Source organism: Roseburia sp. MSJ-14 (assembly GCF_018918225.1).
Taxonomy (GTDB): Bacteria; Bacillota; Clostridia; order Lachnospirales; family Lachnospiraceae; genus Petralouisia.
On the sequence record NZ_JAHLQD010000043.1, the window covers coordinates 1 to 44,580 of the forward strand.

Here is a 44,580-nt window from a genome sequence, read left to right on the forward strand (position 1 = left end):
TACCTCTTTATAGAGGACCAGTAACAAAGCTTGTGATACCCGCCTTTCAGGCGTGTATGCAATCAGCCCTTTTTAGGGCTAATATTAAACCACCAGTTGAACTGGTGGTTGCTAACTTAGTAATAGGTAAAAAAGAGCGTTTTTTAAGTAAGGAAAAGTCTAGTTATCATTTGAGGTATTTGTTTGTTGCAAATCAATGTTTTTCAAGGATTCGTCGGATAAAATGGTTACGATATCTAAAATAGGAATCAAACGTCCGTTATGCAATGCAACACTGGAAATAATATGTTTTCCGGTAGAATCGGCAATTTTAGGAATGGTAGAAATATCTGCCGAAGCTAAGTCAAAGATTTCTCCAATAGATTCTACAATCAATCCCAGATCCCCATCCTTGGTAGAAACAACTACAATTTTGGCAGAATCACTTTTTTCTACCGACTTTTCCTGAAGACGAAGTCCTAAGTCGATTACAGGAATATTTTCGCCTCGTAAGTGTAAAATACCTCTAATGTAATCAGGCATTTCTGGAATAGGAGTAATAAAAGGTATTTCAATGAGCTGTAATACATCTGTGCTTGACACCGCATAGATGTTGCCATTAGCCCAGAAAGTAAGATATTTGTATACATTGTTGCTTTTTAATCTGTTATCGTCCATAATAATCTCCTTTTGGTAATATGAAATCTTTATAGTACCGTTACTATAATTGTACACAGAAAGGAAAAAATTTACAAGAAAACATTAACAAAACACAAGGAAATTCTTATGATAACCTTAATTAGTAGCAGAGGGGATTGAGAAAAAGAAGAAAAACATGCTATAATAAATTACAAAATTAAAGGAGGATATAGCATGGGTAAGAAAAAAGTATTATTGCTATTAATGACAGCGGCGTTAGTGGGGGCTGCTGTAACAGGATGCGGTAAGGATACATCTGATAAAGAAAGCGGAAATAAGAGCAGTACAGAACAGGGAGAAAAAACCACAATTCAGATTCCGGAATGTGAGGAAATGGATGAGGATTTGCAGGCAGAGTTTGTAGAAGCAAATACCATAGAGAATTTATGTGAAAAGTACGGAAGCATTGAAATTGACAGTAGTTTTGTTTATATGGACGATAATGGGAAAAAGTCTAATGGTGGGAAAAATGTACAGCAGTATATCAAGGGTGAGAATGGAATTGTAAGTCAGAACGTTTCCGATGGATACAGTTCCTATCAGGAAGGAAACAAGGTATCATATAGTAAATATAATATGGATATTGCAGGAGAAGACGGTACTGAGGATGTAGAAGGTCAATCCGGAGTTTCCTATATGGTCAATTATACATCAGATGCTTATTTTGATATCTATGGAGATGATGTGTTTGGCGGTATTTATACAGGCGTAGAGTATGCAATGCAGTCTGGTTATAAAGAGACAAAAGACGGATATGAAATATATGAAGCCTATGACTTTGGTGATGGTACAGGTAATGTCATTACTTATTATGCCAATAAAGATAAAATAGTAGAAAAAAGTGTATCCGTTACTTATCCGGAAAAGGCAGCAAGATATGAAGATTCGGTAAATGAATTAAAGACCGGAGTAGATGTTTCCATTAAGCCAATAGAAGAATTTGAAAATGGTCAGTATACGGTCACAATCGTAGAAAAAGCTAACGGTACACAGACACAAATAAAAGTTCCGGCTGGAACAGAGCTCTATTTTGGCGTAGGACAAGATGAAATCGTTACAAGAGACGAAGCAGGAACAGAAATGGTAAATAGCGACCGTTATGACACATCGGTAACGGTAAATGAAGATGTTACATTGTATATTGCGGAATCAGCAGCAGATGCAGAGGAAGATGAACCGTCTGTAGGTTAGTATAATTTCATATGTCGTTAACAGTTTCATCATATACCCATCACATAACACTCGTATATTTTAGGTAACCCTAAGAGATACGGGTGTTATTTTTTCGCAATAGGAAATTGCGTCTTATTGCATAAAAATGTTTTGGATAAAAATAAATGATTAGAAAATGGAGGAATGACATATGAAGTGGAAAAAAATAGTAGCATTGGGCTGTGTAATTGCAATGGCAACTGCATCAGTAACCGGATGTGGCACCACAAAAGAAGAAAATACTACCACAGAACAAGGCGAAAAGGAAGAAAGTACCGTAACAGTAAAAGTTACAGCAGTAGATGGAGATACCATTACTGCAAGTGTAGGAGAAATAACTCAGCAGGAGGCACCAAGTGGAGAGGCACCGAGCGGAGAGGCACCAGAGAAGCCGGATGGAGATAACGCAACCAGCGGAGACAGCACGAATGGAGAGGCACCGAGCGGAGAAGCACCAGAGAAGCCGGATGGAGACAATGCAACCGGTGGAGACAGCACGAATGGAGAAGCACCGAGCGGAGAAGCACCAGAGAAGCCGGATGGCGATAACGCAACCGGTGGAGACAGCACGAATGGAGAAGCACCGAGCGGAGAAGCACCAGAGAAGCCGGATGGAGAAGCACCACAGGGAATAGGTGGCAGCACTTTTACCGCGGGTGATGAAAGTATTACATTTACATTGACCGATGACACAGCAATTACCGTAGAGTATTTGCAGGGAAGTGATGATGGAACAGCAGATGACATCGCAGTAGGAAGTGTTTTGGAAGTAACATTAGATGCAGACAATCAGGCAGAAACAGTGGTTGTAAAGAATCTGAATGCAGGAGGCGGATTCGGTGGAAGTGATGAAGTAACGAATGGAACTGCCGCAAACACCATAGATGAGGACAGCGAGATTAGCGAAGAAAGTTATACATCCAATGGTGATGATGAAAATGCACTGCGTGTAGATGGAGCCACTGTAACTTTGGACGGTATTACAGTAGATAAAACAGGAGGAGAATCCTCCAATACAGAAAACGGAGATTTTTATGGTCAAAATGCAGGACTTCTTGCATTAAATGGAGCACAAGTTACCATTAGTAATGCCAATATTAATACCAGTGCCCAAAATGGAAATGCAGTATTTAGTTATGGCGAAGGTACGGTGGTAAATATTTCGGATTCTACCATTCGTACCACAGAGAACAATTCCGGAGGAATCCAGACTACCGGTGGTGGAACAACCAATGCCACCAATTTGGATGTAGAAACACAGGGAAATTCAGCAGCAGCAATTCGAAGTGACCGTGGAGGCGGAACTGTAAATGTAGAAGGCGGTAGTTATGTAACCAATGGAAACGGTAGCCCTGCAATTTATTGTACTGCGGATATCAATGTATCAGATGCAACATTAACCGCCAATGCCAGTGAAGGTGTTGTGGTAGAAGGAAAGAACACCGTTGCATTAAAAAATTGTGATGTTACCGGAGATATGGACAATACTTATAACGGAGATTCCGATGAAAACATTCACTGCATTATGATTTATCAGAGCATGTCAGGAGATGCAGCAGTGGGAGAAGCATCTTTTTCAGCAGATGGAGGAAGCATTACAGCAAAAACAGGTGATATGTTTTATATTACCAATACGGATTGTACCATTGACTTAAAAGATGTAGCACTTACTTTGGCAAATGATACTTTGCTTAGAATCGAAGGCAATTCCTCCTCCAGAGGATGGGGAACAGAAGGAGCCAATGGTGGTGACGTAGTTATGACTGCCGAATCACAGACGATGAGTGGAAACATTCTGGTAGATAGTATTTCCAGCTTAAATCTTACCATGAAAAGTGGTACAAATTATACCGGAGCAATTAATCCGGATGGAGCAGAAGGAACAGTAGATGTAACCTTGGATAAGGATTCCACTTGGACATTGACTGGAGACAGTTATATTACCAGCTTTGACGGAGACACTTCTTGCATTAATACCAATGGCTACCATTTATATGTAAATGGTAGCCATTGGTATTATAAGAAATGTAAAAAAGAAAAGTTTTACTTGACGATAAGAAAAATAATTTGATACAATAATCAAGTTGGAAAATAGAATAGTACAAAATTACAGGACAATAAATGTCACCTATCTAATGTCAGACGGATGGGGATGCTTATTGTCCTTTTTTTGTGCAATAGGAAATGAATGGAGGAAAAAACAATGCCAAGAACAAAAGGAGAATCTATATTTTTTACTGCAATTACTGCGTGGATGATGGTATATGTTATGACGTTATATAACACGGTACTTGCAAGCGGAAGTTTTCACAATGGGACATTTCTGATAGCGTTAAAAGGAATGTGGGTGGAATACCTAATTATTTTTTTGCTTGCCTATTTTGTGTCAGGAAAGATTGCAAAATACTTTGCGTTTCGCATAGTGGAACCGGGAGACAGACCAATTGCAATTATTTTTGCTATTCAAGTATTTACCGTTGTAGCACAGGTTGGATTTGCAAGTATAATTGGTGTCTATCATGGATATGGATTTACCACTAATTTTTTGCCACATTATTTGCTCACCTATTGCAGAAACTTTGTTATGGCACTGCCGTTACAACTGCTTTTGGTAGGACCACTGGCAAGAATGATTTTTAGAAAAACATTTAGAAGGTCAACAATAGGATGAAAAATAGCGGGAAGTAAGGTATAATAAATATGTTGCGCAACATCATGATTCAAATGGCAGGAGCAAAAAATGAAGAAGTTCACATTATTGGTAATTGACGTTCAAAAAGGAATTACAGACGAAAGGTTGTATAATTTTTCAACTTTTGTAAGTAATGTAAAAAAATTAATTGATGCAGCACGAGAAAATGATGTGGAAGTAATATATATTCAGCATGACGATGGACCGGATAGTGGATTCACATTCGGGGATGAAGATTTTGAAGTTTACGACGAGGTTCAACCGAAAGAATCGGAAAAGATATATTATAAAACCATAAACAGTTGTTTTGGAAATGCTGATTTGAGAGATTATTTAGAAAGCAAAGAGGAAAATACACTGATTATAGTGGGATTGCAGACAAATTTTTGCATTGATGCATCCATTAAATCTGCCTTTGAAAGAGGGTATAAGGTGATTGTTCCATTAGGAGCAAACTCAACTTTCGATAATGAATATATGAATGGCGAAACTACTTATAAGTATTATAACGAAATGATGTGGCCGGGTAGATTTGCACAGTGTATTTCTGTGGACGAGACAATAGAGTTGATGCATACAAATTAGAGTAAGAAATTGCCTAAAGTCATAACGTTCTAAAAGGAAAGGGTGAGAAAGGGTATGACAAAAAGAAAAAATTCCAAATGGAAAATAGTAATAGCATGTATCGTTGTGGTTCTTCTTGTGGTTGCTGGGAGTGTTTATTTTTGGCAGAACAATCTTTCGAAGAAGTCTGGTGATGAAACCGCAGCAACCGATTGTACACTCAGTAATAGTGTTGATACCAAGAAGAGTTCAGAAACAGATACACAGTCAGACAAGGATGTAACCGAGAGTATAAGCGATTTCACTGAAAACCCCGAGAATAGTGATACTCCGATGGGAAAGCATGGAGCTTTATCTGTAAAGAAAATTGACAGCTACGAAGCACCAACCATTGTAGACCAACAAGGGAACGCCGTACAGCTTCGGGCAGCAAGTACCCATGGAGTGCATTGGTTTCCGGAGTATGTAAATAAAGATGGATTTCAAAGTTTGCGTGACGAATGGGGGCTAAATACCGTTCGATTGGCAATTTACCCCAGAGAGGGTGGATATTTACAAGGCAATCAGGAATTGTTAGATAATAAGATTGCTGAGGGAGTAGAAGCAGCAAAAGAGCTTGGTATGTATGTAATCATTGATTGGCATGTGCTTGCTTATAATCCCAACGAAGACTTGGAGGCAGCTAAGAATTTTTTTCAAAAATATGCAGAGCGGTATAAGGATTATAGCAATGTAATATTTGAAATTTGTAATGAGCCAACGGGAACGCTCTGGTATGATGGAAGTGGAAATGATATTTATACCTATTGTAAAGAAGTTTCACAAGTAATCCGAAATTGTGGAAATAATAGCATTATTATCTGCGGAACGAATGACTGGTCGCAGCGGGTAGATGAAGTGTCGAAAAAACCACTCAAGGATGATGGATTTGAAAATATCATGTACAGCATACATTTTTATGCAGCTACGCATTATGATAATATAAAAAATAATGTTAGAAGTGCAATTTCTAATGGAACACCTGTATTTGCCAGTGAATTTGGCTGCTGTGATGCTTCAGGAAATGGCGGATATGACTTTGCTAATGCAGACGATTGGATGAAGCTTTTAAAAGAAAATAATATAAGTTATGCATGCTGGAGCTTGTGCAATAAAGCGGAATCTGCTTCCTGCATAAGTTCGTCTTGTTCTAAAACAAGTGGATGGAAAACTTCAGATTTAACAGAAGCCGGGGTATGGTTGATGAATACCAGCCGTGGATTTGCAGAAGTGGAAGAAGGGACTATGAGTGTGGGAGTACCGGTAGAATCCGATAAATCAGAGACAACGGATAAATCAGGGACAACGGATAAATCAGAGAAATCCAATAAGTCAGAGAAATCCGATAAAGCGCAGACGACTTCCAAAGAGTTATCAACAAATGGATGCTTCGCCACAATTGTTATTGGAAGTGAGTGGGATGATGGTGTTACAGCAGATGGCGTAGTAAAGAATGACAGTAGTAATGGAATATCCGGTTGGACAGTAGAATTTGATTTTGAAGGGGAGATTTCTAACATTTGGTGTGCCAAGATGGTCAGTCATTCAGGAAATCATTATGTAATAGAAGCAGAAGATTATAATAAAGAGGTTGGTAGTGGAGAACAGGTTACATTCGGATTTAATGCCACAAAAGCGGCAGGACAGAAGGTAACCATTACAAATGTAGTAGTAAAATAAAAGGTATGTTAGAATTTTCTAACATACCTTTTTGAAATAATTACTTATCTTATATTGTTCTTAGCCGAAGTATCTCTTTAATAATCCTTCAAATGCTTTTCCGTGTCTAGCCTCATCTCTAGCCATCTCATGAACAGTATCATGGATTGCATCAAGGTTTGCAGCCTTAGCACGTTTTGCAAGATCAGCTTTTCCGGCAGTTGCGCCATTTTCTGCTTCTACACGCATCTCTAGATTCTTTTTAGTGCTGTCAGTAACAACTTCACCTAGTAATTCTGCAAATTTAGCAGCATGCTCAGCTTCTTCATAAGCAGCTTTTTCCCAGTATAAACCGATTTCTGGATAGCCTTCTCTATGAGCAACTCTGGCCATTGCAAGATACATACCAACTTCTGAACATTCACCGTTAAAGTTAGCTCTTAAATCTTCCAAAATGTCTTCCGGAACACCCTGTGCTACACCTACGATATGCTCTGCTGCCCAAGTCTTATCTCCGGACTGTTCTGTAAACTTAGAAGCAGGAGCATTACACTGTGGACATTTCTCTGGAGCTGTTTCACCTTCATAAACATAACCGCATACACTACATACAAATTTTTTCATAATTTTCAATTCCTTTCTTGATTTGATATTTAAAATTAAAAATAATAACTATTACTGATTTACAACTAAAGATTAACATATTGATGAATATTTGTCAATAACAAAATTTACTTTTTTAAGCAATTGGCACATTTTCCGTAGAAATAGGTAATGTTTCCTTCAATCTCGCCATCAAATTGGCTTCCGGCAAGGATATTGATGTGGTCAATGCCTTCCATATCTAAGTCCATAACACATCCACATTTTCTACAGAAAAAGTGGTAATGAGGGGCGGGGTTGCCATCAAAACGATCCGGGCCGATACCGGTAGATATCTTTTGAATTTCTCCTAATTCGGTTAAAAGAGAAAGGTTACGATATACGGTTCCCAAGCTAATATTCGGGAATTCCTGTTTTACATTAAGATAGACTGTTTCCGGAGTAGGGTGGTCATGGCGACTGGCTAAAAACTGTTTAATACATTCTCTTTGGCGGCTGTATTTTATCAAAGTGCTCACCTCCCATGATAATAACAATAATCATTACTGATATAAAAAGTATAAGATAGAAAAGAAAAAATGTCAACAAAATAAATTGACATTTTATGGAAAAATAATTAAAATAGAACGTGATAAGGATTTTGAGGGAAGAGTTAGATAAAGAATGACTGGGGTAGTTATTCAGGACTTATGATTCAATAGGTCACTAATTCAGTGATGTAATCCAAACAAACTCAAAATAAAATATCATTATAAGAAGAGTAGAACCGTTCAAGGGATTCTATTATTAAAAAAGTATAAAATTTAATAGGTAGTTAAGGAGGAATGGTATGGCAAGTCTATTAGAAAGACTAAAGTACATGATAGAGGACATTTTCGGAAAGAAAACCTACGCAGAATCTCAAAGGGATAAGTATAAAAAGGTGATAAGTGGCCTGGAAAAACAGTTGGGAAAAACAGAAAATCTGGGAGATGTTATGGAACAACTGGCTACTGATTACAATACCATGGAGGTAAATCCGGATTCAGCAAAAGGAAAGCTCAGCACGACTTTTGTAACAAAGGAAAGTGAAAATCGCAAGGCAGTAGAACAATTAGGAACAGATTTTAATGGAGTAATTGCAGAAGTACAGTCTAAACTTGAGTTTGCGCGTGGAGAATACAGTTATTGGTGCGATGAAGCAAAGCGTGAAGATGATGAAATGAAAATTTATCAGCAGCAGTATTATGAAGAGGAAGAACGGTTGAGAAAAGAAGCCGCAGAGGAAGAAGCAAAACGAAAAAAAGAAAAGTCATAAGTTGATAAGAATAGTAAGAGAAAGAAGGAGAGCATATGCAGGATTTTAAAATGTCAGGTAGCAATATGGATGATTTGTTGACCAACCTGAAAGCGATAAAAGAAAGAGTAGATGATTCCTATGATGCATTGACACAGCTCATGTCGCGCATTGAGAGTGATAAGTTGTGGAAAGGAAAGGAAGAGACTACGTTTATGGCGTATATGGGGCTGATGCAGCAGTATCATAAGAGTTTTTCAAAAGACAATGGAGATAATCCGGTGCAACAGGCAATTGATGCATTAAAGTCCCATGGAAAAAGAGTGGATGATTTTTATACCGGATTTCAGGAGTATAAGGATATGGAGGGAATGTAATGAGATTTACAGAAAACGAAATGGTATTTTTTAACAGCATTACAAAGGGAAATGATGTGTTTGGAATTCCGTTAAAGTTTCGCCCACAAGAAAGTCATGAAGAGGAAGTTAAGAAAACCATACAAGGGTTGATGAAAAAAGGTGTGCTGGCATCGGAAACGGAATTAACGAAGCAAGGGTTGCTTCCGGCAAGAGCATTAGAATGTTATAAAGAGAGTCAGAATCATATTATTATCAATTACTTACATATTGCACTTTTGGAGAAAAAAGAGGCAATCGTGATTATTCCATTAAAAAATCACGAATATGAGATGTTGCGTTTGCCAAGAGTTGCTGTTTTGTATTTATTATTGGAAAAATATCCGATACTGCGAACCGGGACAGTTGCAGGAAAGGAAAAGCCGCAGGTAGAAGATATTGATACATTTTTAAGAGAATTAAAGGAATGTAAAGAGAATATCATGGTAGGAGAATTTCAGGAAAATACCCTGATAAGGGAATGGGTTTATTTTTGGAAAGAAGACCGGATATTTGAGTATGACTTGAACCGACAACTTAAAAAAGGAGTAGATGCAGTGCAGATAAGAAGAGAATTACTGCGACTGTTGGCAATTAATGAGGAGGTAGAAAATTATGCTTAGTAGTGCAAATATGATGTGCAGTGATGGTGGCGGAGCATCCGAGGAAATAAAAATAGGTGCAGGCGTTTTAGATTATATAAGTGAACTTGGAAGAATTCAGGCAAAAATTCAAGAAGCGTATATTTATAGTGAACAGTGTGTGGAAAATATAGAGTTGGAAGATACCTATCAAGGGGAAGCGCGAGAGGAAATGCAGGCTTTCTTTAAATCTCTTGCCAGTAACCTGCAAAAAATGACTTTTTTGTATCAGGCAGCGGGAGCATATATTCAGAATGCCTACAACACTATGTACTATAATGAACAGCAACTTGTGGCATGGATTATTGAACAAATGGGAGAGGAATAAGAGGTATGGAAAAAGAAACGAAAAAAGCATATATGGACTGGAGCGAAAAAGGTGTAAGCTATTTAAACAGCATGTATGTGTATGATACAATGATGAATGTGGACGAGGCATTGCAGGAATGTGATACAATTTTGAGTGAAGTAGGACTTGGAATTGGTTATACATCCAAACAAACGGAGATTGACAGGCTGTTAGAGGGAAGAGTAACTCTTCGCTGTTATATTGATGCTTTGAACTATTATGTGGATGATAAGCTGGATCAGCCTTTGCGGAAAGATTTTAAGAAAAATGCTACGGAAACAATCAGTCGAATCCATCTGGAAGACTTTGAGGTAGATAATACGCTGGGACTGACAGAAAATAATTACATAACCGGTGGAATGGGATATGCCGGAACCATGGTAGAACAGGAAAAAGCAAAGCTGACTTTTGCAGATTTTATCGGAACTTCTGACGGAAAGGCGGACGGAAATGGGCTTCATATGGCATATACCAATGGAAGTGTAGAGGATTTTGCAAGTATCTTTGCAGCACAGTATGAGGCAATGAAAGCATCTGGAGCTTTGGGAGAAGACAATAATCTTACCCAACAGGAATTTTTGGAGCAGTTTTATAGGCAGGGAGAATTTACCCATGACAGCAGCAACCCATTTTTAAACTTTGTTTCATCCGTGTTGGATATCACAATCATTAAACCTATCATAGAGGCTTGTACCGGAGAAGACCTGATAACCGGAGAAGACTTGACAGACATGGAACGTGGACTTAAGGTGGTTTTTGCAATGGTGGATTTGGTTACGCTTGGAGGAGCCATTGCAGCAACAAAGTTCTCGGAAATGGGATTAAAAGAAGGACTTAAGGCATTTGGAAAAACAGCCCTGATAGACTTTGCGGGAAATACAGCAGCCTGCGGCGTGGGTGCGCTGGGAGAAGCCTTTGACTGGCCGGTACCTGTAACAATGATGTTGAGTCTTGCAACAGGAATTACAGTAAGTATTTCGGGAAATAAGTTGTTATTTAAAAATGCAGATGGAATAGAGATTGGGGCAAAGACGCTGAGTGATGCTGAGGTTAAAAAAATCGGGGATGTGTTGGATGAAACAACAAATTCTAGCTTTGCAAATAAAAATTTGGGAGAAGTGTTAAAACAACAGGGATTAACATTAGAAGAATTTAATAAGTTAAGATTGACGGATGTAAAGGATTTAACAAAGGAGCAAATCGCACAGATGAAGGCAATACGCGAGGCAGTTCCAAAGATAGATGCTAACACTTATATTCAAAAGACAATACCGGCTTCGGATATAGACAAGTATATAGGAGAAGATGGCTGGTCTACAATTGGCGGTTATGTGGCAAGATATGATGATGTATCACACATAAAAGGATATGATAATGTTGTGGAGTCGTCGCGACTTGATTATGTAACAGGTGATGGAGTAAGACCGTATCCGGAAGGTGGAGATACTTATGCATATATTAAATTCAAGACAACAGATGCAGAAAAAATAAAGACACCATATGGGGAAATATTCGGTGGAACAAATACAGATGGTCCTCCTTGTACATTAAATGGATTTACAGGTGCAAGGAATGGGCAAATTATACCCGAGTGGTCTTTAAGTGGTGAATATGTAAAACCTAAGAAAGGTGCGGAATTACATAAAGTTGTTAATGGAAAAGATACTGTTGTTGCAATATTTGATGGTAAACATTTTGTAGAAGTGAAAGGAAAATAGAAAATGATAAAAAATGGTGAATTTTGTGTATATAATGGGAATGAATACGAATTAAATGAGGATAATGATGGAAACTTAATAATAATTACAACAAATCGCGAAATAATAGATGCAACGTTTGTTGATGAATATAATAGCGGAGTATATAGTAAAATAATTTCGCCAAATGAAATTCAAGAAGCATATGAGTGTAGAACTTATGGTTTGATTAATGGTTATAAGGTTAGTATTAGGAAAGAGTTGAAAGATACTTTTTTTGTAGGTACAGGTGATAGAAAAATTGCTGATATACTTGGATTGAATAGAACAGATAAGTATTTGTATGAGAAAGAAATTGCCAAGGATAAAATAGAAGTAGTTCAAGAAAAAAAGAAAATAGAAATATGATTGAATCAAAATAATGCATACTGCACGGGAAAATTTGAAAAATGGTGAATAGAAGGTAATAAAATGAAAACATTAGGAAAAATAGCAATATATCAAGGAACGGAATATGAATTTCGAAAAAAGACTGATGGGAGCTATGCATTATACTCGGATGACATAAAATCATTAGAATCAGGCTTTAGAAGAATATCTGAAAAAGAAGAAAAATTCATGAAAATTATTACATTAGATGAAGTAGAAGGTGTCTTTGAAAAAGAAACAGAGGTAATTTATGGCGGTGATACATTTATTGGTTCTGTTATTCAAGGAAGTAAAATTATGCTTTATACACGCAATGTGCTTTTGAGACAAAAATACAATATGACAATGAGAGATAAAGATGAGTTCTATAAGTATGTGGAATTAAAAGATGTAGATTGTATTGTTCAGAAGTGGACACCATGTGAGGGAAACATATGATAAAAAATGGTAGATTTTGTATATATCATGGAAATGAATTTAAGGTAAATAGGGATAGTGATGGAAATATAATTATCCTTACTAAAAATGATAAAATAATGGACTCAACATTTATAGATAAATACGGAAGTGGTGTTTATAGTAAAAAAGTTTCATTAGAAGAAATAGAAGAGTTGTACAGATATGCAACATATGCAGTAATAAACAATTATAAAGTTAATGTAGAAAAAGAAAATCAAGAATATTATTTTGTGGGAACAGCAGATTGTAAAGTGGCAGAAGCCCTAGGGTTACAAAGATGCGATAAATATTATTATGAGGGGAAATTTCTAAAACAAGATGTGGAGATTATAGAAGAAAAAGAGAAGATAGAATGATAGACAGGATATAGTTTTATGGATATTAGGAAATGTAGGTTTGCTGAAACTATTTCTGGTAATTAGAAGAAGCCAAGTAACGAAAAGTATGACAGATATTTTTCGTTATTTGTTGTTTGTCAAAATTTTGTATCAAGCAGCGGGAGTATAAATTCAAAATGCCTACAACACTAGGTACTATAATGAACAGCAGCTTGTGGCATGGATTATTGAACAAATGGGAGAGGAATAAGAGGTATGGAAAAAGAAACGAAAAAAGCATATATGGACTGGAGCGAAAAAGGTGTAAGCTATTTAAACAGCATGTATGTGTATGATACAATGATGAATGTGGACGAGGCATTGCAGGAATGTGATACAATTTTGAGTGAAGTAGGACTTGGAATTGGTTATACATCCAAACAAACGGAGATTGACAGGCTGTTAGAGGGAAGAGTAACTCTTCGCTGTTATATTGATGCTTTGAACTATTATGTGGATGATAAGCTGGATCAGCCTTTGCGGAAAGATTTTAAGAAAAATGCTACGGAAACAATCAGTCGAATCCATCTGGAAGACTTTGAGGTAGATAATACGCTGGGACTGACAGAAAATAATTACATAACCGGTGGAATGGGATATGCCGGAACCATGGTAGAACAGGAAAAAGCAAAGCTGACTTTTGCAGATTTTATCGGAACTTCTGACGGAAAGGCGGACGGAAATGGGCTTCATATGGCATATACCAATGGAAGTGTAGAGGATTTTGCAAGTATCTTTGCAGCACAGTATGAGGCAATGAAAGCATCTGGAGCTTTGGGAGAAGACAATAATCTTACCCAACAGGAATTTTTGGAGCAGTTTTATAGGCAGGGAGAATTTACCCATGACAGCAGTAACCCATTTTTAAACTTTGTTTCATCCGTGTTGGATATCACAATCATTAAACCTATCATAGAGGCTTGTACCGGAGAAGACCTGATAACCGGAGAAGACTTGACAGACATGGAACGTGGACTTAAGGTGGTTTTTGCAATGGTGGATTTGGTTACGCTTGGAGGAGCCATTGCGGCAACAAAGTTCTCGGAAATGGGATTAAAAGAAGGACTTAAGGCATTTGGAAAAACAGCCCTGATAGACTTTGCGGGAAATACAGCAGCCTGCGGTGTGGGTGCGCTGGGAGAAGCCTTTGATTGGCCGGTACCTGTAACAATGATGTTGAGTCTTGCAGCAGGAATCACGGTAAGTATTTCGGGAAATAAGTTGTTATTTAAAAATGCAGATGGGATAGAGATTGGGTCGAAAACGCTGAGTGATGATGATTTGAAAATTGTTGAACAGACAATTGAGGGAGAGAATTATTCGAATTTGACAGAAGTGGTATCGGCAAAAGAGGCAGAGGTATATCTGCATTTTCTGGAGAGTGGAAGTACTGAGGGAATGACAGAGTCAGAACTTAAGGCGGTACAGAAGATAGAAGAACTTATTAAATCAAATAAGATAGATTATGATGGAATATTAAAGATTCGAAATGAGATGGGTAAGTCTGATGTGGAAATAGTAGGAAAAACAACAGAAGACAGTGTAGAAGATGTGGGGAAGAGTGGTAAATACTCTGAAACAGAAATAAGGAACATTATATATAATCTAAAGGGTAATGGATTTAAAAATAACCCTTTAAGACAAGCATATGAGAATGAAGTTGAAAACTTAAAAGCATATGGGGATGAATTACTTGCAAGTGGAATGTCGGAGAAACAGGTGGCACGGACATTAAATCAAGCGAGAAGGAACTTAGGGATAAAATATAAGAATGCCACCCCACAACCGCTTAGAGACTATATTTATGAAGTTAATATGCGAAGATATGGAGATAAGTTGGGCCCAACATACGATTATTTGATAAAAGTAAAGAGAAAAAGTAATATGGATATAATTAAATCATCTTCAACCCCTAATTCTAATATCGATAATTTATTATTGGGATTTGAGGAATGGCTAAGGAGGCAGTGATATGGATAAAATAATTGGTATAAGTAATATCGAGATTTATGAGTTTTGTAAGTTAAACTTAGAAACAGGAGAAAAAAAGTTTTTTGATGATTATTCCGAATTTGAAAATTTTGACGGTTTTTATTTTAAAGATAGAGAAAATTTTTTTGTTATATTTGCGTCAGAAGAAGGTCCGAAATTGTATTTTAAGGATAATGTATATCAATTAAGAAAAAATTTACATATTAGTTTAAAAGAAATGGATACAGTGAGAGAGTTTCGTATTGAGGAATATAATATTTGTATCAAGTATCGTACGTCACCCTATATTGGATTTGATGTATGGTCAGATGAGGAAGATGTGGATTTATTTTATCAGATTGAACAATCATATAAAAATGATGAATATTATAAAAAATTTACAAAATAGAATTTATTGGGGTCATACTTTCGGATTCTCAGAAACCTACAACTCTTGCATGTCTATTAATATAATTGTTGCAAAGCAATTAAGAATTCATAATGTTAATAGAAGCTAGTAAAATTTTGACAAGTTTTGAGAACAAAATGAATTTATCTAACAAGAATTTTTGGAGCAGTTTTATAAGCAGGGAGAATTTACCCATGACAGCAGTAACCCGTTTTTAAACTTTGTTTCATCCGTATTGGATATCACAATCATTAAACCAATTATAGAAGGTTGTATCGGGAAAGACCTGATAACCGGAGAAGAACTGACGGATTTGGAACGTGGACTTAAAGTGGTTTTTGCAGTAGTGGAGTTGGTTACGCTTGGAGGAGCCAATGGAGGTGGATAATGTTTCGGATTTAAATATTCGTGTCCCAAGTGGTAATGAAGCAACTGCAAATGATTTATGGATACCGGGAGGGTATACATCTGGTGGAGTTACAGATACAATACCGCTGGATAGGACACATGTTACGAGAATTGATATTAATTAAGGAGGAAAATTATGAACTATGATGTTTTAATTAATACTGCAATTGAAAAAAATGAGGTTTTACAGTTATTACGTGGAGAAAAAGAATATGAAGTTATAGTGTCAGAATTTTCACCAGATATTTTTCCAACAGATATCACATCTGTGTTAGTAGAGTGTTTTTATAAGCAGATTAAAAAGATTGAAAATATTGAAAAGATTTTTACAACAGGACTTGAAAAATTATTATTAGGAGATGCCGGTGATGTTTATATAGCAGTGTTATACTTTGATGCTTGTATTTTTCAGGAAGAAAGAAATAAAGCGACTTTTACATTAGACAGAAAAATAATTGCAGAGAAGATAAGAACAGCACTAAATGAAAAAAAGGAACAATTGCAGGAAAGTGTTACATATAAGAATGGAATGACAAAAAAGAATCCATGGAAGAATGTTGAAAATTTTAATAATTACTATTGCAAGAAGTATGACTTCAATATTATTGAATAGAGGGTAGCTAAGAAGACAGATTTCTATTGTTAAATAATATGGAGGTAGAATATGGAAAATAATATAAAGACAAATGAGTATTTTCAGAATAAAATGGATTCGGAAAGAAAGAGAATTAATAAGTTTGAAATGCTTTGAATGAGTTACAATCATCAAATATTAAAGGGATTAGAATGGGAAAAATACATTTAGCAAATCTATATTTAAATTGTATGAAGCTGACATATTCAAAAGATAAGTCTTTTCAAAAAATGTTTTTTGATTATATGAAATTTCTAAAGTATTACAGGGAGGTGTGTACTCCAAATGATAGTATGTATGATATTATAGATATTCTTTCAATTGGAGTTTTGCTAGAGAATAGAAAGAATGAATTTATTGAGTATCTAGAAGAGATAGTATTAAAATATGATTCTAATAATGGTATGATTACTTTTTTTATGGATTATTTAAAAAATAGAACTTTACAGAAAATAACTTCGAAAATAGATTATTTTAATGTTTTGCTAAAGAGTGAGAATAAAGAAAAAGTTCTAAAAGAAGAATTGGAAGTATGGTATGATAAACATAGTGATGCATACTGGTATAATTCACATAAAGCAAAAAATAATACATATTGTGGATATTGGTGCTTTGAAATAGCTGCATTGGTCAAAATATTTGATATAGATGATACACTGTTGTGTGAAAATAAATACTATCCATATTAAATTGAGTTAAGTTGGTGCATTATGTCAGGTGAATTTTGTGTATATAATGGGAATGAATACGAATTAAATGAGGATAATGATGGAAACTTAATTATAATTACAACAAATCGCGAAATAATAGATGCAACGTTTGTTGATGAATATAATAGCGGAGTGTATAGTAAAATAATTTCGCCAAATGAAATTAAAGAGGCATATGAGTGTCAAGCTTATGGAATTATAAAAAGCATTAAAGTTAATGTAGACTTTGTTAGTAGTATAAAAAGCGAGTTACGTCAAAAAGAGGATTTTATAGACGGATTGGTACGAATGAGGTATTTGGATAGAATATAAAAAGTGTAGGAGAAAAATATAAATGCTTAATGGTGATTATTTAGACAAATTAAAGCAGTATGTAGGTAAAGATATTCAGTTGGTAGAAAGTGACAATGAAGTACATATTTATTTAGATTCTGAAATTCAATATTTTTTAAGAAAAAAGGAAAAAAAGTATATATTGTATGTTAGTGAAAGAGGAAAGGAAACAGAAGAAAAAATATATACATCAGAAGTGGATATGAAAAGAAATTTTGCATTATGGTTAAAGAGTAATTTTGGTGAAAATATTAAATATCCATTTTCAGGAAAATTTAGAGAAGTTACCAGTGTAGAAGAACTAAGAATATTGATGCAGCAATATGCAGATGAAAAGACGTATTCCATAAATGATCCAAAAGAAGAGAGAATTAATATATTGAAAAGTGAAGATGGTCAGTATAGTATTTTCTTTTTGGATAAAAACGGTAAGAAATACATATTAGAACAAGAGGCAGAAAATCCATTTGCGTTCAAAAGATTTTATAACGAAGTAACTTATTATGGTGAAACGATGAGACAAGTTAGAGAGTATGAGGAAGTTTTTGAAGATAAGTTAGAAGATGATGTGAAAATACAGTTGTTAGGCTACTAAATGAAAGAGGGAAAATGAGTATCGATTTAGAAAAAGCATATTTTAAAAAGTTGGAAAAATATGTTGGAAAAAAAATAAATATTGTTTCAAATGAAAGTGAAATAACGGTTATATATGATGTGGAGACATCTTATGTCCTGAAAGAAGAGAAAAAATTATTTTATTCGTTTTATTGTATGCAAAGAAATGAGTATATAAAAATAGCTGAGTATCATTCAGAACAAGAAATGAAGATAAATTTTGCAATTGCAATAAAAGGGTTTTTTAGTGAAGGAATAGATTACAGTGGTTCAGAGAAAATAGAAGGTGTGGTAAAACTTTCAGATGTTAATGAAATAATGAAGTTACATATTGGTGAAAGTTATTACTCAATTATGAATCCAAAAAAATTAAAAATTAATTTAGAGGAAAAAGGGTCAAATAAATATAATATTTATTTGCTTGGACCAAATGGTGAATGTGAGTATATCGAAGAAAATGAAGAAGCTCCGTTTGTGTTTGAAAGGTTTTATAATGAAGCGGTGTATTTAAAAGTGATATTAGAACGAGTTAGAGGGTATGAAGCAATATTTAAAGAAACATTAAGTGAAAAAGAGATATATGATATTATTAAGTAAAGTGTGTCGTAATTGATGTGAACAAGTGACATAGGAGGTTCAGAAAAAAACTTAAAAAATGCAGAAATAGGAATTAGAAGAGGATAGTAAAGAAGATAGATTTTTACTAATGTTAATGAATTATGTATTAGGAGCGACTTCATAAATAAAAAAGGGGAGTAATAATGATAAAAGGTTGATTAAGGAGTTGAAATTTGAAAACAATAAGACTTAGAAAAGAAGTAGTAAGATGTAATGAGTGTAAAAAAACAAAAGAATTTTTTTATTTATCAGATTTTGCATATGGGCAGAGGCTAGTTTTCTTTAAAGATAGTACACAAATGGCATTTGTTAATTTCATAGAAGATAAAGTTTATAATGAATATATTGACATTGTAAAGAAAGTTATTGGAGAGGCAAAAAACAATGAAGAGATAATGGAATTTGTGCAAGCTTCATTTGGAATTACATGCGATAAAATAAATAATCATAAAGTTGATTTTTTGTGTGATCAGAAAAAATGTCTATTTTGTGGCTCAGATAAATTTGAAAGAAATATGATTGAACCGGAAAGTCTTGTGAATATGGAGGTTTCGGAAATAACTCATAAGACATGGGAAAAATTGTCGGAAGAGCAGAAAGTGTTTGAAGTAAAGAAGATAGATTTCTATTAATGCTAATGAATCATGTATTAGGAGCGATTTCACAAATAAAAAAGGAAAAATAATAATGATAAAAAATGGTGAATTTTGTATATATAATGGGAATGAGTACGAATTAAATGAGGATAATGATGGAAACTTAATTATAATTACAACAAATCGCGCAATAATTGATGCAACGTTTGTTGATGAATATAGTAGTGGAGTGTATAGTAAAGTAATTTCGCCAAATGAAATTCAAGAAGCATATGAGCGTCGAGCTTATGGAGTCATAAAGGATAGTAGGGTTAACGTAGAAAAAGAAAATGAAGAATATTATTTTGTGGGAACAGCAGATTGTAAAGTGGCAGAAGCCCTAGGGTTACAAAGATGTGACAAATATTATTATGAGGGAAATTTTCCAAAGCAAGACGTGGAGATTATAGAGGAAAAAGAGAAGATAGAATTATAGATAGGATATAGTTTTATGGATATTAGAAAATGTAGAATGAATAAATTGAATGAGTATAAATGAAAGGTGAACAATGAAAACAGAGGACGCAAGAAAAATAATACAAGAAGAAGGTCTTCAAGGTTACAATTTATGTGAAGAACGAGAAAATAGAGAAAATGAAGTAGTGCTTAAGAAGGAAAATGAAAAATGGATAGTATATGTGACGGATGAACGTGCCAGCAAAATTACTAACTCGGTTGATAAGTATAATACCGAAACGAAAGCAATAGAGGATTTTATAGAAAGATTGCGGGCAGATAAAGTACTACGCGAGATATAAAGGATGTAGTTAATTATATAGTTGAAAAGTATTGTCAGAGAAAGCATGGATAAAAATGAAATATTACAGATTTCATAAATAGAGGAGAGCTTGCAATTGAGTAATGTACAACATATATTAAATAAAGAAAATTTAAGAATAGAAAATAAGATAATTGCAGAGATGAAAGGGGAAGTAGACTTAGAAAATTATATTTCCATAATCGATGAAAATGATGTATATGTTGTTAATGAAAATCATCGCGGTAGCAGAAAAGTAAAGTATACAACGAATAATTATGAAAAGGCAGTCATCTTTGGAATAGTAAGTTACAAGAAGCTAAATGATAAAATTATAGATAGGGAAAAAGCAAGAGGCTTGCGTAAAGCAGTTAATGAAAATGATATAAAATTTGTAAACCAATGTTTTGATGAATTTACAAACATATTTAATGAAGATTCCTTTCAAATAAACAAGATATGTATGATAAAAGAAGATGAAAAAGCCAATGTTATTTTTAATGACAAGAAAATAGTTGAAAATGCGTCATTAAGTAGAGCCGTTGTAGTAGCTTTTAACTATTGTAAAAATTATCAACAGATTATAGAGTTTTGTAATAAGTATAAGGAAGTATTAAAACGATTAAGTATTGATGAAAATGATATTGTAAATACATATATGTTTTAGTAATGTCACGGATTGTTGCTAATATGTATTTGGGGTTTTGTTATGTTAGAAGGTCAAGTCATGCTTTATACATGCAATATATTGTTAGAAAAAGCATGAGCAAAAATGAAATAGTGGTGGAAAAATGTAATGACAGTAGAAGAAGTGAAGAAGATTATTGAAGAAGAGAATTTAAAAGGAGGAAATCTGTTTGAAAAAAGAGAAAATAAAGAGAATGAAATGGTAATTATGAATGTTGCAGAGCAGTGGTCAGTATACGCAACTGACGAGAGAGCAAGTAAAATAACAGGTTCGGAAAAAACATTTGAAACAGAGGAAGAGGCATTAGATAATTTCATCAAAAGATTAAGAGTCTTAAATATATTAAAATTGAGTTAATAAATATTGTTGCAAATGAAAAGGAAATAATAATTATATATGAAATTATTAAGTAAAAATGGAAGGGGAGAGTGATTATGAAAAAGCAGGTAAATAAAAATTTTGTATTATCCTTAACGTTAATAGCGGTGTCTGTAGTGGTAAGTCTTATGGGATTAGAGCTATTGGACTTTTTTAACCCGGGTGAAAAAGAATTTCTTTTTTACATTTTAACGGGATTGGGATTTGTTGTCTGGGGCGTTGTTATTATATTCATGTTTATAATACCGGTGATATCAGTTGGTTTGATTTTTATATTTTCTTTAATAGCAAGGATTGTTTATAAGGATACACCGAAACGAATTTTGGCATATAGAATTTTAATGGGATTTTCTTTTATAGGACAAATTTCTATGTTTTTTGTAAGCTGGATGCTCCTGTTATGTGGAGGCTGGGGCAGCGTAGTAGGATTATTAATCAGTGCATATATATTTTGGGCAATATTTCAGGGAATACGAGGTACATATACCCAGCGGGTAACAAGTAATAAAGAAAACAACAGAGAGGACATAAATAATGGAACAAACGACAACAAATAACACCGAAGGTATGCTAGATAAAGTGATGAACAAGAAAGTGCGTGAAAAGCTGGAAGGATGGAATTGGTTTGCTATTATAATATCTGTAATACTGTTTGTACTTATGTCCATAAAAGCAGAACTTTACAGTGAATTGTGGCAGAATGAATTGTATTCCGGCTTGGGAATTATAGTTCCGATAGCCGGAATTTGTGCATTTATTGGGTATGTGGTTATTCGAGTAAATTCAGGTGGACACGAGACTGATCCGGAGTTTTATGCAAGACGATTTTTTGCTATCTGGTTTATGGCGGATTTTATTAGTGGAGTCTTTATGCAACGTGCAATAAATGCGGATATCTAAGCGTTAAAAATATTAGGAGAAAAGTTATGAAAGAACAAATAAACAAAAATTTCAAGTTGGCATTGGTGATGGCTGTTTTGCTATTAATAAAAATAATATTGGGAATTATCTGTGTGTGCGGTTTGCGTTATATCATGTATCAATTTCAAAGTAATTCTAACAGTTGGGGATTAGGTTATGGATTGGGAGCTGTGGGATTGGTTGTAATATGGGTTGTGGCAATTATAATTCCTTCCATATTAGCATTGCTTATCTTTGTTTTTGCATTGGTAGCTAAAAAAGTATATGAGAAAGATGCAACAAAGGTAGGTACATATAGAGTGTTAATGGGATTTTCTTATGCGGGGCAAATTATTTTCACATGGCAAACTCTTCCCAAAAATCTTGATTTCAGTGGAGGAGGGCTTATAGCAGCCGCAATAAGTGTATACCTGATATGGGCAATCTTTAACAGTATGAGAGCAACATATACGGATAGAATTAAAGGCTAGTTTTTCTTTCGCAATGTTTTAAAGGCTACCAGCTCAATTGCTCCGATAATGCAGATAAATCCCACAATGTCAACAGGTGAAAATGTCTGCTTGGTGAAAAGAACCGTTAAGATACCGCTGACAATCGGCTCTATTGTTACAAATAGACTCGCTTTTACATTTCCCAGTATCTGTACACCAGTGCCATAGCTTAAGAAAGGAATAAGCGTACCGAAGAAGGTAATTGCCAAAACTAAGGCAACAGACCGGAAGGAAAAAGTAAAAGAGACATGATAACTTCTGGTAATGAGACAAAGTACAATGCCGGCAATTACAAAAGCCCAGCCCATAATTGGGGTAATACCGTATTTTTCATATAGTTTATGAGGATAAACGGTATAAAAAACAAAACTGACAGCCGAAAGCAATCCTAAGAATAAAGCAGACTTGGAAATGCTCAGGGAATGTAAGTCGCCATGGGTAGAAATAAGAAAAATACCAAAGCAGGCAAATAAAATGGCAATAATTTCATTTACTGCCGGGAGTTTTCGGGTAGAAAACGCGGTATAAAATAGCATTAAAACCGGATAAGTATACTGCAATACAGTAGCAGTCGCTGCATTAGAAGCAGATATCGCAGCAAAATAAGTGTATTGTACAGCCATTACACCAAAGATGGCAAAAATAAAGAGCGAAAAAATATCGCCCTTGTGTTTCCATACAGTACCTAGTGCATGCGGGGTTCGTATTAAACATAAAACCAGAATACAAATTCCGGAAACAAACATCCGGAAAGAGGAAAGACATCCCGGTGAAATTGTTGATTGGCGAAACAGGAGCTGTCCTAAGACACCGCTTAATCCCCAAAGTGTACCGCAAGTAAGTACAATAGTTAAACCTAATTTTTGTTTAGAAAATTTATTCATAATGATTCTTCTTTTTGTTCCTCTGATTCAGTATTGCTAAACATATCTCCACTTCCCTTTTTAGAAGGAAAATTGAAGTATTTTTTTATGGCAAAAATAAGTCCAATGCTAATAATTGTAACAAGATTTTCGTAAACGGTAGATGGTTCGATGATCATATGACGAGCCACCAAAAACATAAGGACTTCTAATACAGTATCCTCACTGGGCTGGCAGAGCATCTTTAAAAACTCAATTCCAATTAAAATATTGAAGACAGAGCCCACGAAAGTTAAAAATGCTTCGTTGGAAAAACAATCATGCCAAAACGTTAAAAAGGCATCCCCAAGAGAAAAACCGGCAATGATAATTGCGATAAGTACCACAAATGCCATTAATAATTCTAAAATATTACAAGAGACATAAAGGGTATTTCGTAATTTACTTAAGGATTTTTTCAAGAAAACACCTCATTTCATTAATTTTAAAACCGAGCGCTCTGCTTTGAATCCGGTCCACAGGCGTTACTCCTACAGTTAGCTCGGCCCAGGCGACCTCACGGCACATGAAAGGTTCTGCTTAGTGCTGCTTTGTTCCCAACCTGACACGGTTCGCAGATTTCCATTGCGTAAGACCCAGACGTCATCACCACTTATAAAAGGCAGCCCCACAGACAAAAAATCCGGGGCAGAGCATCACTCCAACTATAGCGGATTGTTGGTACAGGGCACCGCTGCCACCCCAGCTGCTCGGAGATTTAAGTATACCGTTTTTTACTGTAAAAGTCAACTGTTAGAGGCACATTTTATACTGAAATAGTAGTATTTTAAGTGACTGCATTTCGTTTCCATTTTGCATACAATAGAAAACCAATTCCGCCGGTAATAATTTCCGATAGAGGAAAAGCAAACCATACATAATTAAGACCAAGCAATGACAAGACTGCAAAAATAGGAATCAGACAGAAAATCTGTCTGGTAATAGCTAACAAGACACTTGGTTTTGCGGCACCGATAGCCTGAAAAAATACCGGATAAATCAAAGAAAATACAGCAGGAACAAAGCTTAGTCCAATAATACGAAAAGCATGGATACCAATATCCAGTACATTTTTGTCAGAAGAAAATAAAGTAATTAATAATTCCGGTAAAAATTCAAAACAAAATACACCAATCAGCATAAAAGCTACGGAGCTTCCAATAGAAGTAGAGACAATTTTCACGCAACGGTCATTGTTTTTACGGGCATAATTATAGCTTAATACAGGGACAATACAGGTTTGCAAGGCAGACAGCGGAATAAAAAAGAACGTTTGTAATTTATAATATAGTCCTAAAACAGTTACAGCCTCATCGCAAAATCCAGCCAGAATAATATTTAGTACTACGATGTATAAAGTCATCAAAAGCTGCATAAAAATCTGCGAATATCCAAGACGATAAATTTGATTGCCATAGGAGATGTTGTAGACAAGGAAACATAGTATTTTAAAAAGAAAATGGAAAGCAGCGCAAATATAGCCCACATAAAAATGGCAAAAAAGGCACTGGAACCTGCGGTTTCATCAGCTTCCTTTTTGCGATTATGAGCAAATAAAAACGCCATGTAGGTGTTGAATCCTACGCAGGTTCCAACACCGAGGGCGATAATGGTAAACTGAATTGGAAAAATAACAGATAGAGCAGTTAAGGCATCCACGAAAAATTTACCAACAAAATAACTGTCGACAATGTTATATAGTGCTTGAATTAATTGGGCAAGCATTACAGGGGGAGCCAGACGCATTAGAATTTTAGATATTTTTCTGTTTCAAACATACGACTGTCATTTGTAATCTCGGTCATTTTAATAACTTCCTTAAAAATTATTTTTCACTGGATTTTTCTTCTTTTCCCGAAGGGTGCGGAAAAAACTACTAAGCATGGTAGAACATTCTTCTTCTAATACGCCTTTTTCCAAGGCAACTTGATGGTTAAAAGCACTAATCTGTAATAAATTTAATACAGAACCGGCACAACCGGCTTTGGGATTCATGCTTCCGATGACAACCTTATCCATACGAGCCTGAACAATAGCTCCGGCACACATCTGACAAGGCTCCAGAGTAACGTACATGGTGCATCCTTCTAAGCGCCAGTCTCCTAACTTTTTGCTTGCCTTTTTTATGGCTAGCAGTTCTGCATGTGCCAAAGTATTTTTATCGGTATTGCGACGATTATATCCTCTTGCAATAATTTTATCATTATATACAATTACACAGCCAATAGGAACTTCCTCTAACTTCTCTGCTTTTTTTGCTTCCCGGATGGCGGATTTCATAAATTTTTCTTTCTGATTCATATACACTCCTGCTAATTCTGTGATATATTTATATAGAATGTTTCAAACAGAAATATATTATCACAAATCCTGAAAAAAGGGGAGAAATTCCTTTGGAATTTCATATTACAATAATAAAATATCTGTTATGCAGGTGTGAGGAGTGAAATAAATGGAAATGGTATATGAAACACCCAGGTTGGTGCTGCGCGTATTGCGTGAAGATGCGGCAGAAAGTGTGTTACGGTTTTACGAAGAAAATAAGGAGATTTTTGAAAAATACGAGTTGGATCGCGTAGAAAATTTTTATACAAAAGCATATCAGGCAACTTTATTGCGATGTGAATATAACCTTATGCTGCGTAACCAGTTTGTAAGGTTTTGGGTATTTGAAAAAGAAGATCCCAAGAGAATCGTTGGAACATTTTCTTTCCACAATATTTGCTATTCAGCGTATATGGATTGTGAATTAGGTTATAAATTTCATCAATCTGTGTGGAAAAGAGGATATGCCAAAGAAAGTATTCGAAAAGGGTTGGAAATTATGTTTCAAGAAGCAAAAATGCATCGAATTGAGGCATTAGTACAACCGGAAAATAATCCATCAAAACATCTTCTTAAGGCACTTGGATTTACCTATGAAGGTGTAAAAAGACAGAATGTAAAACTTCATGGGACTTGGTGCGACCATGAAGTTTACAGTCTGTTGCAAGGGGAGATGCTATAATCAGTTTAATCTAAAGGACGAAGCCAATAGCCAAATTGCCCCAGTTTATGAGTATTTTGGGAAGTAGAGCGAAATTCCGGGAAACCAAATATGGTAGCCATGACACGTTCCGGATTTTGAAAAACGCCGGGAATGCCTAAAATATACTGGTGGGAGGAAGCATTTCCTTTTCTGCCTAAAATCAGGTGGTGGTAGTTGAAAAAGCCATGTAATAAAAAGCTGTTATTTCCCAGGTGCCAATAAGAATTAGGCAATAGCCGCAAGTCTTTTAACTCCAATTGTACCCAGTCAAAAGTATCTTCCGGGGAGAAAGGAGTCACAGGGGAGAAGTTCTCCATGATAAAGTCCCAACGAAGAGAGGGAGTGTTAGAGGGAGAAGTCTCCGAAGAAAGGGCAGGAGCAGCTTCGGCAGCCTGTAAATCAGTGTCAGTATCAGTGTTGGTATCAGTGTCAGTATCGGTGTTAGTATCGGTGTCTGATATCGGTGTTTTCGGGGAATCAGGAACTTCTAACGGAAGAAAAGCAGCTCGTTGAAAGGTGTCATCGTCCCATTGACTTAAAATCATTTCTTTTTCCGAAAATGGAAGAAAAATCCCCTTAATACTGGAAATTGGGTAACCGGAATCCGCAAGATTATTAGAATCCAATACTTTTTTGAATTCTCCGGTGCCATGGGCAAAGGTTACCAACCCCAGTAAAATACCGGAAAAGGTATTAGCATTTTGAAGATAGAAATACACCGGAATATCCTTAGCGATAAATCCGGTGTTTTTCATATGTATTTCTACACGGCATTGCGTGTCTTTGTTTTCGATTTTAGCATAACCCACGTTGCGGGTTTTTTCATTGTTTTCATATAGATAAAGATAAGTAACAATACGATGAAATTCAGACATTTGCTATACTCCAATAAGATTTCTATATCTTATTCCGAAGCAGTCTGAATTATTCCCCGGAAGTGTCGGAAGTTTGCGCAGGTCCGGTAATAGCAAGGGCAAGATCGGAGCCAAATTCAGACATATCTACAGGAACCCAGGAATTATCCTGAATAACACAGTCAACAGTTACGTCATTCGTATCCTTGGAAGGAGTTACGTCCTTATAGGCAGCAATTAAGTTTTGTGTATAAGTATTCATAAGAAATACCTGTTGCTCTTCAATCGTAGCAAGTCCGGATTGATTAGCAGCTTCTCTGGCACTGTAAAATGCATCCTGATCTAGCTTGGATTCATCAAAGTAAGTAGTGTGTAGAATAACAGTAGCCTTTCCTTCAGATTCAGAAGTGACTTCTGCACTGGCCTTTAATTTAGAAAGTGCTTCTTTTCGGGCAGCACATAACTCGTCTAAGGTGTCATCGTCAATTTCCTGTCCGCTGGCAGAAAAATTGGAGCGAATAGTTGCCTTTAGAGAATTATCATAATCAGTTTGGACAGTTTTGATTTCAGAATCGGACATTCCAAGAGACGAAATTCCGGTAGTATCACCCAGAATGTATAAGTCATAAATAGCCTTTACGGAAGAGGCAGCATTACTTTCGGGCTCTCCGCAAGCGGTAAGAATACAAGAACACAGAAAAATATAAAAAATACAGGTACAAAATTTTTTCATGCAGAAACGCTCCTTAATGTAAGATAAATTGAATGATTAGCTATATTATAAGTGCAAAAACGTTAAAAGGCAAGGAAAGAAAGTGTAAGAATTTAGAATGCATACAGAAGTACCACAAAAGTAGTAAAGTAGAGAAGAATGGGATTAAAATGCTAAAATATTGGAAAAATGGGCAAATTTTCACAGAAACGCATGGACAAGGGGAAGAAGGAAAGCTATAATAAAAAACTATTAAAAAGAGGAGATGGTAGTATGTTATACGATATTGGGAGTTTTATACATGATTTACGAATAGAACGTGGGTACTCACAGGAAGAACTGTGTTATGGAATATGCTCTACCGGAAATTTATCGAAAATAGAAAATGGAATACGAATGCCAAATCAAAGAACCATAGAGGCGTTGTTGCAACGCTTAGGGTGTGAAGAAATTATTTTACAATTTTCAACCAAGGAAGAATTACAGCGTAGAAAACTATGTGGAGAAATTATAAGGAAACTATCAAAAGGGGATAAGAAGGGGGGAGAAGAGATAGTAAAAAAGTTAGAAGAAACTATTGCAGAAGAAGATATATTGAGTTCACAGTATTGTAGGTTTGCTAGGGCAATTCTTCATCAAATGGAGGGGGAATCACCGAAAAAGGTAATAAAGGAATTAGAAGGGGCATTACGGGTGACAAAGCCAAACTATAAAAGTGGAGAAGAGAAAATCAAAGGATTACTTACTTATAATGAGATTGTAATTATTGCCAATATAGCCAATAACTATGCCGAAGGTGGGGACAATGAGAGGGCATTGAATATTCTTTTGGGGTTAAAGGAGTATATGGAGACACATGTATTAGATGAACGGGAACTTGTGAGAAAGTACCAGATGGTTATTTTTGATATTTCCAATGTATTATTATCAGAAGAGCGATATGATGAAGCCATTGAATTATGCGATATTGGGATTAGGCGAGGTAAAGAAAATAACCGTCTGCGTCTGTTCCCTTACTTTCTCGCTAATAAAGGGTTTGCTCTATTAGGAAATGGTGAAGAAGAACAGGCATACAGGCAGTTACAAAAAAGTTATCATATGTGGGATGCAATGGATAATGAAGAAGAGTGTGAACGTCTTGTTCAGTATCTCAAAGAAAATTGGAATTTTAATCGTCCTCTACAGCAATATAAAATGCAAAAGGAGAATCAGCATTAAGATTGCATACTGCTGAGTTTAAAGGTGCTGCCACCACATAAGTAAGGAATAAGCTTGTACATAAGCCACATAAAAATTTTTTCATTATAGTACCTCCTGATAAGATAATTATTTGATTACAAAGGGAGAATAACGCAGGATTAAAAAAAAGACCATGAACTTTGAGGAAAACTTGTAAAAAATCAAATATTTCCTCAAAGTTCATGGTAAAGGGAAGTGGTTATGTTACAATCAGACCCAGAGCATGAAAATCTCGGGGGGCGGAATCATTCCGGTAAGAGAAATCAGCTCTAGCAAAAGTGTCTGAAGACCCTGCAAAATATGCAGGGTCTTCGTAGTTTATGGAAATATCGCGGTAATCTGAATTAGCTTCGAAATACCTGGCGTAATGATAAGTCAGGATTTAATAGAACAAAATCAGCAACTTTTCCAAGTTTCAAACTTCCATATTTATCATCCATACCAATAGAGCGAGCCGGATTAATAGTAGCGCATTTCACAGCACTGGAAAGAGGAATCCCCATGTGAACAGCAGTACGCATGCAGTCAGCAAGGTTTGTAACGGAACCTGCCAGAGTACCGTCTTGCAAGGTGGCGTGTATTCCATTTACATTTACATCTTGTCCGCCCAGGGCGTACATGCCGTCAGGCATTCCGGTTGCCATCATACTGTCGCTGATTAGAACAATACGTTCATCTGTAAACATAGAAAAGGCAGCTCGAATCACAGAAGGATGAATGTGAACACCATCACAAATCATTTCCACAAAACAATCAGGAGTGTCAAAGGCTGCACCCACAACGCTTGGTGTGCGGTGAGTGAGGTCAGGCATCCCATTAAATAAATGAGTCACATGATTTGCACCATGTTTAAAAGCATTCATAGCAGTATCGTAATCGCAGGCAGTATGTCCGAGGGAAATACGAATATCCGTTAGAGAAGAAGACTTTACTTGTTTGATAAAGTCCATAGCACCTGCTGTCTCCGGAGCAAGGGTGATTAGTTTTACCAAGCCGCCGGATGCCTCCTGCCAGGTATTCAATGCATCACAATTTGCAGGAATAATATAATCGGGATTTTGCGCACCACGTTTTTCATAAGCAATAAAAGGTCCCTCCAGGTTTATACCGATAAGTCGTGCCGTATCAGTTTGATTTTGTTGCTGAAAAAAGGTGCGGGCATTGTTACAGATGGCAGTAATCGTTTCCTTAGGTAAAGTCATAGAGGCAGGGCAGATAGATGTGATTCCCTGGGCGTATTCATACTTAGCCATAGCTTCTAAACCTTCTAAGGAAGCATCGCAAAAATCATGATTTACACAACCATGAAAATGAATATCAATTAAGCCGGGAATTACATAACATCCATTTGCATCAATGACTTCGTTATCCGTGGTGTAATCAGAAAAAACACCATTTTCTGTATATAAAGTATCGGGAATAAAACCTCGTTTCTCGTGAAAAACCAGTCCGTTTATAATTTTCATGCAAAATTCCCTCCTATATTAGGGTCGTACACTTGCTTAAAGCATCGGCATCAGCAACCAGTGTCACATCCGGGTGCATCTGAAGAATAGAAGCAGGAACCTGTGGAATGACAGGACCGAAAAAGGCCTCTTTTACAATGTCAGATTTTCCCTCGCCACTTACAATGATTAAGATTTTCTTTGCCATCATAATACTTTTGATTCCCATGGTATAAGCCTGAGTAGGAACATCTTCCAGCTTTTCAAAAAATCTGGAGTTTGCCCGAATAGTACTTTCTGTCAGGTGAACACAGTGTGTTTCCTTTTCAAAAGCCACACCTGGTTCATTGAAACCAATGTGTCCGTTATTCCCAAGGCCTAACAGTTGTAAATCAATACCACCCAATTCCTGAATAATGGCTTCATGATCGGCACATGCTTTTTGAGCATCGAGTTCCATGCCGTTTGGAACATGGGTATTTGCCGGATTAATGTTAATGTGTTTGAAAAAGTTTTCATTCATGAAGTAATAGTAGCTTTGGGGATTGGCGTGAGAAAGTCCACGGTATTCATCCAAATTTACACTTTTCGTTTGAGAAAAGTCTAAATCCCCCTTTTTGTACCAATCAATCAACTGAGCGTAAATTCCCAAAGGGGAAGAACCTGTGGCAAGTCCAAGTACACAGTCCGGCTTCATAATTACCTGTGCAGAGATAATGTTGGCAGCCTTTCGGCTCATTTCGTTGTAATCTTTGGCTTTTATAATTTTTATCATAAGAAAACCTCCAATTTCATGGAATCTACAATCTTCTAAGTTCATGCTAACAAGAAAAAGACAAAATCGCAATAAAATTTATAAAATAAAGAATGATTGGATAAAAAAATGCGAAGAAAGTGCAAAATAGAAGACAAAATCGGAAAAGTCAGTTGATACTTGTAGAAAAAGTGCAGAGAGAGTATAATGAAATTATATATTATGTATAAATCCGGGAGAGAGGAAGAGGAAAATGAAGCAAAAAGAACAAAAGAAAGCAATTTCTATTAAGACAAAGCTCCTAGGGACAATACTTCCGGTAGTAATTGTAATTGGAGTGGTATTGGTGGGAGTTTCCTACTATGTCTCAAAACAGACCATAACCGAGTATTCTCAAGATTTATTAAATTCATCAATGGAGAATCAGGCAAATGAGATTGAGTCATGGTTGAATGAAAACTTATCTGCATTTCAGACTGCGAAGCGGACAATAGAAGGAATGAAGCCGGATGAAGACCAGCTTCAGCTTATGTTAAATCAATATTACGGATTTAACGATAATTATCCGGAAGGCTTGTATATTGCAGATGAAAAAGGCAATCTGATAACTGCAAGTGAATCAGGAAAAACAGAGAGTAATCCTACGGAATCGGTATGGTATCAGAAAGGTCTTACAAGAGTGAATATGGGATTTACAGATGCGTATACCAATGCAGACGGAGAGGCAGTGATTAGTGCTTCCGGTATCTTAGACGATGGCTCGGGAGTGATGAAGGTAATATCTGCTGACTTATCTTTACAGCGTATTAGCATTATTGTAAACAGTTTTGTACAGATGGATGATGCACAGGCATTCTTAGTAGATTCTAAGGATGGAACGATTCTTGCGCACCGTGATAATAGCTTGATTTCTACAAAACTGAGTGACTCCGGTGATAGTTTTCTTAAAGATGTAGAAGCAAAGCGAGTAGCACGAGATTATGATATGGCAGAGATTGATAACAATATGACAGCTTGTACAGAAGTTCCCGGAACAGACTGGATATTGGTATCCTATGTTCCAACGTCTACTGTTTATGCCGGAATTAATACAGTTAGAACTGTAATGGCAGTTATTGGCGTTATTTCATTATTGATATTGGCAATTATGATAGAACGTGTAGTACATATAGTAATTAAACCGGTAAAAGAGTTGACAAAAGTAATTACAGCAATGACTGACGGAGACTTTACTGTAAGTGTAAAGGCAAGAAGCAAGGACGAAATTGGTGTGATGAGCCGGTGCGTAGAGCGGTTTATTGAATCCATGCGTGGTATGATTTCTTCTATTTACGGAGTGTCCAGTAAGCTGCATAATCAGGCAGATAACAGCAACTATATCTCAGGACAGATGTATGATGCCTCTAAAACGCAGAGTCAGTCTATGCAGGAATTAAATAATACCGTAGAACAGCTTTCTCTCTCCGTTAATGAGATTGCAGAAAATGCAACAACTTTAGCAATGGTAGTAGCAGATACCAGAGAAGAAGGCGAGCAGGTAGACGGAAAAATGAAAGATACCGTAGAAGTTTCCCATCAGGGAAAAACAGATATGCAAAACGTAGGTGTTGCAATGCAAAGTATCAATCAATCCGTTTTAAAATTGCAGCAGGCAATTGACAAGGTAGGAAAAGCTTCCGAGGAAATTACGAATATAACAAGTGTTATCAGTGGAATTGCAGATGAAACGAACCTGCTTTCACTGAATGCTTCTATAGAAGCAGCAAGAGCAGGAGAGGCAGGAAAAGGCTTTGCGGTTGTAGCAACAGAAATCGGACAGTTAGCGAAAAACAGTGCCGATTCCGTGCGTGATATTGAAAGTCTTATCTCAGAAATCAATGCATTGGTAAAAGATGCAGTTGCTCAGGCGGATGACAGCGTAAGCAACATTAATAGCAGCAGCGAATTAGTAGGCGATGCCTTAAAGACCTTTGATATAATTTTTGATAACATCGAAGTAGTAAGCAATCTGGTACGTCAAATGATTGAAAAAGTAGAAAAAGTAGACGAGGTCGCAAGCAATGTAGCCGCTATTTCAGAAGAACAGGCGGCAAGCTCACAGGAGATTTTAGCTACATCAGATACTATGGTAGAGCAGGCAAACAGCATTACCGGAAATAGTCAGACGGTAGCAAGCGATGCTCAAGAACTGACAACATCTGCACAAGAGTTGGCAAATCAGGTTGAAGTATTTAAGATAGAGAAGGGAGAGTGCTAAGATGAAGAAAAAGTTAGGACTAATATTAAGCATACTAATGATGGGAATGTTGACCCTTACTAGCTGTGGCAACAAGAGTACAGCAAGTGGTAAGAATATAAAAGTACTTCTCACTATCAATTCAATAGATACCTTCAGACAGACACTGATAGATGCAGCGCAGGAAAAAGCATCAGCAGAAGGGGTTCAGCTAGATGTGATGGATTCAGAGGAGTCCATAGAAAATCAGGTAGAACATATTAAAACAGCAGTAAAAGAAAACTATGATGTTATTATCTGCGGAGCAGTGTCAGCAGACACAGCAGTAGAGTTAAAGGCAAATGCAGGAGATATTCCGATTATATTTATTAATAGCTGTCCGGATGATAAAAGGTTAGAAGACGGAAAGTACATTTATGAGGGATCCGATGAAAGCGTAGCAGGTCAATATCAAGCAGAATATGTTTTAGATAAGTTTGCGGATAAAGACGAAATAAACGTAGTTATTTTAAAAGGACCAAAAGGACATTCTGCAACGAACGGAAGAACAAAAGGTGTGAAGCAGACCTTAGAGGAAAGTGGAAAGACCATCAATTATGTATTTGAAGATAATGCAAACTGGGATGGAGACACAGCAAAGGAAATGTTTGAAATTTTCTTGAAAACCGGTTCAAAAGTAGATTGTGTTATTTGTAACAATGATGGAATGGCACTTGGTGTAGTGGAAGCATGTAAAGAAGCCAAAATGGATTTAAGTGAATTACCGATTTTAGGAGTAGATGCAACAGCAGAAGGTTGTGCAGCAATTGAAGAAGGAGATATGGCATTTACCGTATATCAGTCAGGAAGCGGTCAGGGAAAAGCAGCAATTGAGGCGGCAATCAGACTGGCAAAGGGACAATCCACAAAAGATATGGATGGAGCAACCGAAGACGGTAAATATGTATGGGTACCGTTTGAAAAAGTAGATAGCAGTAATGTAAGTGATTACAAATAGAAAGAACTAAAACAATAAAATCCGTATTTTTAGATATAATAATATCTGAAAATACGGATTTTTATATCAGATGAAATTAGTCATGAAACGGAGGAGGGGGGATTTGAACCCCCGCGCCGGTGTTACCGACCTACTGGTGTTCGAAGCCAGACCCTTCAGCCACTTGGGTACTCCTCCAAAGTATACTACCTCTGATAGTATACCCAATAATTTTTAAGAATGCAATGACTTTTTCTATCAGATAAACTTGAGATATACAAAATAATAAGATATAATAAGATGTAAAACACATAAACACACAAACGCAAAATGCAAAGGATGTGAAGTCGATGAAAAGAATCGGAATGCTGACCAGTGGAGGAGACTGTCAGGCATTGAATGCCGCAATGCGCGGAGTGGTGAAAGGATTAAGTAAGAATACACAACAGTTAGAAATATACGGATTCTATGAAGGGTACAAAGGACTTATTTATGGAAATTACCGTTTGCTTACAGCAGATGATTTTTCGGGAATTCTCACAAAGGGAGGAACTATTTTAGGTACTTCCAGACAGCCATTTAAACGTATGCGGACTCCGGATGAGAATGGACTGGACAAGGTAGAGGCAATGAAGAAGAACTATAAGAAGCTTCAGTTGGATTGCCTTGTGATACTTGGAGGAAACGGAACTCAGAAGACCGCGAATCTTTTGCGAGAAGAAGGATTGAATGTCATTCATCTTCCGAAAACCATTGATAATGATATTTACGGTACCGATATTACCTTTGGATTTCAAAGTGCAATCGATGTTGCAACAGCAGCCATTGACTGTATTCATACAACAGCAGCATCTCACAATAGAGTGTTTATTGTAGAGATTATGGGACACAAGGTAGGATGGCTTACTTTATATGCAGGAGTTGCCGGAGGAGCAGATATTATTCTGTTGCCGGAAATACCATATGATATAGATAAGGTAGCAGAGGCAGTACAGCAAAGAAGCAAGCAGGGAAAAGGATTCACGATTCTTGCCGTAGCAGAAGGAGCGATTTCCAAAGAAGATGCACTTCTTACCAAGAAAGAATACAAAGAAAAGCTGAAGAGGTCCCCATATCCGTCTGTTTCTTATGAAGTAGCAGCCAGATTGGAAGAAAAGGCAGGATGCGAAGTGCGTGTAACTGTTCCGGGGCATACGCAAAGAGGTGGAAGTCCCTGTCCATATGACAGAGTACTTTGTACCAGACTTGGTGCAGCAGCGGCAGAGTTGATTTTACAGGAGAAATACGGCTGTATGGTAGCCATGATTGATGGTGATACCAAGCCGGTGCCATTAGAAGAAGTGGCAGGAAAGTTAAAAACCGTAGAACCGGATTGCCAAATGATAAAAGAGGCAAAGTTCATCGGCATTAGTTTTGGAGATTAAAAATGTCTTATACTGCGTTATATCGTAAGTTCCGCCCTCAGGAATTTGAAGATGTCAAGGGACAGGAACACATTGTTACAACATTAAAGAATCAAATAAAAGCAGACAGAATCGGACATGCCTATCTTTTTTGTGGGACTCGTGGTACAGGTAAAACTACCATAGCTAAGATATTTGCAAAGGCGGTAAACTGTGAGCATCCCATAGATGGCAGCCCGTGTGGAGAATGCCCGTCCTGCAAACGAATTGCAGAAGGCACTTCCATGAATGTGATAGAGATAGATGCAGCTTCTAACAACGGTGTAGATAATATTCGTGAAATCCGAGAAGAAGTAGCATATTCACCAACCGAGGGCAAGTACAAAGTCTATATTATTGACGAGGTTCATATGTTATCCATAGGAGCGTTCAATGCCTTGTTAAAGACTTTGGAAGAGCCCCCTTCTTATGTCATTTTTATTCTGGCAACCACCGAGGCACATAAAATCCCAATTACGATTTTATCACGTTGCCAGCGTTATGACTTTAAAAGGATTACCATAGATACCATAGCAGCCCGCCTTACAGAGTTGATGGAAGCAGAAGGTGTAGAAGTAGAAGAAAAAGCCATTCGCTATATAGCCAAGGCTGGAGACGGTTCTATGCGTGATGCATTAAGTCTACTGGATCAGTGTATTGCTTTTTATCTGGGGCAGAAGCTCACCTATGATAATGTTCTTGAAGTCTTAGGAGCAGTAGATACAGAAGTATTTAGCCGTATGCTCCGAAAGATTATGAAAAAAGATATTCCCGGTGTGATAGCACTGCTAGAAGAGCTGATTATTCAAGGTAGAGAGCCGGGACAGTTTGTGGTAGACTTTACCTGGTATCTTCGGAACTTGCTGTTAGTGCAAAGTTCTGATAATATGGAAGATGCTTTGGATATTTCCAGTGATAATCTTGCATTGCTAAAAGAAGAAGCCACAATGATTGAAGCACCACAACTTATGCGTTATATTCGGATTTTTTCAGAATTATCCAATCAGATTCGATATGCAACGCAAAAAAGAGTAATGATAGAGATTGCATTGATAAAGTTGTGTAAACCTGAGATGGAAGAAGACTACGGTTCTTTGGCAGAGCGAATTGCTCAGTTAGAGAAAAAAGTAGAAGAAGGCGTTCCGATGCAGGTGGTGCAGACCAATGCACAAGCACAACCAACGTCACGGGATAACACACCAAGACCAAAAGCCCAGTTACCGAAGGCAATACCGGAGGATGTAAAACAAGTGGTGAGAAACTGGAACGCTATATTAGAAGGGCTTTCCGGTATGTTAAAAAACTATTTACGCCCGGCACATTTAAGCCTTGGTGGGGAGAGTCAGTTGTTGGTGGTGTTAGAAGATGAGGTGGCAGAAGGAATTGTTAATTCTGATGCACATAGGCAAGAACTGAGGGACGCAATAGCCGCTAAGATAGGAAAAGAAGTAGAAGTCAAGATTCAACTGAATCAGACCAATCGTCCTTATGAAGAATCATTTCCCGATATTGGAAAATTAATAAATATGGAAGTAACCATCGAAGACGATGAAGAATAAATAAAAATCAGGAGGAAAAACAGATGGCAAAACGTGGAGGATTTCCGGGAGGAATGCCTGGAAATATGAATAATTTAATGAAACAGGCACAGAAGATGCAAAAACAGATGGAAGAAGCTACCAAAGAATTAGAAGAAAAAGAGGTAACTGCAACCGCTGGTGGCGGAGCAGTAGAAGTTACTGTTTCCGGTAAAAAAGAAGTAACTAAGGTAAAACTTGCAGAAGAAGTAGTAGACCCGGATGATATCGAAATGTTAGAAGACTTAATTATGGCAGCTACTAATGAAGCATTAAGACAGATTGAAGAATATTCTGCACAGTCCATGTCAAAAATTACAGGTGGACTGGGAGGAATGGGTGGAGGATTCCCATTCTAATATAAGCGAAAGCCTCCGGCAAGGAGTTGGAGAAAACAATGGATTATTATAGTACGCAGATTAGCAAGCTAATCGAAGAATTGTCAGGACTTCCGGGAATCGGAAGTAAATCAGCGCAGAGGCTGGCATTTCATATATTGAATATGCCAATCGAACATGTTGAAAAATTATCGTCCGCAATTATTGACGCAAGAAGAAATGTGCGGTATTGTAAACAGTGTTTCACATTGACAGATGATGAATTGTGTCCGATTTGCAAAAACAGCAATCGAGATCATAAGACAATTATGGTAGTAGAAGACACAAGAGATTTGGCAGCGTATGAAAAGACCGGAAAGTACGAAGGAGTCTATCATGTATTGCACGGAGCCATTTCTCCAATGCTTGGTATCGGACCAAACGACATTAAATTAAAGGAATTAATGCAACGATTACAAGGCGATGTTAACGAAGTGATAATTGCAACCAATTCCAGCTTAGAAGGTGAAACTACAGCCATGTATATCAGTAAGCTCATAAAGCCAACTGGTATTAAAGTTTCCAGAATCGCCAGTGGCGTTCCGGTTGGTGGAGATTTGGAATACATTGATGAAATGACATTATTACGCGCGCTGGAAGGAAGAACAGAAATATAGTTATTTTAAAGGAGAAAATCATGGAAAATTTAGAACTTCAAAAGATTGCAAATGAAGTCCGAAAAGGTATTCTTACCGGAGTTCACGCAGCTAAGGCTGGACATCCGGGTGGATCTTTATCTGCAACAGAACTGTTTACTTACTTATACTTCGAGGAAATGAATATTGATCCGAAGAATCCAAAGAAAGAAGACCGTGACCGTTTTGTGTTGTCAAAGGGACACACAGCACCGGGACTTTATGCAACACTGGCAAATAGAGGATATTTTCCGGTAGAGGATTTAAAGACATTACGTCATATTGGTTCTCATTTGCAGGGACATCCATGTCTTCAACACACGCCGGGAATCGATATGTCCAGTGGTTCCTTGGGACAAGGAATCTCCGTTGCAGCAGGAATGGCACTTTCTGCAAAATTAAGTGGTGACAGTTATCGTGTATACACATTGTTAGGCGATGGAGAGATTCAGGAAGGACAGGTTTGGGAAGCAGCTATGTTTGCAGGATTCCGTAAACTGGATAACTTCGTAGCAATTGTAGACAACAATGGTTTACAGATTGACGGTAAGGTAGACGAAGTATGTTCTCCATACCCGATTGATGAAAAGTTTAAAGCATTTAATTTCCATGTAATCAATGTAGCGGATGGCAATAACTTTGATGAACTTCGTGCAGCATTTAAAGAAGCAAGACAGACCAAGGGAATGCCAACAGCAATTATTATGAAAACTGTAAAAGGAAAAGGTGTTTCCTATATGGAAAACCAGGCCGGATGGCATGGAAAAGCACCAAACGATGAACAGTATGAAATAGCTATGAAAGAACTGAAGGAAGCAGGTGAAGCATTATGTCAGAAGTAAAGAAGATTGCAACCAGAGAAAGTTACGGAAATGCACTGGTAGAATTAGGAAAAGAGCATGAAAATCTGGTAGTCTTAGATGCTGACCTTGCAGAAGCTACCAAAACAGGAATCTTTAAAAAAGAATTTCCGGAGCGTCATATTGACTGCGGAATTGCAGAATGCAACATGATAGGAATTGCAGCAGGACTCGCAGCAACCGGAAAGGTTCCATTTGCAAGCTCCTTTGCAATGTTTGCAGCAGGAAGAGCATTTGAACAGGTAAGAAACTCCGTAGGTTATCCACACTTAAATGTAAAAATCGGAGCAACTCATGCAGGAATTTCTGTAGGAGAAGATGGAGCAACTCATCAGTGTAACGAAGATATTGCTTTAATGCGTACGATTCCGGGAATGATTGTAATCAATCCATCCGACGATGTAGAAGCAAGAGCAGCAGTAAAAGCAGCTTACGAATTAGATGGTCCGGTATATTTGAGATTTGGTCGTCTAGCAGTTCCGGTTATCAATGATCGCCCAGACTATAAATTTGAAATTGGAAAAGGTGTATTATTAAAAGAAGGAAAAGATGTTACGATTGTAGCAACAGGTCTTTGTGTATCAGAATCCTTAGCAGCAGCAGAAAAGTTAGCGGCAGAAGGAATTGATGCAGAAGTAATTAATATTCATACGATTAAGCCGTTAGATGGTGATATTATTGCAGAATCCGCAAAGAAAACAGGAAAAGTGGTAACGGTAGAAGAACATTCTGTAATCGGCGGATTAGGAAGTGCAGTATGTGATTGCCTGTGTGAAAAAGCACCAACTCCAGTATACAAAATTGGAATTAATGATGTTTACGGAGAGTCAGGTCCGGCAGTAAAACTAATTGAAAAATACGGATTAGATGCCAATGGAATCTGCGAAAAAGTAAAAGCTTTTTTGAAATAATCCAATAAAAGTAAGGACTTTCTACAACAGAAAATGTTGTGGAAAGTCTTTTTTTGATGCCTGAAAAAGAATTCTGACAAAGGAGGACGAAATCTTCTTGAAAATCGAGACACAAATTTTCAAAAACTGCAAAAAGAGTGTGTTACCATGGACAAAAAATGAGGTGATAACATGATAGAAATTATTTGCAAGGAAAATGAACAAGAAGAACAAGAAATAAAATTGCCGAAAAATATTCGACAAGTAGGAACTCCACGCGGGCGACATAAAATATACATGGAAGACTATGTATATACCTATTTGCAAAATCAGGCAAAGTCCAGGCAAAAGGCGGCGGCAGTACTGATGGGAAAAAGTTTTACGAATAAAGATATGCGCTATACCTTTATTCAAGGAGCAATTGAGTGTGGACAAGCAATGTTTCGATTTGACGGTATATATTTAGACGAAAGTTTTTGGAAATACATATGTGTGGAAAGTCAGGAATATTTTAAAGAATCAAACATTGTGGGGTGGTTTGTGGGAGAACAGGGAGAAGCAATGCATCTTTCGCCAAGCATTGAATCAGCTCATCGTAAATACTTTGCGGGCAGAGATAAAGTACTGATGTTAATGGATGCACAAGAGGACGAAGAAACATTTTACGTTTATGAACAAGGGTATTTGCAGAAAAGAGAAGGATATTACATATATTACGAGAAAAATATTGCCATGCAAGAGTATATGATAAGAAAACGGGAAAGTGCACCAATTATGGTGGTGAATGAAGAAGAGGATGAAGAAAAAGAAAAGCCCTCAGAATGGGAAGAACTTCATAAAGAAATTGCGCAGGGAACGGAAAAAATATTTGTAAAAAGCAGTTTAGAAGAACCTGTTTCAGAAGCAGAAAAAGCACTGCAAAACTATCGGCACATTATGTTAGAAAAGCGAGGACATAAGGTAGAACGAAAAAACAAAAGATTTTTGTATACAGCAGTGTCTTTTTTTGCAGTAGCATTTGTAATGGTAGGAGCAGCCACTATCAATAATTATCAAAAAATGCAAAAAGTAGAAAATGTGTTGTCAGTGATGAAAACAGGAGAGGAAGAGAAGAAGGATTTGGTTGTAAAAAATATAGCATCAGAAGTGACCCCATTAGAAGAAGGAGAAAACCAGCAGCAAACAGACCAGTCAACCATAGAAACCCAACAACAGCAGCCGGGACAGCAACCGACAGATGCGTCTGGTGCAGAAACTCCGCAACAACCGGCAGATGCATCAAGTGTGGCAGTCCCACAGCAACCGACAGATACATCAAGTGCGGCAGTCCCACAGCAACCGGCAGATGCGTCAAGTGCGGCAGCCCCGCAGCAACCGGAACAAGCTACAACAGAACCCCAATATTATATTGTTCAGCCGGGAGATACCTTAGAATCCATTTGTTTAAAGCTTTATCAAGACAAATCAAAAGTGGCGGCACTGTGTCAGGCTAACGGAATTACCAACGGAAACCAAATTCAGGCAGGACAGAAATTGCTATTACCATAAACAATTTTTAATGCACAGACAAAGAAAATGCGTTATAATAAATGCAAGTGTAATTTTGGAGGTGCAGTTTTGGCAGAAGAGACATGTCGAGTGGTGCAGTCAGACATAGAAGAAATGCATGAGAAGATTCGTGCCCATCGAAGAAAAATATTAAAATGGATATGTGTAGCAGTAGTGCTGGTACTGCTTATAGTGACAGCAGTGTATTTCTATTTTCAATCCAAGGTTTATTCAAAATATGAAGTAATAAATAGTGTAGAAAGAGAAGATTCCGCAGGAACACAATTTGTTTCTTTTGCAGGAAAAATTTTGAAATATGGAAAAGATGGAGCAACCTGTATTGATGAGAAAAATCAGTTGATCTGGAATCAAACCTATGAAATGCAGTCCCCTATGGTAGATATTTGCGAGGGGTATGTTGCCATTGCAGAGAAAAAAGGGAATAAAATCTATATTATGAATACCAAGGGGAAAAGTGGAGAAATTGAAACCACAATGCCCATACAGAGAGTGCGAGTGGCAAACCAGGGAACCGTTGCGATTTTAATGGAACAAGAAGGAACTGGGTATTTGCAGCTATATGATAAAGAAGGAACTTTTTTGGCAGAAGGAGAAGTACACACGGAAAATAGCGGATATCCATTAGATATAGCACTGTCCAATGACGGAAGGAAAATGGCAGTTTCCCAATTGAATATGAACGAAGGAACCGTAAAAAATACCATTACATTTTATAATTTCGGCTCCGTAGGGCAGAATGAAATCGACAATATTGTAGGAACATATTCTTATTCAGATGTGATTTTTCCAAAAGTAGAATTCCTTACCAATGATGTGATGGTAGCCTTTGGAGATGAAGAAGCTATTATATTTGAAGGAACTCAGAAACCACAGGTAAAAAAAGAAATATCACTAAAACAAGAAATACATAGTATCTTTTATAATGAAGCGTATATAGGGTTTGTATTTAATAATGATAACGAAAAGGAAACGTATCGAATAAGTGTGTATAATTTGCGCGGGACAGAAGAAATGACGCAAAATCTGGATATGAATTACAGCGAAGTAGGGTTCCTTGAAAACGATGAAATTTGTGTTCGCAATGAATTAGAATGTTCTATTTATAATTTGAAAGGAAAACGTAAGTTTCATTCTAATTTTGAAAAAAGTATTTGGAAAGTATTTTCCACCAAGAACAGTACAGAATACATTTTTATGATGGATAAAGAAACGCAGAAAGTGAGATTAAAATAAAAGTGGAAATGAGTGTTTTATTTGCAGTTGTAGTGATAATACTGGCAGGATTTACCCTGCATGGTTATATAAAAGGATTTGTACGCGTAGTTTTTTCGCTGATATCGATAATTCTTACCATTGGATTAGCGTCATGGCTATCTCCATATGTTTCGGAAATTTTAGAAAAAACTCCCGTATATGAAAATATACAGGAAAAGTGTGTAGAAAGTGTAAAGGGAAAAGTACAAAATGAAGTAGGACAGGAAGCGCAAAGTCAGGAACCAATTCAAATAGCCGGAATAGAGTTGCCCCAGGAATGGCAGGATATGATTAGGCAAAAAGCAGCACAGGCAACAGATGGTGTGTTGGAGCAAAGCGGAATTTATGAAGAAATAGGAAATTATGTGGCAGGAATTATTATAAATATAATAGCTTGTGTAGTCACATTTATTATAGTGTTACTAGTTCTGCGTATTCTAATTAATATGTTAGACTTGGTAACCAAACTACCTGTTTTAAACGCCATGAATCATTTGGGCGGAACAATAGCGGGAGCCATAGAAGGTATTCTGATTGTATGGCTGATGTTTTTTGCAATTACATTATGCAAAAGCAGTGAAATGTGTCAGGGATTACTAAACGATATTAATCAAAATGCATTTTTGAAACTAATATATGAAAACAATTTAATAGAGTACATATTAATGCATGTGATTTTATAATAGATATGGGGGTCTTGATGAGTTCAGACCCCCATATCTATGGAAAGAAAAATGGATTGAAAAAAGAAAGAAAAATTGTTGTCAAAAAGTGTTGACAGGTGAATACAAACATGATATTATAATCTTCGCCGCTGGGAACGGCGGCAAAAACATGAAGAACTTTGTATCAGAGAAAACAGTCTGAAAAATACAAAACTTCAAAAAATAAAAAAAGTTGTTGACAAAAGCGAATGACTGTGATAAGATATAGAAGTTGTCGCTTGAGACAGCAAAAGAAATAACCTTGATAACTGAACAGTGAAACAACCTTGAAAGATTCTAAGAGTTTTCGCCTGATAAGGCGGAAGAGTCAGCAAGAACTGACAGAATTTTTTGCAGGACAGCATCTATAGATGCGACCTTAAAACAGTAAGCCAGAAAAGATTCTGGTTAGGAAAAACTTTTTTAGAGAGTTTGATCCTGGCTCAGGATGAACGCTGGCGGCGTGCTTAACACATGCAAGTCGAACG

Annotated in this window: 55 protein-coding genes, 1 tRNA gene, 1 rRNA gene and 1 other RNA gene; 44 read left to right on the top strand and 14 right to left on the bottom strand. The window is 36.7% G+C overall.

All coding sequences use genetic code 11. The features are described from left to right. Nucleotides 1–159 precede the first annotated feature (159 nt). Nucleotides 160–657 carry a chemotaxis protein CheW gene (locus tag KQI83_RS12760; protein WP_216558732.1) on the bottom strand — a complete coding sequence of 166 codons (498 nt, stop codon included), beginning with the start codon at nucleotides 655–657 and terminating at the stop codon, nucleotides 160–162. A 195-nt stretch (nucleotides 658–852) separates the two neighbouring features. Here KQI83_RS12760 and KQI83_RS12765 point away from each other — a divergent pair, with 195 nt between their 5' ends. The 5 genes from KQI83_RS12765 (at nucleotide 853) to KQI83_RS12785 (ending at nucleotide 6,865) form a co-directional block, all read left to right on the top strand. Further along, nucleotides 853–1,869: a hypothetical protein gene (locus KQI83_RS12765; protein ID WP_216558735.1), complete on the top strand. Its 1,017-nt coding sequence runs from the start codon at nucleotides 853–855 to the stop codon at nucleotides 1,867–1,869. 172 nt (nucleotides 1,870–2,041) lie between these two features. After that, the gene (locus KQI83_RS12770) at nucleotides 2,042–3,961 is read left to right on the top strand and encodes a hypothetical protein (protein ID WP_216558738.1); all 1,920 of its coding nucleotides are present in this window, start codon (nucleotides 2,042–2,044) and stop codon (nucleotides 3,959–3,961) included. Nucleotides 3,962–4,093: 132 nt separating this feature from the next. After that, complete coding sequence (locus KQI83_RS12775; RefSeq protein ID WP_216558741.1) at nucleotides 4,094–4,561, top strand: DUF2798 domain-containing protein; 468 nt, start codon at nucleotides 4,094–4,096, stop codon at nucleotides 4,559–4,561. A gap of 69 nt (nucleotides 4,562–4,630) precedes the next feature. Next, nucleotides 4,631–5,167 carry a cysteine hydrolase family protein gene (locus tag KQI83_RS12780; protein ID WP_216558744.1) on the top strand — a complete coding sequence of 179 codons (537 nt, stop codon included), beginning with the start codon at nucleotides 4,631–4,633 and terminating at the stop codon, nucleotides 5,165–5,167. A 54-nt stretch (nucleotides 5,168–5,221) separates the two neighbouring features. After that, entirely contained in the window at nucleotides 5,222–6,865 is a 1,644-nt protein-coding gene (locus KQI83_RS12785) for a cellulase family glycosylhydrolase (protein WP_216558747.1), read from the top strand. Nucleotides 6,866–6,925: 60 nt separating this feature from the next. On the opposite strand, the gene KQI83_RS12790 is transcribed toward KQI83_RS12785, so the two are convergent. Further along, nucleotides 6,926–7,468 carry an NADH peroxidase gene (locus KQI83_RS12790; RefSeq protein WP_216558750.1) on the bottom strand — a complete coding sequence of 181 codons (543 nt, stop codon included), beginning with the start codon at nucleotides 7,466–7,468 and terminating at the stop codon, nucleotides 6,926–6,928. A 107-nt stretch (nucleotides 7,469–7,575) separates the two neighbouring features. Then, nucleotides 7,576–7,956: a Fur family transcriptional regulator gene (locus KQI83_RS12795; protein ID WP_216558754.1), complete on the bottom strand. Its 381-nt coding sequence runs from the start codon at nucleotides 7,954–7,956 to the stop codon at nucleotides 7,576–7,578. 320 nt (nucleotides 7,957–8,276) lie between these two features. Between KQI83_RS12795 and KQI83_RS12800 the strand changes: the two genes are divergently transcribed. The 25 genes from KQI83_RS12800 to KQI83_RS12920 all read left to right on the top strand — a co-directional run bounded on the left by KQI83_RS12800 (nucleotide 8,277) and on the right by KQI83_RS12920 (nucleotide 22,617). Continuing rightward, nucleotides 8,277–8,744, top strand: coding sequence for a hypothetical protein (locus KQI83_RS12800; RefSeq protein WP_253295619.1), 468 nt, complete (start codon nucleotides 8,277–8,279; stop codon nucleotides 8,742–8,744). A 35-nt stretch (nucleotides 8,745–8,779) separates the two neighbouring features. Then, the gene (locus KQI83_RS12805; RefSeq protein WP_216558757.1) at nucleotides 8,780–9,100 is read left to right on the top strand and encodes a type VII secretion protein EsxB; all 321 of its coding nucleotides are present in this window, start codon (nucleotides 8,780–8,782) and stop codon (nucleotides 9,098–9,100) included. After that, nucleotides 9,100–9,741, top strand: a complete 642-nt coding sequence (locus tag KQI83_RS12810; RefSeq protein WP_216558761.1) for a DUF5081 family protein — start codon at nucleotides 9,100–9,102, stop codon at nucleotides 9,739–9,741. Before KQI83_RS12805 ends, KQI83_RS12810 begins: the two co-directional genes overlap by 1 nt. Next, nucleotides 9,734–10,087, top strand: coding sequence for a hypothetical protein (locus tag KQI83_RS12815; RefSeq protein ID WP_216558764.1), 354 nt, complete (start codon nucleotides 9,734–9,736; stop codon nucleotides 10,085–10,087). Before KQI83_RS12810 ends, KQI83_RS12815 begins: the two co-directional genes overlap by 8 nt. Before the next feature lie 5 nt (nucleotides 10,088–10,092). Then, nucleotides 10,093–11,826 (top strand): pre-toxin TG domain-containing protein, encoded by a 1,734-nt coding sequence (locus KQI83_RS12820; RefSeq protein ID WP_216558767.1) that lies wholly within the window; start codon nucleotides 10,093–10,095, stop codon nucleotides 11,824–11,826. A gap of 3 nt (nucleotides 11,827–11,829) precedes the next feature. Further along, a complete protein-coding gene (locus KQI83_RS12825) occupies nucleotides 11,830–12,213 on the top strand; it encodes a hypothetical protein (RefSeq protein WP_216558770.1) in 384 nt (127 codons plus the stop codon). Between the two features lie 63 nt (nucleotides 12,214–12,276). Next, nucleotides 12,277–12,672, top strand: a complete 396-nt coding sequence (locus KQI83_RS12830) for a hypothetical protein (protein ID WP_216558773.1) — start codon at nucleotides 12,277–12,279, stop codon at nucleotides 12,670–12,672. Next, nucleotides 12,669–13,049 carry a hypothetical protein gene (locus KQI83_RS12835; protein ID WP_216558776.1) on the top strand — a complete coding sequence of 127 codons (381 nt, stop codon included), beginning with the start codon at nucleotides 12,669–12,671 and terminating at the stop codon, nucleotides 13,047–13,049. Before KQI83_RS12830 ends, KQI83_RS12835 begins: the two co-directional genes overlap by 4 nt. A gap of 237 nt (nucleotides 13,050–13,286) precedes the next feature. Next, nucleotides 13,287–15,041, top strand: a complete 1,755-nt coding sequence (locus tag KQI83_RS16815; RefSeq protein WP_253295620.1) for a pre-toxin TG domain-containing protein — start codon at nucleotides 13,287–13,289, stop codon at nucleotides 15,039–15,041. A 1-nt stretch (nucleotide 15,042) separates the two neighbouring features. After that, entirely contained in the window at nucleotides 15,043–15,450 is a 408-nt protein-coding gene (locus KQI83_RS12845; protein ID WP_216558779.1) for a hypothetical protein, read from the top strand. A 160-nt stretch (nucleotides 15,451–15,610) separates the two neighbouring features. Next, nucleotides 15,611–15,838, top strand: coding sequence for a pre-toxin TG domain-containing protein (locus KQI83_RS12850; protein ID WP_253295621.1), 228 nt, complete (start codon nucleotides 15,611–15,613; stop codon nucleotides 15,836–15,838). Beyond that, entirely contained in the window at nucleotides 15,825–15,983 is a 159-nt protein-coding gene (locus KQI83_RS12855) for a hypothetical protein (protein ID WP_216558782.1), read from the top strand. The genes KQI83_RS12850 and KQI83_RS12855 overlap by 14 nt, the downstream gene beginning before the upstream one ends. 11 nt (nucleotides 15,984–15,994) lie before the next feature. Further along, nucleotides 15,995–16,471 carry a hypothetical protein gene (locus KQI83_RS12860; RefSeq protein ID WP_216558786.1) on the top strand — a complete coding sequence of 159 codons (477 nt, stop codon included), beginning with the start codon at nucleotides 15,995–15,997 and terminating at the stop codon, nucleotides 16,469–16,471. A gap of 134 nt (nucleotides 16,472–16,605) precedes the next feature. Next, on the top strand, nucleotides 16,606–17,181 hold the full coding sequence (locus tag KQI83_RS12865; protein WP_256447817.1) for a PoNe immunity protein domain-containing protein: 576 nt from the start codon (nucleotides 16,606–16,608) through the stop codon (nucleotides 17,179–17,181). Nucleotides 17,182–17,202: 21 nt separating this feature from the next. After that, complete coding sequence (locus tag KQI83_RS16820; protein WP_253295622.1) at nucleotides 17,203–17,514, top strand: hypothetical protein; 312 nt, start codon at nucleotides 17,203–17,205, stop codon at nucleotides 17,512–17,514. A 22-nt stretch (nucleotides 17,515–17,536) separates the two neighbouring features. Next, nucleotides 17,537–18,130: a hypothetical protein gene (locus tag KQI83_RS12875; protein WP_216558793.1), complete on the top strand. Its 594-nt coding sequence runs from the start codon at nucleotides 17,537–17,539 to the stop codon at nucleotides 18,128–18,130. Between the two features lie 14 nt (nucleotides 18,131–18,144). Further along, nucleotides 18,145–18,747, top strand: coding sequence for a hypothetical protein (locus KQI83_RS12880; protein WP_216558796.1), 603 nt, complete (start codon nucleotides 18,145–18,147; stop codon nucleotides 18,745–18,747). Between the two features lie 194 nt (nucleotides 18,748–18,941). Next, the gene (locus tag KQI83_RS12885; RefSeq protein WP_216558799.1) at nucleotides 18,942–19,400 is read left to right on the top strand and encodes a hypothetical protein; all 459 of its coding nucleotides are present in this window, start codon (nucleotides 18,942–18,944) and stop codon (nucleotides 19,398–19,400) included. Between the two features lie 55 nt (nucleotides 19,401–19,455). Then, nucleotides 19,456–19,839, top strand: a complete 384-nt coding sequence (locus KQI83_RS12890) for a hypothetical protein (protein ID WP_216558802.1) — start codon at nucleotides 19,456–19,458, stop codon at nucleotides 19,837–19,839. Nucleotides 19,840–19,912: 73 nt separating this feature from the next. Next, nucleotides 19,913–20,161 carry an Imm59 family immunity protein gene (locus tag KQI83_RS12895; RefSeq protein ID WP_216558805.1) on the top strand — a complete coding sequence of 83 codons (249 nt, stop codon included), beginning with the start codon at nucleotides 19,913–19,915 and terminating at the stop codon, nucleotides 20,159–20,161. A 96-nt stretch (nucleotides 20,162–20,257) separates the two neighbouring features. Beyond that, nucleotides 20,258–20,827 carry a hypothetical protein gene (locus tag KQI83_RS12900; protein ID WP_216558808.1) on the top strand — a complete coding sequence of 190 codons (570 nt, stop codon included), beginning with the start codon at nucleotides 20,258–20,260 and terminating at the stop codon, nucleotides 20,825–20,827. A 129-nt stretch (nucleotides 20,828–20,956) separates the two neighbouring features. Beyond that, nucleotides 20,957–21,205, top strand: coding sequence for an Imm59 family immunity protein (locus tag KQI83_RS12905; RefSeq protein WP_216558809.1), 249 nt, complete (start codon nucleotides 20,957–20,959; stop codon nucleotides 21,203–21,205). A gap of 77 nt (nucleotides 21,206–21,282) precedes the next feature. Beyond that, complete coding sequence (locus KQI83_RS12910; protein WP_216558812.1) at nucleotides 21,283–21,783, top strand: hypothetical protein; 501 nt, start codon at nucleotides 21,283–21,285, stop codon at nucleotides 21,781–21,783. Then, on the top strand, nucleotides 21,761–22,126 hold the full coding sequence (locus tag KQI83_RS12915) for a hypothetical protein (RefSeq protein ID WP_216558815.1): 366 nt from the start codon (nucleotides 21,761–21,763) through the stop codon (nucleotides 22,124–22,126). Before KQI83_RS12910 ends, KQI83_RS12915 begins: the two co-directional genes overlap by 23 nt. A 26-nt stretch (nucleotides 22,127–22,152) precedes the next feature. Then, nucleotides 22,153–22,617 carry a hypothetical protein gene (locus KQI83_RS12920; RefSeq protein ID WP_216558818.1) on the top strand — a complete coding sequence of 155 codons (465 nt, stop codon included), beginning with the start codon at nucleotides 22,153–22,155 and terminating at the stop codon, nucleotides 22,615–22,617. On the opposite strand, the gene KQI83_RS12925 is transcribed toward KQI83_RS12920, so the two are convergent. The 6 genes from KQI83_RS12925 to tadA all read right to left on the bottom strand — a co-directional run bounded on the left by KQI83_RS12925 (nucleotide 22,614) and on the right by tadA (nucleotide 25,841). Next, entirely contained in the window at nucleotides 22,614–23,522 is a 909-nt protein-coding gene (locus KQI83_RS12925) for a DMT family transporter (protein ID WP_216558822.1), read from the bottom strand. The genes KQI83_RS12920 and KQI83_RS12925 overlap by 4 nt on opposite strands. Then, nucleotides 23,519–23,962, bottom strand: a complete 444-nt coding sequence (locus KQI83_RS12930) for a hypothetical protein (protein WP_216558825.1) — start codon at nucleotides 23,960–23,962, stop codon at nucleotides 23,519–23,521. Before KQI83_RS12930 ends, KQI83_RS12925 begins: the two co-directional genes overlap by 4 nt. 29 nt (nucleotides 23,963–23,991) lie before the next feature. After that, nucleotides 23,992–24,254: signal recognition particle sRNA large type (ffs, locus tag KQI83_RS12935), an RNA gene on the bottom strand. 73 nt (nucleotides 24,255–24,327) lie between these two features. After that, nucleotides 24,328–24,915 (bottom strand): MATE family efflux transporter, encoded by a 588-nt coding sequence (locus tag KQI83_RS16825; protein WP_253295623.1) that lies wholly within the window; start codon nucleotides 24,913–24,915, stop codon nucleotides 24,328–24,330. Beyond that, a complete protein-coding gene (locus tag KQI83_RS16830; protein WP_253295624.1) occupies nucleotides 24,903–25,265 on the bottom strand; it encodes an MATE family efflux transporter in 363 nt (120 codons plus the stop codon). The genes KQI83_RS16825 and KQI83_RS16830 overlap by 13 nt, the downstream gene beginning before the upstream one ends. A 93-nt stretch (nucleotides 25,266–25,358) precedes the next feature. Next, nucleotides 25,359–25,841 (bottom strand): tRNA adenosine(34) deaminase TadA, encoded by a 483-nt coding sequence (gene tadA / locus KQI83_RS12945; RefSeq protein ID WP_216558828.1) that lies wholly within the window; start codon nucleotides 25,839–25,841, stop codon nucleotides 25,359–25,361. A gap of 151 nt (nucleotides 25,842–25,992) precedes the next feature. On the opposite strand from tadA, the gene KQI83_RS12950 reads away from it, so the two are divergent. Next, a complete protein-coding gene (locus KQI83_RS12950; RefSeq protein ID WP_216558831.1) occupies nucleotides 25,993–26,547 on the top strand; it encodes a GNAT family N-acetyltransferase in 555 nt (184 codons plus the stop codon). 5 nt (nucleotides 26,548–26,552) lie between these two features. Here KQI83_RS12950 and KQI83_RS12955 read toward each other — a convergent pair whose 3' ends face one another. Both KQI83_RS12955 and KQI83_RS12960 read right to left on the bottom strand, forming a co-directional pair. Continuing rightward, the gene (locus tag KQI83_RS12955) at nucleotides 26,553–27,443 is read right to left on the bottom strand and encodes a DUF6128 domain-containing protein (protein ID WP_216558833.1); all 891 of its coding nucleotides are present in this window, start codon (nucleotides 27,441–27,443) and stop codon (nucleotides 26,553–26,555) included. Nucleotides 27,444–27,492: 49 nt separating this feature from the next. Beyond that, on the bottom strand, nucleotides 27,493–28,155 hold the full coding sequence (locus KQI83_RS12960; protein WP_216558836.1) for a DUF5105 domain-containing protein: 663 nt from the start codon (nucleotides 28,153–28,155) through the stop codon (nucleotides 27,493–27,495). Nucleotides 28,156–28,407: 252 nt separating this feature from the next. Between KQI83_RS12960 and KQI83_RS12965 the strand changes: the two genes are divergently transcribed. Next, entirely contained in the window at nucleotides 28,408–29,352 is a 945-nt protein-coding gene (locus KQI83_RS12965) for a helix-turn-helix domain-containing protein (protein ID WP_216558838.1), read from the top strand. A 365-nt stretch (nucleotides 29,353–29,717) separates the two neighbouring features. On the opposite strand, the gene nagA is transcribed toward KQI83_RS12965, so the two are convergent. After that, entirely contained in the window at nucleotides 29,718–30,839 is a 1,122-nt protein-coding gene (nagA, locus tag KQI83_RS12970; RefSeq protein ID WP_216558841.1) for an N-acetylglucosamine-6-phosphate deacetylase, read from the bottom strand. 13 nt (nucleotides 30,840–30,852) lie between these two features. Further along, nucleotides 30,853–31,590, bottom strand: a complete 738-nt coding sequence (gene nagB / locus KQI83_RS12975) for a glucosamine-6-phosphate deaminase (protein ID WP_216558873.1) — start codon at nucleotides 31,588–31,590, stop codon at nucleotides 30,853–30,855. Nucleotides 31,591–31,825: 235 nt separating this feature from the next. Here nagB and KQI83_RS12980 point away from each other — a divergent pair, with 235 nt between their 5' ends. Then, nucleotides 31,826–33,829 (top strand): methyl-accepting chemotaxis protein, encoded by a 2,004-nt coding sequence (locus KQI83_RS12980; RefSeq protein ID WP_216558844.1) that lies wholly within the window; start codon nucleotides 31,826–31,828, stop codon nucleotides 33,827–33,829. Between the two features lies 1 nt (nucleotide 33,830). Next, nucleotides 33,831–34,805 (top strand): sugar ABC transporter substrate-binding protein, encoded by a 975-nt coding sequence (locus KQI83_RS12985; protein WP_216558847.1) that lies wholly within the window; start codon nucleotides 33,831–33,833, stop codon nucleotides 34,803–34,805. A gap of 88 nt (nucleotides 34,806–34,893) precedes the next feature. On the opposite strand, the gene KQI83_RS12990 is transcribed toward KQI83_RS12985, so the two are convergent. Further along, a tRNA-Ser gene (locus KQI83_RS12990) sits at nucleotides 34,894–34,982 on the bottom strand. Between the two features lie 152 nt (nucleotides 34,983–35,134). Between KQI83_RS12990 and KQI83_RS12995 the strand changes: the two genes are divergently transcribed. From KQI83_RS12995 to KQI83_RS13040, 10 genes are all read left to right on the top strand, one after another. After that, nucleotides 35,135–36,208 carry a 6-phosphofructokinase gene (locus KQI83_RS12995; protein ID WP_216558850.1) on the top strand — a complete coding sequence of 358 codons (1,074 nt, stop codon included), beginning with the start codon at nucleotides 35,135–35,137 and terminating at the stop codon, nucleotides 36,206–36,208. A gap of 2 nt (nucleotides 36,209–36,210) precedes the next feature. Continuing rightward, the gene (gene dnaX, locus KQI83_RS13000) at nucleotides 36,211–37,785 is read left to right on the top strand and encodes a DNA polymerase III subunit gamma/tau (protein ID WP_216558852.1); all 1,575 of its coding nucleotides are present in this window, start codon (nucleotides 36,211–36,213) and stop codon (nucleotides 37,783–37,785) included. A 23-nt stretch (nucleotides 37,786–37,808) separates the two neighbouring features. Beyond that, on the top strand, nucleotides 37,809–38,162 hold the full coding sequence (locus tag KQI83_RS13005; RefSeq protein WP_075717325.1) for a YbaB/EbfC family nucleoid-associated protein: 354 nt from the start codon (nucleotides 37,809–37,811) through the stop codon (nucleotides 38,160–38,162). Nucleotides 38,163–38,200: 38 nt separating this feature from the next. Then, entirely contained in the window at nucleotides 38,201–38,797 is a 597-nt protein-coding gene (gene recR, locus KQI83_RS13010; protein ID WP_216558855.1) for a recombination mediator RecR, read from the top strand. 20 nt (nucleotides 38,798–38,817) lie between these two features. Further along, on the top strand, nucleotides 38,818–39,657 hold the full coding sequence (locus KQI83_RS13015; protein WP_216558858.1) for a transketolase: 840 nt from the start codon (nucleotides 38,818–38,820) through the stop codon (nucleotides 39,655–39,657). Further along, nucleotides 39,645–40,586, top strand: coding sequence for a transketolase family protein (locus KQI83_RS13020; protein WP_216558861.1), 942 nt, complete (start codon nucleotides 39,645–39,647; stop codon nucleotides 40,584–40,586). The genes KQI83_RS13015 and KQI83_RS13020 overlap by 13 nt, the downstream gene beginning before the upstream one ends. 171 nt (nucleotides 40,587–40,757) lie before the next feature. Next, complete coding sequence (locus tag KQI83_RS13025) at nucleotides 40,758–42,113, top strand: LysM peptidoglycan-binding domain-containing protein (RefSeq protein WP_216558864.1); 1,356 nt, start codon at nucleotides 40,758–40,760, stop codon at nucleotides 42,111–42,113. A gap of 69 nt (nucleotides 42,114–42,182) precedes the next feature. Beyond that, nucleotides 42,183–43,367, top strand: a complete 1,185-nt coding sequence (locus KQI83_RS13030; protein ID WP_216558867.1) for a DUF5711 family protein — start codon at nucleotides 42,183–42,185, stop codon at nucleotides 43,365–43,367. Between the two features lie 8 nt (nucleotides 43,368–43,375). Then, nucleotides 43,376–44,071, top strand: coding sequence for a CvpA family protein (locus tag KQI83_RS13035; protein ID WP_216558870.1), 696 nt, complete (start codon nucleotides 43,376–43,378; stop codon nucleotides 44,069–44,071). 441 nt (nucleotides 44,072–44,512) lie between these two features. Continuing rightward, nucleotides 44,513–44,580 (top strand): 16S ribosomal RNA (locus tag KQI83_RS13040); the annotation flags it as partial.

What these genes read in the sequence shown, in the direction of transcription:
- KQI83_RS12760 (WP_216558732.1), bottom strand. Translation starts at nt 657, where the DNA reads ATGGACGATAACAGATTAAAAAGCAACAATGTATACAAATATCTTACT.
- KQI83_RS12765 (WP_216558735.1), top strand. Translation starts at nt 853, where the DNA reads ATGGGTAAGAAAAAAGTATTATTGCTATTAATGACAGCGGCGTTAGTG.
- KQI83_RS12770 (WP_216558738.1), top strand. Translation starts at nt 2,042, where the DNA reads ATGAAGTGGAAAAAAATAGTAGCATTGGGCTGTGTAATTGCAATGGCA.
- KQI83_RS12775 (WP_216558741.1), top strand. Translation starts at nt 4,094, where the DNA reads ATGCCAAGAACAAAAGGAGAATCTATATTTTTTACTGCAATTACTGCG.
- KQI83_RS12780 (WP_216558744.1), top strand. Translation starts at nt 4,631, where the DNA reads ATGAAGAAGTTCACATTATTGGTAATTGACGTTCAAAAAGGAATTACA.
- KQI83_RS12785 (WP_216558747.1), top strand. Translation starts at nt 5,222, where the DNA reads ATGACAAAAAGAAAAAATTCCAAATGGAAAATAGTAATAGCATGTATC.
- KQI83_RS12790 (WP_216558750.1), bottom strand. Translation starts at nt 7,468, where the DNA reads ATGAAAAAATTTGTATGTAGTGTATGCGGTTATGTTTATGAAGGTGAA.
- KQI83_RS12800 (WP_253295619.1), top strand. Translation starts at nt 8,277, where the DNA reads ATGGCAAGTCTATTAGAAAGACTAAAGTACATGATAGAGGACATTTTC.
- KQI83_RS12805 (WP_216558757.1), top strand. Translation starts at nt 8,780, where the DNA reads ATGCAGGATTTTAAAATGTCAGGTAGCAATATGGATGATTTGTTGACC.
- KQI83_RS12810 (WP_216558761.1), top strand. Translation starts at nt 9,100, where the DNA reads ATGAGATTTACAGAAAACGAAATGGTATTTTTTAACAGCATTACAAAG.
- KQI83_RS12815 (WP_216558764.1), top strand. Translation starts at nt 9,734, where the DNA reads ATGCTTAGTAGTGCAAATATGATGTGCAGTGATGGTGGCGGAGCATCC.
- KQI83_RS12820 (WP_216558767.1), top strand. Translation starts at nt 10,093, where the DNA reads ATGGAAAAAGAAACGAAAAAAGCATATATGGACTGGAGCGAAAAAGGT.
- KQI83_RS12825 (WP_216558770.1), top strand. Translation starts at nt 11,830, where the DNA reads ATGATAAAAAATGGTGAATTTTGTGTATATAATGGGAATGAATACGAA.
- KQI83_RS12830 (WP_216558773.1), top strand. Translation starts at nt 12,277, where the DNA reads ATGAAAACATTAGGAAAAATAGCAATATATCAAGGAACGGAATATGAA.
- KQI83_RS12835 (WP_216558776.1), top strand. Translation starts at nt 12,669, where the DNA reads ATGATAAAAAATGGTAGATTTTGTATATATCATGGAAATGAATTTAAG.
- KQI83_RS16815 (WP_253295620.1), top strand. Translation starts at nt 13,287, where the DNA reads ATGGAAAAAGAAACGAAAAAAGCATATATGGACTGGAGCGAAAAAGGT.
- KQI83_RS12845 (WP_216558779.1), top strand. Translation starts at nt 15,043, where the DNA reads ATGGATAAAATAATTGGTATAAGTAATATCGAGATTTATGAGTTTTGT.
- KQI83_RS12855 (WP_216558782.1), top strand. Translation starts at nt 15,825, where the DNA reads ATGGAGGTGGATAATGTTTCGGATTTAAATATTCGTGTCCCAAGTGGT.
- KQI83_RS12860 (WP_216558786.1), top strand. Translation starts at nt 15,995, where the DNA reads ATGAACTATGATGTTTTAATTAATACTGCAATTGAAAAAAATGAGGTT.
- KQI83_RS16820 (WP_253295622.1), top strand. Translation starts at nt 17,203, where the DNA reads ATGTCAGGTGAATTTTGTGTATATAATGGGAATGAATACGAATTAAAT.
- KQI83_RS12875 (WP_216558793.1), top strand. Translation starts at nt 17,537, where the DNA reads ATGCTTAATGGTGATTATTTAGACAAATTAAAGCAGTATGTAGGTAAA.
- KQI83_RS12880 (WP_216558796.1), top strand. Translation starts at nt 18,145, where the DNA reads ATGAGTATCGATTTAGAAAAAGCATATTTTAAAAAGTTGGAAAAATAT.
- KQI83_RS12890 (WP_216558802.1), top strand. Translation starts at nt 19,456, where the DNA reads ATGATAAAAAATGGTGAATTTTGTATATATAATGGGAATGAGTACGAA.
- KQI83_RS12895 (WP_216558805.1), top strand. Translation starts at nt 19,913, where the DNA reads ATGAAAACAGAGGACGCAAGAAAAATAATACAAGAAGAAGGTCTTCAA.
- KQI83_RS12905 (WP_216558809.1), top strand. Translation starts at nt 20,957, where the DNA reads ATGACAGTAGAAGAAGTGAAGAAGATTATTGAAGAAGAGAATTTAAAA.
- KQI83_RS12910 (WP_216558812.1), top strand. Translation starts at nt 21,283, where the DNA reads ATGAAAAAGCAGGTAAATAAAAATTTTGTATTATCCTTAACGTTAATA.
- KQI83_RS12915 (WP_216558815.1), top strand. Translation starts at nt 21,761, where the DNA reads ATGGAACAAACGACAACAAATAACACCGAAGGTATGCTAGATAAAGTG.
- KQI83_RS12920 (WP_216558818.1), top strand. Translation starts at nt 22,153, where the DNA reads ATGAAAGAACAAATAAACAAAAATTTCAAGTTGGCATTGGTGATGGCT.
- KQI83_RS12925 (WP_216558822.1), bottom strand. Translation starts at nt 23,522, where the DNA reads ATGAATAAATTTTCTAAACAAAAATTAGGTTTAACTATTGTACTTACT.
- KQI83_RS16825 (WP_253295623.1), bottom strand. Translation starts at nt 24,915, where the DNA reads ATGCAGCTTTTGATGACTTTATACATCGTAGTACTAAATATTATTCTG.
- KQI83_RS16830 (WP_253295624.1), bottom strand. Translation starts at nt 25,265, where the DNA reads ATGCTTGCCCAATTAATTCAAGCACTATATAACATTGTCGACAGTTAT.
- tadA (WP_216558828.1), bottom strand. Translation starts at nt 25,841, where the DNA reads ATGAATCAGAAAGAAAAATTTATGAAATCCGCCATCCGGGAAGCAAAA.
- KQI83_RS12950 (WP_216558831.1), top strand. Translation starts at nt 25,993, where the DNA reads ATGGAAATGGTATATGAAACACCCAGGTTGGTGCTGCGCGTATTGCGT.
- KQI83_RS12955 (WP_216558833.1), bottom strand. Translation starts at nt 27,443, where the DNA reads ATGTCTGAATTTCATCGTATTGTTACTTATCTTTATCTATATGAAAAC.
- KQI83_RS12960 (WP_216558836.1), bottom strand. Translation starts at nt 28,155, where the DNA reads ATGAAAAAATTTTGTACCTGTATTTTTTATATTTTTCTGTGTTCTTGT.
- KQI83_RS12965 (WP_216558838.1), top strand. Translation starts at nt 28,408, where the DNA reads ATGTTATACGATATTGGGAGTTTTATACATGATTTACGAATAGAACGT.
- nagA (WP_216558841.1), bottom strand. Translation starts at nt 30,839, where the DNA reads ATGAAAATTATAAACGGACTGGTTTTTCACGAGAAACGAGGTTTTATT.
- KQI83_RS12980 (WP_216558844.1), top strand. Translation starts at nt 31,826, where the DNA reads ATGAAGCAAAAAGAACAAAAGAAAGCAATTTCTATTAAGACAAAGCTC.
- KQI83_RS12985 (WP_216558847.1), top strand. Translation starts at nt 33,831, where the DNA reads ATGAAGAAAAAGTTAGGACTAATATTAAGCATACTAATGATGGGAATG.
- KQI83_RS12995 (WP_216558850.1), top strand. Translation starts at nt 35,135, where the DNA reads ATGAAAAGAATCGGAATGCTGACCAGTGGAGGAGACTGTCAGGCATTG.
- dnaX (WP_216558852.1), top strand. Translation starts at nt 36,211, where the DNA reads ATGTCTTATACTGCGTTATATCGTAAGTTCCGCCCTCAGGAATTTGAA.
- KQI83_RS13005 (WP_075717325.1), top strand. Translation starts at nt 37,809, where the DNA reads ATGGCAAAACGTGGAGGATTTCCGGGAGGAATGCCTGGAAATATGAAT.
- recR (WP_216558855.1), top strand. Translation starts at nt 38,201, where the DNA reads ATGGATTATTATAGTACGCAGATTAGCAAGCTAATCGAAGAATTGTCA.
- KQI83_RS13015 (WP_216558858.1), top strand. Translation starts at nt 38,818, where the DNA reads ATGGAAAATTTAGAACTTCAAAAGATTGCAAATGAAGTCCGAAAAGGT.
- KQI83_RS13020 (WP_216558861.1), top strand. Translation starts at nt 39,645, where the DNA reads ATGTCAGAAGTAAAGAAGATTGCAACCAGAGAAAGTTACGGAAATGCA.
- KQI83_RS13025 (WP_216558864.1), top strand. Translation starts at nt 40,758, where the DNA reads ATGATAGAAATTATTTGCAAGGAAAATGAACAAGAAGAACAAGAAATA.
- KQI83_RS13035 (WP_216558870.1), top strand. Translation starts at nt 43,376, where the DNA reads ATGAGTGTTTTATTTGCAGTTGTAGTGATAATACTGGCAGGATTTACC.